This window comes from Pigmentiphaga sp. MLSB6-MA01, assembly GCF_058793475.1.
In genome coordinates this window covers 94,914-137,548 of the sequence record NZ_JBXAFV010000018.1, presented here as the reverse complement: position 1 = coordinate 137,548, position 42,635 = coordinate 94,914, and the positions used below count along the sequence as shown (strand labels likewise).

The following is a 42,635-nucleotide window of genomic DNA, read 5'->3' as shown; positions in this document are numbered from 1 at the left end:
CCAGGAAACCGCGGATCTGGCTTTGCCAGTCCGCCGGTTTCGCCCCCTGGGGGGCGCCCGAAGGGCGTAGGGGGGGGACCTCTACGCTCTGAACAGCTCGTGCACCTGCGCCCGCAGCCACATATTGCCGGCGTCCTTGTGGAAGCGGCGCGGCCAGAACTGGTGGACCTCGATGGTGGGCACCTTCAGCGGCACGTCCACCATGCGGATGTCGGCGTGCTGCACGCAGACGGTGGCCATGTCGTGCGGCACGGTGGCGATCAGGTCCGAGCTCTCGATGATGGGCAGCAGGCTGGTGAAATGCGAGGTCTCCAGCAGGATCCTGCGCCGTAGCCCCTTGCGCTGGAGATATTCCTCGAACAGGTGTTCCCGTCCCGGCCTGACCGCCGCGTGCGGCAGGGCCAGGTATTGCTTGAGCGTGAGCGCATCGCCCACGTCCGGATGGCCTTTGCGCACGATGCAGACGTAGGGATTGCGGAACAGCAGTTGCTGGAACATGCCCGCCTTGTGCAGGTCGGGAAAATAGCCGATGGCCAGCTCGGCCTCGCCCGATTCCAGCGCCTCGGCCGCCGCGTGGCGCGGCATGGCCAGGGTGCGCAGGTTCAGCCCTGGTCCGGCCTGGACGAAACGCGCCAGCAGCTTGGGCACGAAGTTGATCTCGCCGATGTCGGGCGTGATCAGCGTGAAGGTGCGTTCGCTGGTGGCGGGGTCGAAGGTATGGGCCTGCAGGATCTCGCTCTTGACCGTCTCCATGACGCGGCGCACCGCCGGGGCCAGCGCCAGCGCGCGCGGCGTCGGCTGCATCTGCGCCCCGGTCCGCACGAACAGGGCATCGTTGAACAGCGCGCGCAGGCGGGCCACGGCGGCGCTCATGGCCGGCTGGCTCAGGCCGATGGCCTCGGCCGCGCGCGACACGCTGCGATGCTCCAGCATGGCGTCGAACACGCGCAGCAGGTTCAAATCCACATGACGAATATCCATGGCCTGGATTTTAACTATTCGCCCAATCGTCTGGATAGATATTCGGTCGCCCCGTAGACTGCCCCCATCACTCATACCGACGGAGACGCCTCCGGCCCGCGGACAAGTTGACGCGGCAGACCGCACGGAGCAATCACCCCATGGCCTCTTCCACCATACAAGGGCTGCGCAGCGTGGCCCTGGAAGTCCCCGACCTCGACAAGGCGGAAGACTTCTACACTCGCATCTGGCATCTGGACGTGGCTGCCCGCGAGCCTGACGCGCTCTATTTCCGCGGCACCGGCACGGACCACCACCTGCTGTCGCTGCACCGCGGCCCGCGCACGGCCATCCGCCACGTCACGCTGCGGGCGCACGGCGAGGACGCCCTGCACGCGATCGCCCGCGCCGGCATCGAAGCGGGAGGAACCCTGGCCACCCCCATCGGCCCGGTGGCCGATCCCGCGGGCGGCCGCGGGCTGATGCTGCGCGACCCCGACGGCCGGCTGATCCAGGTCCTGGCCGGCGACACCCGGCGCGCCCCGATGGCCAACGTGCCCGACCGGCCCGTGCGCCTGGCGCATGCGGTCCTCAACAGCGCCGATGTCGCCGCCACCCGGCGGTTCTTCCAACAGGCGCTGGATTTCCGGCTGGCCGACCTCACCCGCATCATGGCATTCATGAACTGCAATGCCGACCATCACACGATCGCGGTGGGAATCACCGACAACAATGCGCTGAACCACATCGCCTTCGTCATGCCGGACCTGGAGTCGGTCATGCGCGGCGGCGGCCGGATGAAAGACGCCGGCTACGCGATCGAGTGGGGCCCGGGCCGCCACGGCCCCGGCGACAATGCCTTCAACTATTTCATCGGCCCCTTCGGCGAAGTGATCGAGTACACCGCGGAAGTGGAGCAGATCGGCGACGACTACGCCGCGGGCGGCCCCGACGACTGGAAATGGCCGCCGGGGCGCGTGGACCAGTGGGGCATCTCGCCACCGCCGTCGGCCCGCCTGAAAGCAGCGCAAAGCGACGTGTTCTTCGTTCCCTCGTCCGCCTGACGCCACGTTCCCGAATCACCGATCCATCATGCGACATCTATACGCCCGGTTGCCGGGCACGGGCCATCGCGCCCTGAAGAAACACGCCGCTTGCGGAGGCCGGCCATGAATGCCTCCGCGCCTCCCCTCTACGACGTCGCCATCGTCGGCTTCGGCCCTTCCGGAGCGGTGGCCGCCGGACTGCTGGGCAACCAGGGGTTCAAGGTCTACGTCTGCGACCGGCAGCACGATGTCTACGACAAGCCGCGCGCGATCGCGGTCGATCACGAGATCATGCGGGTCTTCCAGCAACTGGGGCTGGTCGATCGTATCTCCCCACATGTGGAACCGTTCACGCCATCCGAGTACTTCGGCGTGGACGGCCAGTTGATCAAACGGCTGACGATGGTGGAACCGCCCTACCCCCTGGGCTATACACCCTCGAACGTCTTCACCCAGCCACCGGTGGAGCGCGTCCTGCGCGACCATGTCCAGCAATTGCCCAACGTGCGCGTCGACCTGGACACGACCCTGGTCGGCATGGAGCAGGATGCCTCGGGCGTCCGGCTGGACCTGGCTCACGCGGACGGCCGCCGCGCCGCCCTGCGGGCGAAATACATCATCGGCTGCGACGGGGCCTCCAGCACGGTGCGAGAGCTGGCGGGCATCGAACTGGAAGACCTGGAATTCGACGAACCCTGGCTGGTGGTGGACGTCCTGGCCAACGAACGGGGACTGGCCAAGCTGCCGCGCACCAGCGTGCAGTACTGCGAGCCCGACCGTCCGTGTACGCTGGTCATCGGTCCGGGCAATCACCGCCGCTGGGAAATCTCCCTCAAACCCGGCGAAGACCCCGCCACCGTCACGCAGCCCGACGAAACCTGGAAACTCCTGTCGCGCTGGCTGACCCCGGAAGACGGCGAGCTATGGCGCCAGGCCAGCTATCGCTTCCATGCGCTGGTGGCGCGTGACTGGCGCCGCGGCCGTGTGTTCATCGCCGGCGACGCCGCCCATCAGCAGCCCCCCTTCCTGGGCCAGGGCATGTGCCAGGGCATACGCGACGTCGCCAACCTGAACTGGAAGCTTGCCGCGGTCCTGCGGCAAGCGGTGGCGGGCGCCGCGGCCGACGCGCTGCTGGACAGCTATGGCGTCGAGCGCAAGCAGCACGTGCGCAGCCTGACCGGACGCATCAAGGCCATAGGCGCGGTGATCTGCGAACGCGACGAGGCCCTGGCCCGCGCCCGCGATGCCCGGTTGCTGGACGAATGCGGCGGCACGGTGCGCGACGTGCCGCGCCAGGAAGTCATTCCGCCATTGGAGCAAGGCCTGCTGGCGCTTACCGGCACCCCTGCCCGGGGCACCTTGTTCCCCCAACCCTGGATCAGGCAGGCGAACGCCGTCGTCCGGCTGGACCGCCTGGCGGGTGACGGCTGGTGGCTGGTACTGGACGCCCGCCATGCGGGGGCCGCTCCCGTCCTGGCTCCCGAATGGGACATGACCACTCTGGATCTGGGCCGCGATCTGGCCGAGACCGAAAGTGTGTGCGCGGCATGGTTCGAGCATCACCGCTGCACGGCGGCAGTGGTGCGTCCCGACCGCTATGTCTACGGCGTCGCGGCCGATGCGCGCGAACTGGACGCCTTGCTGGACGAACTACGCAGCGCGCTGCACTGACCGATTACGCGAGGAGACAACGATGAACAGAAGACACGCCATCCAGGCCCTGGCCAGCCTGGCCGCCATCCCGGCGCTTTCCCCCCTGCGGCCGGCGCTGGCGCAGGCCTGGCCGGACAAACCCGTGCGGCTGCTGCTGTCGCAGCCGCCGGGCTCCGGCCCGGACAACATCGCCCGGCTGCTGTCCGAACGGCTATATCCGCGCTGGGGCCAGGCCGTCGTGATCGAGAACAAGCCCGGCGGCCAGAACACGGTGGGCGCGCAAGCGGCCGCTCGGTCGCCCGCCGACGGCTACAACTTCTATTTCGCGACGACCGCGGCGCTGGTCACCAACCCTTTCCTGTTCAAGCAGCTTCCCTATGACCCCGCCAGGGATTTCGTGCCGGTGGCCTTCGTCGCCCGCAGCCCGTTCGGCATCCTGGTCAAGGCCGACTCGCCCATACGTACCCTGGAGGAGTTGATCGCCAGATCCAAGGCCGCACCGGGCACGTTCACCCTGGGCAACGAAGGGCCGCGCACCTTCGGCGGCATGATCGCCCGCCTGTTCAATGCCCGCTCTGGCGCACAGGCCAACCTCGTGCCCTACGTCTCGGTAGGCGTCTCGGCGCAGAATCTGATGGGCGGGCACGTGGATGCGATCGTGGCCGACGTGGCCTCGACGGCGCAGCTCGCCAAGCAGGGACGCCTGAGGCTGCTGGCGGTGACCTCGGACAAGCGCCTGGCCGACTGGCCACAGGTACCGGCGGCATCCGAACTCCTGCCCGATTTCGACATGGTCGGCTGGTTCGCCATCGTCGCGCCCGCCGGCACGCCGGTAGCGGCGGTCGAACGGGTCAATCGCGACATCAATGCGCTGTTGGCCGATGAGGAAGTGGCCGGGCGCATCGCCGCCATCGGGCCCATCGCCGCGCCGGGACATAGCCCTGCCCAGACCGGCGATTTTCTCAAGCGCGAGCATGCGCGGTGGGCGCAGATCACGAAGGAAATAGACATCCTGCCCGAATGAGAAGAAAGGCGCTCGGATAGAGCGCCTTTCCGCACTACTTCTTCAGGTCGTCGGGAACCTTGCCGCCGTTGTCCGCCAGCTTCTGCATCACCTGCTTGTGCAGCCAGATATTCATCGAGGCGGAATCATTCGTGTCGCCGCTGTAGTGCAGTTCGGTCGCGAGCTGCTTGCGGGCCGCCAGGCTGCTGTCCAGGCCCAGCAGCTTCATCAGGTCGACAATGGACGTCTTCCAGTTCAGCTTCTCGGGACTCTTGGCCGCCAGGCCGTTCAGGATGGACTCCACATCCACGGCCGGAATGGCCTGGACCGGCGCGCCGCCCGCGGGTGCCGGTGCTGCCGTGGAAGATGCCTCCCGAGCCACCGCCGGGTGGCTGGACGGGAAAATCTTGTCGAGTATGGCTTTGAAAATGCTCATATCGTCCCCTAATCGTCGTCGTTTCGGCAAATGCCTGCGGTCGATTGTATAGATCGCCACAGGGCGCCCCGCCCTGGGATGTAACGGGATGCAATATCTGAGAAACTCCGGGAAACCCCGGCCGCTACAGCTTGAACCAGCGGTCGTTCTCGATCTCGTCGGCGATACGGATCTCGGCTTCGTCCAGGCACTCCTGCTCGGACAAGGCAGGAATGTCGCGCAGCGCCAGCGTCGGACCGAGCAACAATCGCCGGCCATCGCTCTGCTCGTAGATCTTGCAATTGGCATCCCACATGCCCGGGCCACGCTGCAGCGGGTCTATCTCCACTTCCAGCACACGGGAAGTGCGATTCGGGCAATATTGGAAAGAGAACATGGCTGGCCCCGCTCCGGTCAGTTCGACGGGCCCACTATAGCGCCAGAAACCGCGGTTGGCCTCATGCAGTGCAGCATGCCCCCTTGTACGTGCCCAGGTGCCGTCAGGAAGCCCAGGACACCAAGGACAACAGCAGCAACAGCGCCATCCAGAGCACCACGGCCCGCCACAGCAGCCCCACCGCTGCATGCAGCGTGGCCGGATCGGGCAGCCGGGCCGGCTCCTCGGGAGCCTCGGCGGCGGCGGTGAACTCGCTGGCGGCGGAAGCCGGCAGGACCGGCCCGACCAGATCAGGATCGACGAACTCGACCGGCGGCTGCCACTTGCCCGACACGGGGGCCAGGCGCACGCCCAGCGCGCCCGCCGCGCTCTCGACCACCACCCCGCGCTGGGGATCGTCCCAACTGGCGGCGCGCTGGCGCCAGCCGTACAGGGCATCCTCGAAATTGCCGACGATGGCGAAGCCGACCGCCGTCATCCGGGCGGGTATCCAATCCAGCAGATAGAACGCGCGGCGGGCCACTTCGCCGTAGGCATCGGCGCGATCGCCCCATTCCTGGCGGGCAATGCCCGCCAGCTTGTACAGCACGGCGCCAGACGGACCGGGCAGCAGCGCATACCAGAACAGGACCCCGTAGACGTTGCGGTGCGAGGCAACCACGCCTTCTTCGATCGCGGTGCGGCAGATTTCCGGCACGGTCATGGTTTCGGCGGACATGCTGCCGCCGGATGCCCGTAGCCACTCCTGCAAGTGGCTGCGCGCCAACGTGACATCGCCGCGGGCCAGCGCGAACTGGATTTCGGTGAAATGGTGGCTGAACTGCCTGAACCCCAGCGTGAACCACAGGACGACGACGTGGAAGACCAGTGAAAAAACAGGATGCACCGACCATGCCAGCGACCCGATCAGCCATATGGCCAGGGTGGGGACCACCACCACCAGCAGCCAACCCAGCATGGCGTAGCCGCGGCTGCCCGCATCCAGCGCATGGCCGGCCCATCGGCACGCGCCGCGGGCGGCTTCATGGACGGCGTTGGAACGCGGCAAGGGCCGGACTTGCTCGGCAAGAAAGGCGAGGAGGAGTGCGAAGAAGCTCATGAGCGCATTCTAGATTGCATAGCCATGATTTTGCATCATCCCCCGCATGCGCGAGCAGGACACGCGGATCATGCGCGCAGAAATTGATAGAGGTTGCGCAGCATGCCCGCCGTCGCACCCCAGATAAAGAACTGCTGCCAGGGCATCGAGTAGTAGGAACGCAGGCCTCCCGCCGGCAGCGCGGTGCTGTGCAAGCGGTGATTGGCCGGATCCATCAGGAAGCGCAGCGGCACCTCGAACACCTCGGCTACCTCGAAGGGATCCGGACGCGGCGCGAAATCCGGACGCACCAGCCCGACCAGCGGCACGACACGGAAACCAGTGCCCGTGAAGTAATCCGGCAACTGGCCGATGACCTCCACCAGCCTGCGCGGCAACCCGGTCTCTTCCTCGGTCTCGCGCAGCGCGGCGTCCGCCACCGACGTATCGCTGGGCTCGACCCGCCCGCCCGGGAAACTGACCTGGCCGGCATGGTCGTGCAAATGCGCGGTGCGCTGCGTCAGCATGATCCGGATGCCATCGGGCCGCAGCATCATCGGCACCAGCACCGATGCCAGCCGCAGGGCCCGGTCCGCGGCGCGCGCCGGGTTGATGTCCTGCGCATCCGGCGTCCAGGCGGGCGGCGCGGCGAAGCGCTCGCGCAGCGCCGTGGGAGTCAGGTGTGTCTCGGGCACCGCGGCCAGCCCGCCCGGATTGGCGACCCAGGGTTGCGTGACGGGATCGAAGGCCGGACGCTGCGGCGGACGCCGGGCCCCCGGCGCAACAATATCGGGCTGGACTTCCTCTGGCGTGTCGTCGGTCTCGTCAGCCGGAGCGTCGCCAGATTGTTCGGTCGGAATGGATGATGACATGTGAAACGGAAATCCCGGCGGAAACGCCGTCGTTGTCGGCATGGCTAAAGCATACTCCCGCCGGCGGCCTCCAGCCCCTCCGCGAGCGCGCGCCACCCGGCGTCCGCCATTGCCGCGCCGATAAAAAAAGCGCCCCACACGGGGGCGCTTCGTCTTGCCGTACCGAAAGAATCAAGCCTTGGCAACCGGCGTATTGCGGACCAGCTTTTCCTTGATCCGGGCCGACTTGCCCGAACGGAAACGCAGGTAGTAGAGCTTGGCGCGGCGCACATCGCCACGGCGCTTGACTTCGATCGACGCGATGGTCGGGGCGTACAGTTGGAACGTACGCTCCACGCCTTCGCCCGACGAAATCTTGCGGACGATGAACGACGAGTTCAGGCCACGATTGCGCTTGGCGATGACCACGCCTTCGTACGCCTGCACGCGCTTGCGGGTGCCTTCGACCACGTTGACGTTGACCACCACGGTGTCGCCAGGGGCGAATTCGGGAATGGTTTTGTTGGCCGTCAAGCGGGCCAGCTCTTCTTGCTCGAGGACTTGGATCAGGTCCATTTCTATCTCCAATGACCATCATGCGTAGCGGTTCTGCTTTTGATGGCACCGCTACCAGAGGATGGGAACTCCCACCGGACTCATGCCCGGCAGGCTTGCTGCACGCCAACCGCCGAAGCGGTCAGCGCTTGTCCGTCCCTTGCAGGCTGGACAGAAACTTCTCGTCGTCGCGGCTCAACCAGCCGCGCTCGCGTGCCGCCTCGATCAGCTCGGGGCGCTTCGCCAGCGTCGCCTCCAGCGACTGCCGGCGCCGCCAACGCTCGATGTTGGCATGATGCCCGGACAGCAATACGTCGGGCACCGGACGGCCATCATAGACTTCCGGCCGAGTATAGTGCGGACAGTCCAACAGGCCGGACAATCGTTCGTTGAACGAATCCTGCACGGCGGACTCGTCGTCGTTCAACACCCCTGGCAACAGCCTGACCGCCGCGTCCATCATCGCCATCGCGGCGATCTCGCCGCCGGACAGCACGAAATCGCCCAGCGACACTTCCTGCGTCACCCAACGATCGATGAATCGCTGGTCGATGCCTTCATAGCGGCCGCACACCAGGATGGCGCCCGTTCCGCCGGCCAGCTCATGCGCCCGGGCCTGATCGAAACGCCGTCCCTGCGGCGACAACAACACCACCGGCGCCTCGGGCAAGCCGGCCTGCGCGCGCTGGTCGCGCGCGGCACGCACCGCTTTCTCCAGAGGCTCGACCCGCATCACCATGCCGGGTCCGCCGCCGTAGGGCCTGTCGTCCACCGTCCGATGCACGTCCACCGTGAAATCGCGCGGATTCCACGCCTGCAACTGCCACCGGCCCTGCGCATGCGCCCGGCCGGTCACGCCCTGCTGGCTGATGGCCTCGAACATCGGGCCGAACAGCGTGATCACATCGAACCGCAGCATCTCGTCCATGGCCCGGACCGAAGTCCCCCGTATCACACCCGGCGGGTCAGAAACCCTCGGGCCAATCGCTGTCTATGCGCCGGGCATCGAGGTCGACGCCGCGGATATACGCTTCCACGAAGGGCACCAGGGTCTCGCGCTGCCTGCCGCGCGCATCGAGCAACGGCTGCGTCGGCTGGCCGGGAGCCACGGGTTCGACACAGGCCACGTGCAGAATGGCATGCACCCCGTTGTCGCTGACTTCCGACACCGTCCCCAGGACCACTTCCCGGTCCGTCGCATCCTTGCCCGTCAATTCGCAGCCGACCAGGTCCACCCAGTAGAACTCGCCTTCGGCGAGCCGGGGGAACTGGCTGCGCGGCACCAAGACCGTCCAGCCCTTCCAGGCCAGGGCCTGATCCCGGTCGGACACGTCCGGCCAGGTGGCCGTCACCGCCGCGCCATGGCGCTTGGCTTCGACCACCTCGATACGGCGCACTTCCGGGCCCTTGCGCAACCACCACGTACGGCTGCCCAGCAAGGCTTCTGACTGGGCCGAATACGGCTGGATCTTCAGGCCGCCACGAACACCGAAGGCCTCCGCCACATGCCCGACTTCGACAAGGTCGGCGGGAAAGGCGGGATCGCTACCAGACCCCGTGGACGCAGCGGACACCACGGAATCAGGCAGCCGGCGCGACCTTGGCGCCGTATTCCTTGACGAGGCGGGCCACGGCCGGCGACAACTGGGCGCCGTTCTTGGTCCAGTGCTCGACGCGGTCGAGCGCGATGCGCAGGCCTTCTTCACCCTCGGAAGCGACGGGGTTGTAGAAACCCACGCGCTCGATGAAACGGCCATCGCGGCGATTGCGCGAATCGGCTGCAACGAGGTTGTAGAAGGGGCGCTTCTTCGAGCCGCCGCGGGACATACGAATCACCACCATAGGTAATTCCTTGGAAAAAGTTGAACTTAGAAAAGCCCTAAAGTATAGCCCGCCCTGCTAGGCCTAGCAAGCAAGGATGCGGTAAAGTCCTTGAAAATCAAGGTCTTCTACGATGGATTCCCACCACATGCCCTCCCATTCCGCTGACGATACATCCCATTCACTTCCTCCGGCCAAGGGATTCCGCCACAAAACCGTGGCGGGACTGCTGGCCGCCGTGCTGGGCTGGGCCGGCGCGCACTGGTGGTACCTGGGCCGCCGGCACGGCTGGGTCGTCCTGCTGTTCTCGCTGATCATGATAGGCACGGCGCTGCGCAGCGAAACGTGGTATTTCCATCCCGCCTTCTTCTTGTTCCTCATTCCGGCCGTAGCGGGCTTCATCGAGGCCATCGTCCTGTGCCTGACCTCCGATGCCCGGTTCGATGCCAGGTACAACCCGGGCCAGGCACGGCAATCGAACACCGGCTGGGGACCGGTACTGGTGGCCGGCATCACGCTGGCCGTGGGTACGGCCATCCTGATGCTAGGCATCGTGCTGCTGTTCCAGAGCCTGTTCGAAGGCATCCCGGCCTGAGGGCCGGCAACCCGGACCTGTTCACCCTCCGCGCCCGCGCCACTAGCCGAACAGCGGCATCTGGCGGCTTTCGACGGGCGCCCCGCTCCGGGGCTCGCGGGCCGGCGGCCTGAACAGCCCCATCTCCAATTCGATGCGCCGGTCCGCCAGCCCGAGCTTGCGCGCGGCACGCGCGAAGCGCTGGGCAATCAGGTCGGCCCAGACGCCCTGGCCGCGCATGCGGCTGCCAAAGCGCGCATCGTTGAGCCTGCCGCCGCGCAGGTCCTCCAGGCAATGCAGCACTCTGGCCTTGCGGTCGGGAAAATGCGCGTCGAGCCAGTCCGAGAAGACGTCCTTGACCTCCCAGGGCAGGCGCAGCATGGTGTAGAAGGCCGCTCGCGCGCCCGCGTCCTTGGCCGCCTCCAGGACGTGTTCCAGCCGGTCGTCGGTGATGAACGGAATGACGGGGGCGAGCGAGACACCCACCGGCACGCCGGCGCCGGACAGTTCGCGGACGGCATCCAGCCGGCGCCTCGGCGCCGCTGCGCGCGGCTCGAGCGTGCGGGCCACGCGCCCGTCCAACGTGGCGACCGAGACATAGACAGCGACCAGATTCAGTTCCGCCAGCCTCGCCAGCAGGTCGACATCCCGCGCGACCAGCCCGCCCTTGGTGACCAGCGATACGGGGTGGCGGGTTTCCAGCAATAGCTCCAGCAAGCCTCGCGTCAGCTTCCACTGGCGTTCGATGGGTTGGTAGGCATCGGTGGCCGAGCCGATGTTGATGACGTCCATCCGATAGCCAGGACGGCCCAGTTCGGCCCTCAGCGCCTCGACCGCGTTGGCCTTGGCGACCAGCCGGGTTTCGAAGTCCAGGCCGGGCGACCAGCCCAGGTAGGCGTGCGTAGGCCGCGCGAAACAATAGACGCAGCCGTGCTCGCATCCCCGGTAGGGATTGATGGCCCGATCGAAGGGGATGTCCGGAGAATCGTTGCGGGACAGGATCTTGCGCGCGCGCTCGACGGCGACCTCGGTCCTGAGCGCGGGCGGCGCTGCTTCCGGCGCGGCCCAGCCGTCGTCGACGGCATCGCGCTGGTCGCCCTCGAACCGGTGCCTGACGTTGAGCACGGCGCCGCGCCCGCGCTGTGGGACGGGAGGTGCCTGGGGGTAGCCGTCTTGCGGCAGATCATCGCTGTTCACCATCGGCACTGTATATCCATACAGCACCGATGGACAACTTGCTATCTTCCACACAACAAAAAATATTTTCTCAAAAATATATAATTTATATAATTAATTAGAAATTAAAAATGAGCCATGGACCACGCCACACTTCCCCCGCAACCTCCCCTGCCTTTCTCCGCCGCGCAGCGCTACGAAGACATCGTGCTGGAATGGGCCCGCGGCCTGGACGCCGGCTCCCTGCGCGCCCGGGACCAGGCCTATGGGCCCGATCCGCAGCACCGCTACGACGTGTTCGCCGCCGATGGCACGCGCGGTGCGCCGGTGCTGGTGTTCTGGCACGGCGGAGGCTGGACCAATGGCTACAAGGAATACGTGCACTTCATGGCCGAGGCCGTCATCCGGCGGGGACTGGTGTTGGTCGCGCCCACCTACCGGCTGGCGCCCCGCCACCGGCTGCCCGCCGCCTTCGACGACGCGGCCCTGCTGCTGGGCGAGCTGCGTCGGACCGTGGACAAGTGGGGGGGCGATTGCCGGAATCTTTACCTGTCGGGACATTCGGCCGGCGGCGGGACAGCCGCGATGGCGGCCCTGCGCAAACCGGCGCTGGAACAGGCGGGCGTGCCGCCCGGCGACATCCGTGGCTGCCTGCCCATCAGCGGCGTCATGGACCTGCATCACCCCTGCCCCGAACCCGGCAGCCTGGAGGAACGGGTCTACGCCACCCTGCTGGAACAGCAGTGCGAGGATGCGCTGATGAGCGCCATCAGTTGGACTGCCGGCAATCTCGTTCCGATGGCCTCGAGCTACGGGGAACGGGACAGCGCTCGCGTGATCGGCGCCAATACGCGCATGCACGAACTGTTGAAGCGCCAGCCCGCCGACGCCGACCTGCGCGCCTGGAAGGGCCTCGATCACTTCGACACGCACCTGATGCTGGCCGATCCGGCCCACGACTGGTACGGACAGCTGGAGTCGCTGGTGGCGCGGACCTGCCGCTAGGCCTATTCGGCGAAACGCTCGCCCAGCACCTGCGCGGTCCGCATCAGGTGGCTGCGCAGCAATTCGCTGGCCAGCCCGGCGTTGCGGGCCAGGGCGGCCTCCATCAACTGCGCGTGTTCGCTCATCACGTCATCCTCGAGCTGTTGCGCCGAGGACGTGTAGGCCAGGCGGATCCGGCGGTAACGCTCGGAATGATCGATCAATTGTTCGTCGATGCGCATCAGCCACTTGGACCGCGCGGCGGCCAGCAGCGCGGCGTGGAATCCTCGGTGGGCCGCTTCCCACAGTTCCACCGCCACGAGGTCGTTGGGGTCCTGGGGCAGGCGCGCCCGCGTCAGCTTGTAGTAGGCGGCCGTGATGCTGGCGCCCCAGTCGTCGTCGCCGTGCTCGATCGCGTCCTGGAGCAGCAGCGTCTCGACCGAGGTGCGCGCATGCATCAGGTCGAGCATGTCCTCCTTGGACAGCGGAGACACGCTGAAGCCGCGCTGGCCGTCGTTGCTGACCAGGCCTTCGCCGGAGAGCTGCATGAGGGCTTCGCGTATGGGGCTGATGCCCAGTTCGTAGCGCTGCTGCAAGGCCTGCAGCCTGAGCTTCTGGCCAGGCGCCAGCGCGCCGGCGATCACGTCGGCGCGCAGGTGCTGGTACGCCCTTTCGGACATGGTCTCCGAAGGCGCCTTGGAGACGGGCGTCCGGGCCTTGGCGGGCGTTTCGGCTGATCGCATGGGGTACCGCTCCGACGACGGTTGAATATATACAAAAGCTGTTATTCATAAATTTTAGCGCATGCCCGTTTCATCGGTGACACGCACGAAGGACAGGGTTTTTCCCTAAATTCACACAACCCCAAATAATTTATATTTTCTTCACTTCTTATATTTTAAGACGTTCATATAAATTAGCCTCGGGAGGCTTCCAGGGATATCCATGATCGATCTCGCAAGACGCACCACGCTCGCCGCCATCGCCGCGGCAGCCTCCTTCGCCACGCCGGCCGCCACGGCGGCCGGCTATCCCGACAAGCCGGTCAAGATCATCGTCGCCTATCCCGCGGGCGGCGATACCGACGTGCTGGCGCGCTGGATAGGCGAAAAGCTCGGCGCCAGATGGGGCCAGCCCGTCGTGGTCGAGAACCGCAGCGGCGCGGCCGGATCGATAGGCAGCGCCTACGTGGCCCGGGCCGCCGCCGACGGTTATACGCTGCTGCTGGCGCCCAACACACTGGCCATCGTGCCCCACGTCCTCAAGCCCGGCACTGGCGCCGACTACGACGCCCAGGCCGACTTCACGCCCATCGCCGAAATCGGCACCCAGTCGCTGTTCCTGGCCAGTTCCCAGCAATCCGGCGTGAAGTCCGTGAAGGAAGTCGTGGCCGGTGTGAAAGCGGGCACGCTACAAAGCTACGCCAGCCCCGGCGCGGGATCGCCCATGCACATCCTGGCAGAGCTTTTCGACAAGGCCGCCGGCACACGGATCAACCAGATCCCGTACCGGGGCAGCGCGCCGGCCATCGTCGACCTGGTGGGCGGACAGGTCCCGCTGATGTACACCACCCTCGGCCCCATCACCTCGTACGTCGCCAACGGCAAGCTGCGCCTGCTGGCCGTGGCCGACCCGCAGCGCTCGCCCTTCGCGCCCGAGGTCCCCACCTTCGCCGAGCTGGGCTACAAGAACGTCGAGGTCGGCGCCTGGCAAGCCCTGCTCGGGCCACGCGGTCTGCCGGCCGAGGTCGTGCAGAAGTTGAACGCGGCCGTGAACGAGATCATCAGGATGCCCGACATCGTTTCCCGCGCGGCGGTGATGGGGCTCACGCCCACGGGCGGCGCGCCCGAAGCGCTGGCCCGGCGCATCGCCGCCGAGGACACGCGCTACGCCCGCATCATCAAGGAATTCGGCATCCAGGCCAACTGAGCTTTCTTCGCGCGCGGCACTGCCGGGGGGCAGGCCGCGCGCGCCCCTCCCCTTCCGTGCTCCCGCGCGGACACGCTTTCTCCTCTGGAAGACAACAATGTTCAAGGTCGGTCATACCACCATGAAGCGGTACGCGTTCGCCTGCCTGCTGGCGGGCGCGGGCTCCGCCCACGCCCAGACCACGGGCGTCACCCTGTACGGCATCGCCGATATGGGCTTCGTCCATGAAAGCGGCGCGGCCGACGGCTCGCGCAACAAGCTCACCAGCGGCATGATGTCCGGCTCGCGGCTGGGCTTTCGCGGCCAGGAGAATCTGGGCTCGGGCATGAGCGCGTTCTTCGCGCTGGAGGCCGGCATCCTGATGGACACCGGCATGTCCGGCCAGGGCGGCACGCTGTTCGGCCGGCAGGCGCTGGTCGGGCTGGGCACGCCCTATGGCCGCCTCACGCTGGGCCGGCAATACACCACGCTCGCCGTGGCCCAGGCGGAACTCGATCCGTTCTCGACCGGCATGGCGGGCACGTCCGCGAACCTGATCTCGGCCGGCGGACGCGGCGGCAGCAACCGCTTCGACAACGCGGTGAAGTACAACTCGCCGTCCTTGCACGGACTGGAACTGGAAGCCTCCTACGCGCCGGGCGAGACCACGAACGGCGGCCAGAACGACCAGTACGGGGCCGCGCTGGGCTACGTGCGCGGACCGTTCCGGGGCAAGATCGCCTACGCCAACGCCAAGGACGCGAACGGCCCGGGCAAGGACGCGAAGGAAACCTTCCTGGGCATCCGCTACGACTTCGGCCCGGTGATCGGCTACCTGAACTACGTCATCAACCGCGGCGCCATCGTGCCTGGCACGCCCAACTACAAATCCCAGGACATCCTGGTGGGCGCCGTGGTCCCGATCGGCCAGGGGCGGCTGATCCTTTCCTACATCAACAAGAACGACCGGTCGGCCGACGACTTCGACGCGCGGCAATACGCGATCGGCTATGTCTATTCGCTGTCCAGGCGCACCAGCCTGTACACGTCCTACGCGTATATCCACAACAAGGCCTCCAACACCTCGCCCACGGGGTTCTACCGGGTGTGGAACGCCAACGACATCGGCAACGTGACGGCGGGCAACCGCGCGTTCAGCGTCGGTATCAACCACCAGTTCTGAGCGCCGCGGCGCGACGAGAAAACAGGACGCGTGGCCGACGTGCGCGACCGCCGGTCCGTGGCCGGCATCATGGATGGCGAAGGCCGGGGGTTTACACTTCCGGCCATGAGTTCCCTATTGCTGACGCCGGAGCAACGGCAGATCGTCTCGCAAGCCGGCCAATTCCTGCTGATCGACGCGGTGGCCGGCTCGGGCAAGACCACCACCCTGGCCCAATGCGTGGCCTACCGCGAGCGCCAGGGCACGCCGGCCGACGGCATCCTCGCGCTGGTATTCACCGAGGCCGCCCGGCAGGTCTTCCTCCAGCGCCTGGCGCAAGCCGGCGCCTCGCGCTCGGTCCGGGTCGCCACCTACGCGGAATTCGCGCGCGGGCTGCTGTCCGACTGGCAGGCCCAGGGCCTGATCGACGGTGCCCAGGACTACCACCCCGACGCCGAGGCCATGCGGCCCTGCGTGTTCGAGGCCATCGAGGAAGCCGCCGCCGATCCGCAGGCGGACCGGGAATACGGCTACGACCTGAACAACCTGCATGCCGAGATCGTGATCAACCAGTTGTCCCGGCTCAAGGGCACGCTGGCCCTTGCCCGCTTCGAGGACGCCTCGGACGCGGAACTGGCCGACGAACTCGACCTGCCGCGCGGACTCCTGTCGATCTGCCGCGCCTACGAACGGCTGCGCCGGATCGACGCGGGTCATTTCGCGTTCCAGAGCGAGCACGATCTCGTCACCGACGTGCTGGCCATTGCCGATGAGCTGGGCGAGATCGTGCCCCTGCCCTGCCCCGCGCTGGTCGTGGCGGACGAATGGCACGACGCCAACGCCGCCCAGATCAACCTGCTGCGCAGACTGACCGGCCCGCGCACCCGCATCATCGCCGCTGGCGACAAAGAGCAGGTCGTCCACTCGTGGAACGGCGCCGACCCCCGCTACATGGGCGAAGCATTCGAGCACCTTTTCCCCGGAACCCGGCGCCTGCCGCTGACCAACTCGTTCCGCTGCGGCCCGACGCTGGGCGCCTGCGCCCAGGCCTTGACGGCCCAGGTCTTCCAATCCGGACGGGCGCAAGACACCGAGGTCGAAGTCGTGCGCTACGGCACGGGACCGGAGGACGATTGCTGCCGCCAGGTGGTGGACACGATCGCCGGCCTGGTCGAATCGGGCGCCGCGCGCAGCCTGGCCGACTGCGCCGTGGTGCTGCGCGACGCGCACCAGAGCATCGCGCTGGAGAACGCGCTGATCGCGCGCGACCTGCCCTATGCCACGGACGGCTGCCAGAGCTACCTCGATCGCATCGAGATCCTGATGCTGCGCGGCATCCTGCACATCGCCCGGCTGTCGATGGCACCCGTGCGCGACCGCGGCGACGTCAAGGCGATCCTGCGGGCGCTGGGCCTGTTCGCGGGGCTGGCCTATACGGAAAGCGAATGGGCTGACGCCGAACGCACCATCGCCACCGATCCCGACACCATCCGCTACTTCTACAGCGGCCGGCTCAGCCGTACCGCGGACGCGCAGGAAACGGTGGATCCCGCCACCCGCCGCTGGCGTGCCCGCTTCGCCGAGGTCTGCGACCATCTGATCGCCCAGGCCTCCTCGCTGTCCGCCGGCGAACTGCTGGCCCATGCGGCGGCGGAGCTGCAATTGGCCGACGTCACGCGGCGTCTGTTCGTGCACCGGCTGGACGCCCAGGCCGTCACCCGCTCCATCGACGGCTTCATCGCCTACGCCAACGCCACCGGCCTGGACGCCGCCGGCCTGCTGGCCCACCTGCACCAGGCCCAGCGCCGCAGCGGTGCGCTGAAAAAGGACAGACACCCGCTCGTCGTGACCACCGCGCGCGCCGCCAAGGGCAAGGAATGGCGCTTCGTACACATGCCCTTCGTCGTGGACGGCGAGTTCCCGCAGGCACACGCCGACCCGGCAGAGGAACGCCGGCTGTTCTATGTGGCGATGACCCGAACCAGCGAAAAACTGTTCCTGTACACCCCGCAGGGGCACGACAGCCATTTCATCCGTGCGATGAACCTGCCCGCGGCGCGCGCGGCCGCCCGCGCCCGGCCCGCCGCTCCCGTTGCGCCTGCCGCGCCGCCCCGGGTCTACCTGGACGTGCCCTACGGCGACAAGGACGCGGCCAAGCAACTGGGCGCGCAGTGGGACAACGTACAGCGGAAATGGTGGATCTCGCCCGCCATGCCGCGCCGGCTCTTCGCCAAGTGGCTGCCCGCCGATGACGGCCCGGGCCGGCCGTGAAACAATGACACGGGCCTGTCCCCCGTCGCCCCGCCCATGCAGGAAAAACCCGCTTCCGGTCCTGGTATCGTCGTCCGCAGCCTGATGCTGCTGGCGGCCCTGCTGTGCCTGGCACTGGGCATCGTGGGCATCTTCGTGCCGGGCCTGCCGACCACGGTATTCATCCTGATGGCAGCCTGGTTCGCGGCCCGCGGATCCCCCCGCCTGCTGGCCTGGCTGGAGCGCCACCCGGTCTTCGGCGCCATGATCCGCAACTGGCGCGCCGACGGCTCTGTCAGCCGCCGCGCCAAATGGAGCGCCACCATCACGATGGTCCTGTGCGCTGCGGTCCTCTTCATCGCTCCCGTGCCGCGCTGGGCGGCCGGACTGTCCACCGCCATCATGCTGACGGTGGCCGTGTGGCTATGGCGACGGCCGGAACCCCGCTAGCTCCGCGCGTCAGGCCTGGGCAAGAGGAAGCCTGATCAAGCCTGCCGCCGCCGTCTGGTGCGTGGCTTCGTCGATCAGGATGAATGCCCCGGTGGCCGCGATGTCGTCGTAGGCGTCCAGCGCCAGCGCGTCGCGGGTGGCGATTTCCACGCGGCCGATATCGTTCATCGCGAACGGCGCTGCCTCGGCCGGGACTTCCGCGAGTTCATGGATGTCGCGCCGGGCCAGCACCGACTTGATCCTGGCCGAGGTCAGGCGGGTGCCGTGCTTGAGCAGATATTTGCGGGCGGGATTCAGGGCCTGGGTGTCCAGCCAGCAGATCTCGGCCTCGAACTGCCGCGCGACAAAGGCCGGCGCCGATTCGTGCACCAGCACATCGCCGCGCGATACGTCCACGTCCTCGTCCAGTACGACGGTGACGGAGTCGCCGGCGACGGCCCCCTCCACCACCCCGGCATGGACGACCAGCGACTTCACCGTCGCCGCCACGCCAGAGGGCTGGACCAGCACGCGGTCGCCCACGGCCAGCGAGCCGCTGGCGAGCTGCCCCATGTAGCCACGGAAATCATCGGCCCGGTCGCCGCCATGGCGCGCGACCAATTGCACCGGAAAACGCAGGGCCTTGCCGGAATCGTCCGTGCGCGCATCCAGCGCCTCCAGCAGTTCGAGCAGGGCCGGCCCCTCGTACCAGGGCGTGCGTCCGGACTTGCCGACGACATTGTCGCCGGTCAGCGCCGACAGCGGCAGGACATGGAAGCCGGCGATGCCGAGCTTCCCCGCCAGGGCCGCGTAGGCCGCGTGGATACGCTCGAACACCTCGCGGTTCCAATCGACCAGATCCATCTTGTTCACCGCCACCACGATGTGGCGGATGCCCAGCAGGTGCGCCAGGGTGCTGTGGCGCTTGGTCTGCGTCAGCAACTGGCCGTCCGCCGCGCGGGTGGCGTCGATCAGGATGATCGCGACGTCGGCGGTGGATGCCCCGGTCACCATGTTGCGCGTGTACTGTTCGTGCCCGGGGGCGTCGGCGATGATGAACTTGCGCACCGGCGTCGAGAAATAACGGTACGCCACGTCGATCGTGATGCCCTGTTCGCGCTCGGCCTCCAGGCCGTCGGTCAGCAGCGACAGGTCGATCGTATCCCCCACCGTGCGCTTGTACTTGGCACGCGATATCGCGTCGAGCTGGTCGGCGAAAATGCCCTTGCTGTCGTACAGCAGCCGGCCGATCAGCGTCGATTTGCCGTCGTCCACCGAGCCGGCCGTGATCAGTCGCAGCACGCCTTTGTCGGCGGTGGAAAAAAATGCGGAATCGGTCATGGCGTTCATCAGAAATATCCTTCCTTCTTGCGGCGCTCCATCGAGGCCTCCGAGGTCTGGTCGTCCATCCGGGTGGCACCGCGCTCGGTGATGTCCGTCACGGCGGTCTCGGCGATGATCGCCAGCGGATCGGCGGCCTCGGAGGCCACCGGGCAGGTGCAAGAGATATCGCCCACGGTACGGAAACGCACCGTCAGGTTCTCGACCGCTTCGCCGTCCTGCGGCGGGGTGAGCGGTGTCACCGGCACCAGCAGGCCCTTGCGCCGGACCACGTCGCGCTGGTGCGCGTAGTAGATCGACGGCAGCGCGAGGTCCTCGCGGGCGATGTATTGCCACACGTCCAGCTCGGTCCAGTTCGAGATCGGGAACACGCGCATGTTCTCGCCGGCATGGACCCGGGTGTTGTAGAGGTTCCAGACCTCGGGGCGCTGGGCCTTGGGATTCCATTGGCCGAATTCGTCGCGGAACGAGAAGATGCGCTCCTTGGCGCGCGCCTTTTCCTCGTCCCGGCGGGCGCCGCCTATGCAGGCGTCGAAGCCGAACTCCTCGATCGCTTCCAGCAGCGTGACGGCCTGCGCGGCATTGCGCGAATCGGTCTCCTTGCGCAGCACGACCGAACCGCGCGCGATGGAGTCCTCGACGCTGCGCACGATCAGTTGCTCGCCCAGCTCGGCGGCGCGGACATCGCGGAAGGCGATCACTTCGTCGAAGTTGTGGCCCGTGTCGATGTGCATCAGCGGGAACGGGAACTTGCCGGGCCGGAATGCCTTCTCGGCCAGCCTGAGCAGCACGCATGAATCCTTGCCGCCGGAAAACAGCAGCACGGGCCGGGCGCACTCGGCCGCGACTTCGCGCATGATGAAGATGGCTTCGGACTCCAGCCAGTCGAGATGGCTGCGCGTGGTGTTCAGGATAGCGGGCATGGTTCAGCCTGGTTGCTTGGTTGTGACGACGGAGACCGGGATGGCCGACAGGTTGCCGGCGTGCAGCCCGCACTCCTTGGAGTCGGACGATTCCCACCACCAGCGGCCCGCGCGCAGGTCCTCGCCGGGCCGGATGGCGCGGGTACAGGGTTCGCAGCCGATCGAGGGATAGCCCCGGTCGTGCAGCGGGTTGTAGGGAATGTCCAGCGCGCGGATGGCGGCCCAGACTTCTTCCTGGGTCCACAGCGCGAGCGGGTTGTATTTGTGCAGCCCGAACACGGGATCGGGTTCGTCCAGCGGCAGTTCGCCCCGGGTCACGGCCTGCTCGCGCCGCTGTCCGGTGATCCATGCGCCGCGGCCCGCCAGCACGCGCCGCAGCGGCTCGACCTTACGGATCTCGCAACAGGCCTTGCGCAGTTCCACGCTTTCGTAGAACGCGTTCAGGCCGCGAGCGGCAACGTACTCCTGGACGGCGGCCGGATCGGGCCGCACGATGCCGATGGTGCGGCCATAGCGCCCCGCGATGCGATCGATCATCGCGACGGTCTCGGCGTTGAGCCGGCCGGTGTCCAACGTGAAGATCTCGATGGGCGGCCCGCCATCCAGGATGGCATGGGTCAGCACCATGTCCTCGGCGGCCAGCGACGAGGCCAGCGCCACGTCGGCATGCGCGCGAGCGATGTCGCCCAGCCGGTCGACCAGTTCGGACCAGCGTTGCGACGGAAAGGAAGAAGCGGTCACGGCGGCCATGGCTCAGGTAAGGAAGACTTGCGCGTTGCGCGGTTTGACGATCAGCGCCTCGCCGCCCTTCAGGTCGAGTTGGCGGAAGACCTCGGCGGGCAATTCGACCTCGACCGGCTGGTCCGACCCCTGGCGGGTGAGTTCCAGGTAGGCGCTGGGCCCCGACAGATAGGCCCGGTTGAACGTGGTGACCAGGCCGATATCGCCGTCGCTGTAGCGCTGCACGTCGAACTCGTGCGGCCGGATGTAGGCGGTGGCATTGGCATGCTGCGCGTCGGCCAGGTCGGGCGTGGGAATGGTCAGTCCGTCGGCGTGCAGCACCCCGGCATGGGTCTGGCCATGGAACTGGTTGACGTCGCCCAGGAAACCATAGACGAAGGGCGTGGCGGGCCGCTCCCAGACCTCGGTGGGAGTCCCCACCTGCTCGATGCGGCCGGCGTTCATCAGGACGACCCGGTCGGCCACCTCCAGCGCCTCTTCCTGGTCGTGGGTCACGAACACGCTGGCCACGTGCAGTTCATCGTGCAGGCGCCGCAGCCAGCGGCGCAACTCCTTGCGCACCTTGGCATCCAGCGCGCCGAACGGCTCGTCCAGCAGCAGCACCTGCGGCTCCACCGCCAGCGCCCGCGCCAGCGCGATACGCTGACGCTGTCCGCCCGACAATTGCGAAGGGTAGCGGTCGGCCAGCCAGTCGAGCTGGACCAGACTCAACAACTGGTGGACCTTGTCCTTGATCTGCGCCTCGGAGGGCCGCTGGCCGCGCGGCTTGACGCGCAGGCCGAAGGCCACGTTCTCGAACACGGTCATGTGGCGGAACAACGCGTAGTGCTGGAACACGAAACCGACCTGGCGTTCGCGCACGTGGACGTCGGTCGCGTCCTCGCCCGAAAAATAGACGCTGCCCTCGTCGGGCGTCTCGAGCCCGGCGATGATGCGCAGCAAGGTCGTCTTGCCGCAGCCCGACGGCCCGAGCAGCGCGACCAGTTCGCCCGACTCGATGTGCAGGGACACATCCTTGAGGGCATGGAAGTTTCCGAAACGCTTGGAGAGATGACGAACTTCGATACTCATGTCTTTAACCTTCCCGGGACGGTCAGCCGGCCGCCTTCAGTTGCAGCGACGCGGCGCCTGGAAATTCGGAGGGAATCGCCCGGTCCTTGAGCTGCCGGTCGCTGCGCCACTCGACCACGCTCTTGAGGACCAGCGTGACCAGAGCCAGCAGCGCGAGCACCGAGGCAACCGCGAACGAGGCTTGATATGCATATTCGTTGTAGAGGATTTCCACATGCAGCGGAATGGTGTTGGTCAGGCCACGGACATGGCCCGATACCACCGACACCGCGCCGAATTCTCCCATGGCCCGGGCGTTGCAGAGAATCACGCCGTACAACAGGCCCCACTTGATATTCGGCAGCGTCACCCGGCGGAACATCTGCCAGCCCGACGCGCCCAGGGTAAGCGCCGCCTGCTCCTCTTCGTTCCCCTGGGCCTGCATGAGCGGAATCAGCTCGCGGGCGATGAAGGGAAAAGTCACGAACAGGGTGGCCAGCACCACGCCCGGCACCGCATAGACGACTTTCAGGTCGTAGGCCTTGAGCAGCGGCCCCAGCCAGCCGTGCGAACCGAACAACAGCACATAGATCAATCCCGCCACCACCGGCGATACCGAGAACGGCAGGTCGATCAGCGTGACCAGTGCCTGCTTGCCACGGAACTGGAACTTGGTGATGGCCCATGCCGCCGCCACCCCGAGCACCAGGTTCAACGGCACGGCGATGACGGCGACCAGCAGCGTCAGCCGGATGGCGGCCAGTGCGTCCGGCTCGACCAGGGCCTCGACGTACAGCTCCCAGCCTTTCTTGAGCGCCTCGGAGAACACCACGGCCAGCGGCAGCAGCAGGAACAGGGCGAGAAACCCCAGGGACACCGCCAGCAGCAGGCGCCGCACCCATGCCGGTTCGTCGAGGTGGGCGGGACGGGCGGCACTCATGGGTTCTTCCCCAGGCCGCGCCGCGCCTGCCACCATTGCAGCAGGTTGATGAACAGCAGCAGGACGAAGGACAGCAGCAGCATGACCAGCGCGATCGAGGCCGCGCCGGCATAGTCGTACTGTTCCAGCTTGGTGATGATGAGCAGCGGCGTGATCTCGGACACCATGGGCATGTTGCCGGCGATGAAAACCACCGAACCGTACTCGCCCACGGCCCGCGCGAAAGCCAGCGCGAAGCCCGTCAGCAGCGCGGGCAGGATCGTGGGCAGCAACACCTTCAGGAAAGTCTGCAAGCGGCTGGCCCCCAGGCTGGTGGCGGCTTCCTCGAGCTCGCGCTCGGCGTCCTCCAGCACCGGCTGTACCGTCCTGACCACGAACGGCAGGCCAATGAAGATCAGCGCCACCACCACGCCCAGCGGCGTGTAGGCCACCTTGATGCCCAGCGGCTCCAGCCAGCGCCCCATCCATCCGTTCGAGGCGTACAGCGCGGTCAGCGCGATCCCCGCCACCGCGGTCGGCAGCGCGAACGGCAGATCCACCAGCGCATCGACGATCTTCTTGCCCGGGAAGTCATAGCGCACCAGCGTCCAGGCCACGGCCAGCCCCGCCACGAGGTTGACCAGCGCCGCCAGCAGCGCGGCGCCGAAGGTCAACCGGTACGAAGCCAGCACGCGGGGCGCGGTCACCGCCGCCCGGAACGTCTCCCAGTCCAGGGTCGCGCTCTTGAAGAACAGCGTGGACAGCGGGATCAGCACGATCAGGCTCAGGTAGAACACGGTGAAGCCCATGCTCAGCCCGAACCCGGGCAGCACGCCGAAACGATGCATCCGCCGCGGCCTGGCCACGGGCGGGCGCAGGGCGCCGAGAGTGGAGACGGACGACTTCAACGCTTGCCTGGCTGATAGAGTTGGTCGAACGTGCCGCCGTCCCCGAAGTGCGTCTTCTGTGCCTTTTGCCAGCCGCCGAAGACCTCATCGATCGTGATCAGGTTCACCTTGGGAAAGGCCGACGCGTACTTGGCGGCCACTTCGGGATTGCGGGGACGGTAGTAGTTCCTGGCGATGATCTCCTGCGCGTCCTTGGTGTACAGGTATTCCAGATAGGCCTGCGCGGCCTGGCGCGTACCCTTCTTGTCGACGTTCTTGTCGACCACGGCCACGGGCGGTTCGCACAGGATGGACAACGACGGCGCGACGATGTCGAACTTGTCGGGCCCCAGTTCCTTCAAGGACAGCAGCGCCTCGTTCTCCCAGGCCAGCAGCACGTCGCCCTGGCCGCGCTCGACGAAGGTCGTGGTCGCGCCGCGGGCGCCGCTGTCCAGCACCGGCACGTGCCTGAACAGCTCGGCGATGAATTCCCGCGCCTTGGCTTCGCTGCCGCCCGGCTGCTTCAAGGCATAGGCCCAGGCCGCCAGGTAGTTCCAGCGGGCGCCGCCCGAGGTCTTGGGATTGGGCGTGATGACCGAGACGCCCGGCTTGATCAGGTCGCCCCAGTCCTTGATGCCCTTGGGATTGCCCTTGCGCACCAGGAACACGATGGTGGAGGTGTAGGGCGAACTGTTCTGCGGCAGGCGCGCTTGCCAGTCGGCGGGCAACAGGTTGCCGCGCTCGTGCAGGGCGTCGATGTCGTAGGCCAGGGCCAGCGTGACCACGTCGGCGTCCAGGCCGTCGATGACCGATCGCGCCTGGGCGCCGGAGCCGCCATGGGACTGCCGGATGGTGAGGTCGACACCGGACTTTTTCTTGTATTCGGCCGCGAAGGCCTTGTCGAGATCCTTGTACAGCTCCCGCGTCGGATCATAGGAGACATTCAGCAGGGTCTGCTTCTGCTGTGCTGCAACAGGCGACACGGCGGCCGCCATGGCCAACACGGCAATACCCAGGGTCTTTCCCAGCAATCCGGCCATCCGAAGCTCCCACGAGTTTTTTCGAGGAATGAATGGTCGACCAGAAGCTCCATGCTTGGGAACGACATCTTGGATGGTTACTTATTCCCCGCCGATATAAACCTGGCGGAATACAGAACAAATACGCCGTTATGTCCTGGCGCGCATTAGATCATTTTCAAATTTTCGTTCTGATTTTCTTGTTTGCGACGCAACATGGACGATCGCTGGCGCCGCTCCCTCGCGCCGGCCCGAGCGGGAGAACCAACTTGAATTTCCAGCAACTGCGCTCCGTCCGCGAAGCCTTGCGCCGCAATTTCAACCTGACCGAGGTCGCCAATACGCTGTACACGTCACAGCCGGGCGTCAGCCGCCAGATACGCGAACTGGAGGACGAACTGGGCACGACGATCTTCGAGCGCGCCGGCAAGCGCCTGACCGGCCTGACCCAGCCGGGCAAGGAAATCGTCATCATCATCGAGCGCCTGCTGCTCGAACAGGAAAACCTGAAGCGCGCGGCCCAGGAGTTCGGCGCCCGGGACCAGGGCCGGCTGACCATCGCCACCACCCATACCCAGGCCCGCTACGCACTGCCTGTGGTCGTCCAGGCATTCCGGCGCAGCTTCCCCCAGGTCCACCTGAACCTGCAGCAGGGCTCGCCCCTGCACATCGCCGAATGGGTGGCCAGCGGCCAGGCCGACATCGGCATCGCCACCGAAGGGCTGCAGGCCGACACCCGGCTGTCGACTTTCGCCGGCTACCGGTGGAACCACGTCATCGTCGCGCCGCCCGGACATCCCATCCTGGCGCGCGAACGGCCGACGACCGACGAACTGGCCCGGCACCCGCTGATCACCTATGACACCGGACTGACCGGACGCTCGCACATCGACGCGGCATTCGCCCGCGCCGGCATCGTGCCGGACATCGTGCTGACGGCGATGGACGCCGACGTGATCAAGACCTATGTGGCGGCGGGCCTGGGCATAGGCATCATTGCCGCCATGGCCTACGACAGCGACGAGGACACCAAGCTGCGTTCGCTGGCGGCCGACCACCTGTTCGCGTCGAACATGACACGCCTGGCGGTGCGCCGCGGCGCCTACCTGCGCAACTTCGCCATCGCCTTCATCGAGATGTTCGCGCCGCACCTGGACCGCGACACGATCACCACGCAGCAGGACGAAGACGCGCCGGCGGCGCGGCAGCCCGAACCGGCCGGGGCGTGATCAGTTGAGGGTTCCGCCCTTGCCACCCGCGCTGAAGCGCCCCGCGCCGATCAGCGCGATGACGAGGCCGGCGCACAGATAGAGCCCCTGGAGCTCCAGCGTCCAGGCGCCGCTCTTGGTCACGGTGAAGATCTGGTTGGCATGGGCGAGCACGATGGCCACGGCCATGTTGATGGCGACCAGGAGGCCGCCAAGCCGGGTGTAGATGCCCACCAGCAGCAGGATGGGCGCGGCAATCTCGCCCACGTAGACGAAATAGGCGAGGAAAGTGGGCAGCCCGTGCGAGGCGACGAGCCCCTTGACGAAACCGATGCCGCCAATGACCTTCGGAATGCCATGCATCAGCATGAGCACCCCTACGAACACGCGCAGCAGGAGTTTTCCAAGATCGTCGGCGGTCTGGAGCATGGGAGTCCTAGCGGAGGAAAATGATGGCCCGCATTACAGCACATGTGCGTGACACGGGCATCTCTTCCCGCCGCGGGCTCACTCCTTGTTGGGCTGGGGCGTGGTGCGCAGGTAGGGCCGTACCACCTTGTAGCCCTTGGGGAACTTCTGCTTGAGCACCTCGGGGTCCTGCAGCGAGGGCACGATGATGACGTCCTCGCCGTCCTTCCAGTTCACCGGCGTCGCGACGCTGTAGTTGTCGGTCAGTTGCAGTGAATCGATCACGCGCAGGATTTCATCGAAGTTGCGCCCGGTACTCGCGGGATAGGTGATGGTAAGCCTGACCTTCTTCGCCGGGTCGATGACGAAGACCGAACGCACCGTGGCGGTGGCGCTGGCATTCGGGTGGATCATGTCGTAGAGCGTGGACACCTTGCGGTCGGCGTCGGCCAGGATGGGAAAGTCCACCCGGGTGTTCTGCGTGTCGTTGATGTCGCCGATCCATTGCTGGTGGGAATCGACCGGGTCGACCGACAGCGCCAGCACCTTCACGTTGCGCTTGGCGAACTCCTGCGCGAGCTTGGCGGTATAGCCCAGTTCGGTCGTGCAGACCGGCGTGAAGTCCGCCGGATGCGAGAACAGCACGCCCCAGCTGTCGCCGAGGTAACCGTGGAAATGGATACGACCCTTGGAGGAATCCTGTTCGAAATCGGGAGCGGTGTCGCCCAGACGCAATGCGGCCATGTCGGTCTCCTACGTGTCCAAATAAAACATTCTGGCGTTCGGCGGAAGAAGCAGGAACAAATGTTTCCACATATTAATATTTCTTCTAGTAATAACAAGAAAGCTGATTCTTATTTCCCCGCATAAGAACACCGCCCCGCGCGCAGCCCCGCCTTCCAAGCTGCGGTAATTAACAAACGAAAAATTCTTCGTTCCCAGTAATGAGCGCGGACGCCATCATGCGCCCATGCGACTGCAACCCTTGATCGTCCCCGGCTGGAACAACTCCGGGCCTGCCCATTGGCAGAGCCGGTGGGAAACCCGTCTGCCGCGCGCGGTGCGCGTGCAGCAGAACGACTGGGCTTCGCCCGGCCTGCATGACTGGACCGCGACGCTGGCCGCCGCCATCGAGGCGGCGCAGCGGCCGCCGCTGCTGATCGCCCATAGCCTGGGCTGCATCACGATATGCCACCTGCCGCTGCGCGTGCGCGAGAAGGTCGCGGGGGCGTTGCTGGTGGCGCCCGCCGACGTCGGACGCGCGAACGCTCCGGCGCGGCTGCGCTCGTTCTTCCCCGTGCCCATGCAGACACTGCCCTTCCAGAGCGTGGTGGTCGCCAGCACCAACGATCCGTATTGTTCGCTGGAACGGGCCCGTGAGTTCGCCGAAGCCTGGGGCAGCCGTTTCGAGCAGCTCGAAGACGCCGGCCACATCAACGCCGAATCGGGCTACGGCGAATGGCCGCAAGGCCTGAAACTTCTGGCGGCCCTGCGGCGCCGGGCGCACTGGCGCATTCCCGTCGCCCCCTGCCGCACGCCGCCGCTGCCGCCGTCGCAGGCGACCGGCCACCATCGCCCGTCTCCCTGAGCCGCGCCGCCGGCCGGCGGTTTCAGAAGGCGTCGACCGGCATTGCCAGCGTGCTGGCCCCACCCTGCAGGATCTCGCGGCGCAAGGCCTCGACCCGAGGCAGGAGGTGCGCGCAATAGAACCGCGCGCCAGCCAGCTTGGCCGGATAGAAAGCGTCGACATCCCCCTTCGCGATCCGTCGCCGGCACGCCAGCGCCGCGCGGGCCATCTGCCAGCCGCCGTGCGTGAGCCCCGCCAGCATCAGATAGGGCACGCTGCCCGCGTAGACCTCGCGCGCGTCGTCCCGATAGCGCTCGACCACGAAACGCACGACTTCCTCGTAGGCCTGGATGGCGTCGGCCAATTGCCCGCGCAGCGCCGCCAGTTCCTCGTCGCCGTCCAGCTCGGCCAGGGTTTCGCGCATGTGGCCGATGACGGCGGCGGCCACCGCGCCGCCATCGCGCGCGGTCTTGCGCCCCACCAGGTCATTGGCCTGGATCGCGGTGGTGCCCTCGTAGATCGACAGGATGCGGGCGTCGCGGTAGTACTGGGCGGCGCCCGTTTCCTCGATGAAACCCATCCCCCCGTGCACCTGTATGCCGAGCGAGGCCACCTCCACCGCCATCTCGGTCGAGAAGCCCTTGACGATGGGGACCATGTATTCGTAGAAGGCCTGGTTGCGCGCGCGCACCTGGGCATCGGGATGGCGGTGCGCGAAATCGTGCGCCCCGGCGGCCACGTAGGCCACGGCGCGGGCGGCCTCGGTCAGCGTGCGCATGGTCAGCAGCATCCGCCGCACGTCCGGATGATGGACGATGGCCACCGGCCCCGCCGAGCCCTCGACCGCCCGGCTCTGCACGCGGTCCCTGGCATAGGCCACGGCATGCTGGCTGGCGCGCTCGGCCACCGCGATACCTTGCAAACCGACGGCGAAGCGCGCGGCGTTCATCATGATGAACATGGTTTCCAGGCCACGGTTGGCTTCGCCCACCAGGTAGCCGATGGCGCCCGGGCCCACCTCGCCCTTGTCCTCGCCGTACAGCAGGACGGCCGTGGGACTGGCCTTGATGCCCAGCTTGTGCTCGATCGAGGCGCACCAGACGTCGTTGCGCCTGCCCAGCGACCCGTCATCGTTCACCAGGAACTTGGGCACGACGAACAGCGACAGGCCCTTGATGCCCTCGGGCGCGTCGGCCAGACGGGCCAGCACCATGTGCACGATATTCCGTGCCATGTCGTGCTCGCCGTAGGTGATGAAGATCTTCTGCCCGTGCAGCCGGTAGCTGCCGTCGGGCTGCGCGACGGCGCGCGTGCGCACCAGCGACAGGTCCGAGCCGGCCTGCGGCTCGGTCAGGTTCATGGTCCCGGTCCAGGAACCATCGATCATCGACGGAATGAAGCGCCGCTTCTGTTCCTCGGTCCCGGCCGTCAACAGCACCTCGATGGCGCCATCGGTCAGCAAGGGACACAGCGCGAACGACAGGCAGGCGGCGTTCAGGTTTTCCATGCACGGGGTGGCGACCACCTTGGGCAGGCCCTGCCCCCCGAAGTCCACGGGATGCTGCAAGCCTTGCCAGCCCCCCTCGACGAAGCTGCGGAATGCCTGGGCGAACCCCGGCGATGCGGTGACGGCGCCGTCGCGCCAGGTGGGCGGCTGGAGATCGCCGTCACGGTTGAGGGGCGCGATCACGTCCTGGAGCAGGCGCGCGTTCTCGTCCAGGATCGCATCGACGACTTCCTGGCCGGCTTCCTCGCCACCGGGTAATTGATGAACCTTGTCCAGGCCGGCCAATTCGCTCAGCACGAATCGGATGTCCCGCAATGGAGCCACGTAAGCCATGCAAACCTCCGGTCAATTGGGGTACCGAGGGCCGTGCGGCGGCAAGACCGGCGGCCCGGCCCTGTTCGGGTGCGCCGCCCCGCCCTTGCGGGGCGCGGCGGCGTTCGCGCCTACAGCGCTTTCGTCAGCTCGGGTACGGCGGTGAACAGGTCGGCCACCAGCCCGTAGTCGGCCACGCCGAAGATCGGCGCCTCGGCATCCTTGTTGATCGCCACGATCACCTTCGAGTCCTTCATGCCCGCCAGATGCTGGATCGCGCCGGAGATCCCCACCGCCACATACAGCTGCGGCGCGACGATCTTGCCGGTCTGGCCCACCTGCCAGTCGTTGGGCGCATAGCCCGCGTCGACCGCGGCGCGCGAAGCGCCCATGGCCGCGCCCAGCTTGTCCGCCAGCGGCTCGAGCAGCTTGAAGTTCTCGGCGCTGCCCATCCCGCGTCCGCCCGACACCACGGCCTTGGCCGCGGTCAATTCCGGGCGGTCGCTCTTGGCGACCTCGCGCCCCACGAACGAAGACTTGCCGCCGTCGCCCACCGCGGCCAGGTTCTCCACCGGCGCCGAACCGCCCGCGGCCGCGGCCGCGTCGAAGGCCGTCGTGCGCACGGTGAGCACCTTGACGGCGTCGACCGACTGCACCGTGGCGATCGCGTTGCCCGCGTAGATGGGGCGCTCGAACGTGTCGGCCGAATCGATGCCGATGATGTCCGAGATCTGCGCCACGTCCAGCTTCGCCGCCACGCGCGGCGCGACGTTCTTGCCGTACGCCGTGGCCGGGAAAAGGATGTGGCTGTGGCCCTGGGCCACCGCCAGCACCTGCGCCGCCACGTTCTCGGCCAGACCGTCGGCCAGCGAAGCGCCGTCGGCCGCCAATACCTTGGTCACGCCCGCCACCTGCGAGGCCGCCTGCGCCGCCCCGCCCACCCCCGCGCCCGCGACCAGCACGTGCACGTCGCCGCCCAGGCGCTGCGCCGCCGTGATCGTGTTCAGCGTCGCCGCGCGCAGGTGTGCATTGTCATGTTCCGCTACGACCAGTATCGCCATCTTCACACCACCTTCGCTTCATTCTTGAGTTTGCCCACCAGCTCGGCCACGTCCGCCACCTTCACCCCGGCCTTGCGCGCCGGCGGTTCGGCCACTTTCAGCGTCTTCAGGCGCGGCGTCACGTCCACGCCCAGGTCTTCCGGCTTGACGGTTTCCAGCGGCTTCTTCTTGGCCTTCATGATGTTGGGCAGCGTCACGTAGCGCGGCTCGTTCAGCCGCAAGTCCGTGGTGACGATGGCCGGCAGCGACAGCGCCACCGTTTCCAGGCCGCCGTCCACTTCGCGCGTGACCGTCGCCTTCCCGTCCGCCACCTCGACCTTACTCGCGAAGGTGGCCTGCGGCCAGTCCAGCAGCGCGGCCAGCATCTGGCCCGTCTGGTTCGCGTCGTCGTCGATCGCCTGCTTGCCCAGGATCACCAGTTGCGGCTGCTCCTTGTCGACCAGCGCCTTCAGCAGCTTGGCCACGGCCAGCGGCTGGAGTTCTTCCTGCGTCTCGACCAGGATGGCGCGATCCGCGCCGATGGCCATCGCGGTGCGCAGCGTCTCCTGGCACTGCGCGACGCCGCACGACACAGCCAGGACTTCGCTGGCCACGCCTTTTTCCTTCAGGCGCGTCGCTTCTTCCACGGCGATTTCGTCGAACGGGTTCATCGACATTTTCACGTTCGCGATGTCCACTCCCGTCTGGTCCGACTTCACCCGGACCTTCACGTTGTAGTCCACCACTCGCTTGACTGGCACTAACACCTTCATCGTCTGCAACCTCGTTGTAGATAAACCGGCTACGCCTGGGTAACGGGCGTGGGGAAGCGCGGAGAACCGGGCACACGCTCGGTACCGCTGTCCCGACACAGGGAAACCCGTCGATTATAGGTAATCGACATTTGCTTCTCCCAGGTTTGGAATACGGGTAAATACCGACGGCACCTGCGCATGGGACTCAGATGCCCGCCAGCGCGCGTATGTGGGCCGTGGCGCTGCGCCCCAGCGCCGACAGGTTGTAGCCCCCCTCCAGGCAGCTGACGACCCCCGCGCCGTGCTCGCCGGCCAGTTGCACGAGCTGCTCGGTGATCCAGGCGAAGTCCGATTCGACCAGCCCCATGCGCCCGATATCGTCCTCCCGGTGCGCATCGAAGCCCGCCGACACCAGCACGAGCTGCGGCCGGAATTGCCGCAACCTGGGCAGCCACCGGGCCGAGACCAGCTCGCGTATCGCCGCCCCCCCCGTGTACGCGGGCACGGGCTCGTTCAGCATGTTGCCGGCCCAGGGCGCGGCGCCACTGAAAGGATAGAACGGGTGCTGGAAAAAACCGCACATCAGCACGCGTTCGTCGCCCGCCAGCGCCGCCTCGGTGCCGTTGCCGTGGTGCACGTCGAAATCCACGACCGCGACACGCGCCAATCCGTGGTGCGCGATGGCATGGCGCGCGGCAATCGCCACATTGCTCAGGAAGCAAAAACCCATGGCCTGGTCCGGGCAGGCATGGTGGCCGGGAGGCCGCACCGCGCAGAACGCCGACTCGCCCTCGCCCGCCAGCACGGCGTCCACGGCCGCGATGGCGGCGCCCGCCGCGTGCAGGGCCGCCGTATAGGTATGGGGATTCATGCAGGTATCCGGGTCGAGCTCGACATAGCCTCGGACCGGCGAGCGCTCGACCAGCGACTCCAGGTATTCGGACGTATGGACGCGCAGCAGCGATTCCTGCGTGGCCCGCGGCGCCTCGCGTTCGACCAGGTGCGCGGCCACCCCCGACGCGAGCAACTGGTCGGAAATCGCATCCAGCCGCGCCGGGCATTCAGGATGCCCTGCGCCCATCTCGTGCAACCTGCACGCGGGATGCGTGAAATAAAGCGTAGCCATGGCTTCCATTCTGCGCCCGACTTGCATAGCGGCCGAACAGCCGGCAGCATCACGCTATCGATATCGCTTTTCCGGAAATCTTACGCGTGAATTCGACCCCCCGCTTTCTTGCCCGGTCGCGCGGCGGCCCCTTCGCTGCCGGACTCGCCGCGCTCGCCCTGTGGGGCTGCGCCTCGCACCCGCCCCCCGCCGCCGCCCCCATGCAGGGCATGCCGCCCGCCCCCGACATGCAGGCCGCTCCGCGCCCCGCCGCCCCGATCACGCAACCGGTCGCGCCGGCGCCCGCCGCGCCGGTAGCGGTCCCGGTCCCGGTCCCGGTGCCCGCGCCCTCCGGCCCCTTGCCGGTCGCCGAAGCCCGGCGCGCCTTCGTGGCCGACATGGCGGGCCGGGGGCTGGACGCCGCCCGGGTCGGCGCCCTGCTCGACCAGGCGAAATACTCGGAAACCGTCGCGCGGCTCGTGCTGCCGCCTTCCTCGCCCACTGTCCGCAGCTGGCCCCGGTACCGCGCCCGCTTCATCGAAAGCCGGCGTATCAAGGAAGGCGTCGCCTTCCAGGAAGAACACGCGCGCGACCTGGCGCGGGCCGAGGCCCGCTACGGCGTCCCCGTCTCCATCATCGTCAGCATCATCGGTGTCGAGACCTTTTATGGCCGGGTCACCGGCAACTTCCGCGTCATCGACGCCCTGGCGACCCTGGCCTTCAACTATCCGGCCCAGGCGCGCAGCGATCGCAGCGCCTTCTTCCGCGAGCAACTGGCGCAATTCCTGGTCTGGTGCCAGGAAACCGGCACCGATCCGCTGGCCGTCAAGGGGTCGTACGCGGGCGCGATGGGCCTGCCGCAGTTCATGCCCGGCAGCTTGCGCCAGTTCGCGGTGGACGGCAACGGCGACGGCCGCATCGACCTGCTGGCCAGCCCCGCCGATGCCATCGCCTCGGTGGCCAACTTCCTGGTCGAGCACGGGTGGCAGCGCGACCAGCCTGTGTTCCTCCCGATCGGGCTACCGGGCGACCCTGCCGCGCTGGTCGACGGCGGCCTCAAGCCGACCCTCGACTGGCCCCGGTTGCAGGCCGCCGGCGCACGGGCGCCCAAGGTGGCGGGGATGTCGGACGCGTGGATGCAATGGCCGCTGGCGGTCATCGACCTGTACGATGGCGCGACGGGCACGACCGAATATCGTGTCGCCGCGCCCAACTTCTTCGCCCTGACCGAATACAACCGCAGCTACTTCTACGCCACCTCGGTCACCGATCTGGCCGTGGAACTGGAACGGCGCAACCGGGTGGCAAGCCGGGTCGGTCAGTTGAACACGCCGGTGGACAAATAGCGGTCGCCGCGATCGCAGACGATGAAGACGATGGTGGCGTTGCTGACGGTCTCGGCCACGCGCAGCGCCGCCACCAGCGCGCCGGCGGACGAGATGCCGCCGAAGATGCCCTCTTCCGCCGCCAGCCGGCGGGCCATGCTTTCGGCCTCGGCCTGCGTGACGGACTCCTGGCTGTCCACCGCCGCCGGATCGTAGATCTTGGGCAGGTAGGCCTCGGGCCACTTGCGTATGCCGGGAATCTGCGAGCCTTCCGCGGGCTGCGCGCCCACCACCTGGATGGCCGCATTGCGGCTCTTCAGATAGCGTGACACCCCTACGATGGTACCGGTGGTGCCCATGGCGCTGACAAAGTGCGTGACCTGCCCGTCGGTATCGCGCCAGATTTCCGGCCCGGTGGTCTCGACGTGCGCCAGGGGATTGTCAGGGTTGGCGAATTGGTCCAGCACCCTGCCCTTGCCCTCGGCCTGCATCTGCAGGGCCAGGTCACGGGCATATTCCATTCCCCCCTGCGCGGCGGGCGTCAGGATCAGTTCGGCGCCATAGGCCGTCATGGCCGCGCGGCGTTCGAGCGACAGGTTGTCCGGCATGATCAGGATCATGCGGTAGCCGCGGATGGCGGCCACCAGCGCCAGGGCGATGCCGGTGTTCCCGCTGGTCGCCTCGATCAAGGTATCGCCCGGCTTGATCTCGCCCCGGGCCTCGGCCCGGGCGATCATGGACAGGGCCGGACGGTCCTTGACCGAACCGGCCGGATTGGTGCCTTCCAGCTTCGCGAGAATGACATTGCCGCGCGCGGCGTTTCCTTCTCCCGGGATGCGCTGGAGCCGGACCAGCGGCGTGTTGCCAATGGTCTGTTCGATGGTCGGGTAGCTTCTCATGCGCCCCATCATAATCCAGCCGCCCCGGTTTAGTTCCCTTTCCCCTTACTCCCTGGAGGCATATTGACCAGGATGGGCGGCGCCTCGCGGCCGGCCGGACCGATGGACAACCCGGCGGCCCGCAGGCCCTGGAGCCGCTTTCCGCCCAGCCCGCGCACGCGCCCGGACAGATCCTCGAACGACGAGAACGGACCGCCCCGGCGGCGCTCCTGGACGATGGTGGCGGCGGTCCTGGGACCGATGCCCCGCACGGCTTCCAGTTGTGCCGGCGTGGCGGAGTTCACATCCACGCTGGCGGCCTGGACGCCGCCGAGGGCCGCCAGCCCGAGGCCCGCCACGACGGCCAGCCTTCCCGCGCAGCGCCGGGCGCCACGCAGGCGGTAGGGCCGGGGATCGGGCTCGGCGCGCGTGGGATCGAGAAAGGGATTCATGGCTAGGCTCCGATGAAAGTTGGCGGCGACCGCGCCGGCCGCCGCGACACCGTCCGGCGTCATCGCAAGCTTGCTCCTGGAGCCGCCCCGGAAGCGGGCGCGAACGGCCCGCTGTCCAAGGGGGGAAATACGTAGCAACGCCCGGCCGTTCCTACTTCGACATGCCGCGCAGTTCGCGGACGTATTCGGAAACGCCAGCCTGCACGTCCCGCATCGGCGCGGTGAAGCCGGCCGCGCGCAACTGCGTGGTATCGGCCTGGGTGTAGCTCTGGTAGCGGCCCTTGAGATCCTCGGGGAATTCGATGTAGCGCAGCAACCCCTGCGCCGCCAGGTCGGCCAGCGGCAGCGGCGCCTCGCCGCGCTCCTCGCGCAGCGTATTGACCACCGCGGCCGCCACGTCGTTGAAAGGCTGGGCGCGGCCGGTGCCGCAGTTGTAGACCCCGGACACCGGGCGGCCCAGGAAATGCAGGTTCACGTCCACCACATCATGGACCGAGATGAAATCCCGCTGCTGCCCTCCGTCGCCGTAGCCATCCCAGCCGCCGAACAGGCGCACGTGGCCTTCCTTCAGGAACTGGTTCATGTTGTGGAAGGCGACCGAGGCCATCCTGCCCTTGTGCTGCTCGCGCGGGCCATAGACGTTGAAATAGCGCAGCCCCACCACCGGCGCGGTCAGCGAGCCCAGGCGGCGGCGCAGCACCTGGTCGAACAGGAACTTCGAATAGCCGTAGACGTTCAGCGGCTTCTCGTTGCGCAGGTCCTCGGCATAGACCGGGCCCGCGCCGTACACGGCGGCCGACGAGGCGTACAGGAAGGGAATCCGTTCGCGCTGGGCATACTCGAACAGCTCCAGCGTGACGCGATAGTTGTTGTCCATCATGTACTGGCCGTTGCGCTCGGTGGTGTCCGAGCACGCGCCCTGGTGCAGGATGGCGTCCACCTTGGGCAGGGCCCCGTCCGCCACACGGCGGCGGAATTCGTTCTTGTCCAGGTAGTCGGCGATCTCGCCGTCGACCAGGTTCACGAATTTGTCGCCTTCGAGCAGGTCGTCGACCGCGATGATGTCGCGCTCGCCCCGGGCATTCAGGCCCTTGACCAGATTGCTGCCGATGAAGCCGGCGGCTCCCGTTACGATGATCATGGCAAATTCCTCAATCTAGATCGCCAGGCCGGCACGCAACTCGTCCGGCGTCACGATGGATGTTCCCAGCTTGCCGACGACGATGCTGCCCGCCAGGTTGGCCCATCTCATGGCCGCATGCAGATCCAGCCCCGAGGCGCGCATGACCGCGAGCGTGGCGATCACGGTATCGCCGGCGCCCGAGACGTCGAACACCTCGCGCGCCAGGGCATCGACGTGGTCGCGCCCCTCGGCCGTGAAAAGCGTCATGCCCAGTTCGGACCGCGTCACCAGCAAGGCCTCCAGATCCAGCGCCTGGCGCAGGTGCTGGGCACGCTCGGCCAGTTGCGCCTCGTCGCGCCAGCGTCCCACCGCCTCCCGCATCTCGGACTGGTTGGGCGTGACCAGCGTGGCGCCGCGATAGCGGCCGTAGTCATCGCCCTTGGGATCGACCAGTACGACGCAGCCGCGCGCGCGCGCCAGGGCGATCAGGTCCTGCACCTGGTCCAGCACGCCCTTGGCGTAGTCGGACAGCACGATCACGTCGTGGTCGGCGATGTGCGCCGCCACCCGCTCCGCCAGTTCGGCCAGCACGCCCGGCGACGGCGGTTGTTCGAAATCCACGCGCAGCAACTGCTGCTGGCGGCCCAGCACGCGCATCTTCATCGTGGTCGGCACCGACCGGTCCGCCACCAGATCCGCGCGCACACCTTCGCCCTCGCACAGCCGCCCGATCGCGCGCCCCGAGTCATCGTCGCCCACCACGCCCACCAGCGTCACGTGCGCCCCCAGCGTCGCCGCATTGCGCGCCACGTTGGCCGCCCCGCCCAGCCGGTCCTCGCTGCGCGACACATGCACCACCGGTACCGGCGCCTCGGGCGAAATCCGATGCACCTCGCCGAACCAATAGCGGTCCAGCATCACATCCCCCACCACCAGCACCCGCGCCGCCGCGCGCTGCTCATCCGAGGGAAACACCCCCAACGCCGACACGCTCATGCGTTGCTCCCAAACGGCAAACCGACAGTCAGCCAAGAACTGCCACACACCAAGAAAACGTCACGCAGATCCAGGGCGCCGCGGATCCGGCTCCGCCGGTCCATCCGCATCGTCCCACGGACCCGGCGCCGGGCCGCCCCAAGGCGGGTCCCCTCGGGGGGTTGCCGCGCAGCGGCTGGGGGCTCACCATACTGGGCGCGCGTCAGCGCGCAGGGGGGGACCTCATCCTGCATTCAATTCTTCCAATCGTTTGGGCGCATAGGTTTCCCACGCATTGCAGCCCGGACATTGCCAATGGAACCGCTTGGCCTTGAACCCGCACGCCTGGCAGGCGTAGCGATCCAGGCGCTGCGTATGCGTGTGTATCAGGCTGCGCATCAGCACGGCGTCGTCCGCGGGCGTCCACGGCGACGCGGCATCGGCCTGCGGATTGTTCAGCGTCACCACATTGGCCGCCGCCGGCTGCCCCGGTTCGATCTGTGCCGCCTTGTCGCCCGCCACCTGCGCTTCCAGCAGCCGGTCCAGCCCCAGCAGCGACGGATTGCGCTGCAAGGCGCCGCGCGCGAAATTCCAGGCCTGGGCCAGGCCGCGCTGCCGGCGCAGCGCCTGGAAAATGGCATCGAACAAGTCCAGCGAGGGATAGCGCGCGTAGTGCGCCTCGAGCCTCTCCAGCCCCTCGTTGGCCGTGCCGCGCGCCTCGTGGTTGGCCAGAAACTGCTCGGCCACCAGGCCCGCATATTCAGGATGCGCGGACAGCACGGACTCCAGGTGCAGGCGCTGCGCCCGCAGGTCGCCTTCGCGCTTGGCCAGGTCGGCCCGCATCATCGCGATGCGCACGTGGGGAGCCGTGTCGTTGCCCCGTTGCGCCTGCGCCGACGCGTGCGTGGCGGCGTCCAGCGCGGCGTGGGCAGCGTCCGTGTTGCCGGCCGCCAGCGCCGCCGCGGCTTCCTCGCAATGGAAATGGACGGCCTGCGGTACCGGCTCGTCGATCAGCCCTTGCAAGGCCTGCACGGCCTGGATCGCGTGAGGCCAGTCCCGCTCGGTCTCGTGGATGCGGATCAGCGCGCGCAGCGCGTCGGGCGCGAATCGCGTCCCTTTCAACTGATCGAATGCCGCCTCGGCCCGGTCCAGCATGCCCGCGCGCAGATAATCCTGAGCCAGCTCGTGCAGGGCCTGCTCACGCTGGCTGTCCGGCAGATCGGCCCGCTGCAGCAGATTCTGGTGCACGCGGATGGCGCGCTCGATCTCGCCGCGGCGGCGGAACAGGCTCCCCAGGGCAAAGTGCAGCTCGATCGTTTCGGGGTCGAGCTTGGCCACTTCGATGAAGGCATCGATGGCGCGATCGTGCTGCTCGTTCAGCAGGAAGTTGAGCCCGCGGAAATAGGAATCGGGCACGCTGCGGTGCTCGGACAACATCTGCCGGATATCCACGCGCGCGGCCACCCAGCCCAGCCCGAACAACAAGGGAATGGCAATCAGCCACCAGGGTTCGAAATCCACGTGGACGCCTTACAACGGGGTCACGGGCAGGATGACGTCGGGCGAAGGCGGCGCGTCCGCGGACGAAGCCCCCTGCCCCACGGCCCGGGCCTGGTCGAGCTCGCGCCGCAGCGAGGCGATCTCGCGCCGGCGGCGCATCACGCCCGGCACGGTCAGCAGCAGGCCGAACACCGCCCCGGCCACGAAACTGGCCAGCATCACCACGATCAACGGCACTTCGCTGATCAGGTGATCGGCGAAGAAATATACGTTCACCCGGTCGGTATTCTTGAGCGCGAACAACAGGACCACCACGAAGATGACCAGTCTCAGCGCCCAGACGAGATATCGCATGGCTATGCTCCAGGTGAGAAATGGAATATCCCGCGATTGTAAATGACCCTACCCCCGAGCGCTTCCGGCGCGGCCGATCAGATCCCCGCCCCCTGGGGCCGGGCCGACCAGCAAACTCATAAATTCATGCAAGAAGAATCGTAGGCCCGATTGCCCGGCAAATATAGACTGGCCCGCTCGATGAACCAGTGCTACTCCGACGAGCCCATCCATGAATCACCCCGCAATCGCAGAAACACGGCACCAGGCCCGGGAAATCGGCCGCATCGATCCGGATCGGCTGGCTTGCCTGCTCCAGGACAGGGAAGAACTGGCCCTGATCGATGTCCGGGAAACGGGCGCGTTCGCCCGGCGACACATCCTCTATGCGGTTTCCGTGCCGCTATGGCGCATGGAACAGTTGATCCGGCGGAAAGTGCCGCGCCAGCAGGCCCGCATCGTCGTCACGGATGATCGCGGCCTCCTCGCGAGCGAGGCGGCCCGGCTGCTCGACCGGCTTGGCTATTCGAACATCGCCATCCTGGATGGCGGCATCGACGCCTGGGAACGCTCGGGCCACGAGGTGTTCAGCGGCGAAAATGTCCCGAGCAAGGCATTCGGCGAGATCGTCGAAGTCGAAGCGAACACGCCGCACATCAGCGCCCGCCAGTTACACGATCGCATCCAGGCTGGCGAGGACCTGCTCATCGTCGACGGCCGCACGCCCGAAGAATTTTTCAATTTCAGCATTCCCGGCGCCTACAACCTGCCGAACGCGGAACTGCCCTACCGCATCCGCGAACTGGCGCCCGATCCCAAGACAACGGTCGTCGTCAATTGCGCGGGCCGCACCCGCAGCATCATCGGCGCGCAAACCCTCATCGATGCGGGCGTTCCCAACCCCATCGTCTCGCTCCAGGACGGCACCATGGCGTGGTTGCTCGAAGGCCATGCGCTGGCACATGGAAAACACGCCATCCTGCCTGAGCCGTCCCCGGAACATCTGCGGCAGGCGCAAGACCATGCCCGAAAACTCCTGGAGCGGGCCGGCGTTTCGCATGTCGATGGCCAGACGCTCGGGCAGTGGCGCAACGACGCCGACAGAAGCACCTTCCTGTTCGACATCCGCACCAGGGAAGAATATCGCGCGGGCCATCTCCCGGGCTGGCGCTGGGCTCCCGGAGGGCAATTGATCCAGGCCACGGACGAGTACATCGGCACACTGGGCGCACGCATCGTGATTGCCGACTGGGACGGCGTACGCGCGGCGACCGTTGCGGCCTGGCTGGTTCAGCTGGGACGGTACGATGTCCATCTCCACTTGCCGGAACAACCCGCGCAGCTGGAAACAGGCGACGAACCGGTCTATATCCTCAGGGACCCGGACACCGGCCCTTCCGCGTGGATTTCCCTGGAAGAAGCGGTGCAAAAGCAAGCGCGTGGCGACATCGTCGTGATCGATGTCGACTCCGCACGGCTTTATGCGAAAACACACATTTCATCCGCCTGCTACGTCGTCGCCGAACGTATCGAGCATTTCGCGCCGCAATGGCTTGCGGACGGCAAGACCCTGGTCATTACCTCCACCGATGGCGTCCTTGCCGACCTCGTGACCCGCAGGCTCAAGGCCCGGGGCCTGGCGGCCAGAGCGCTGCTGGGCGGCAACCGTGCATGGTTCGAAGCAGGCCTGCCTGTCGAAAGCGGCGCCGAGAACAACCTGAGCGGCGAAGAATACGCATGGTTCAACGCCTATGACCATGCCGACATTTCCCTTCGCAACCAGAAATTCAAGGAATACCTCGATTGGGAAGTCGGGCTGGTCGCTCAATTGCAGCGCAAGGGCGCCGAGGCCCCATTTACCGTGCTTGGCGCACGGGCAGTCCGATAAGACCCAGCTTGGAGCTCCCCATGAAACGCCGTGAATTTCTAGGCGCCGCCGGGATGGCGGCCGCCTCGTCCCTGGTCGGCCTCCCGTTGTCCGGCCATGCGCAGTCCGCGAATGGATTCCCCGCGAGGAATCTGCGCATTCTCGTCTCCGCATCGCCCGGTGGCAGTGCCGACAAACTCGCCAGAACGATCGGGCAGAAGCTCGATGCGCTCTGGGGTACCCGTACGCTTGTCGAGAATCAGCCAGGCGGCGGCGGATCCATTGCCACCAACACCGTCGCGAAGGCAAAACCCGACGGCTACACGCTGCTGCTTGGCGGCGATGGCCTGTCCATCGATGCCGTCCAGCAATCCAGGACATTGCCGTATGACCCGCGAAAAGACCTGACCGGCGTCATCAAGGCCGTGGTCAACCCGCTGCTCATCATGGTCAGGCCCAACCTTGGCGTCAACAACTTCCAGGAGTACCTGGCATTCCTGAAGGCCAACGAAGGCAAGACATCCCTGGCTCTTTCCGGTGCCAAGAACAGCCACCAGCACCTGGCGGTCGAACTGCTTTCCCAATTGACCGGGGTGAAAATCAATGTCATCCCGTCCTTGGGCGGCGGCCCCGCCATGCTGGACGTGATCGGCGGGCATATCGATGCGCAGATCATTACCCTGGCGGCCGCGACGGAGAATATCCGCGCCGGGAAGCTGAAAGGACTGGCCGTCACCACGCCGTTCCGCTCCAAGGCGCTGCCGGACATCCCGACGCTGCAGGAAGCCGGCATCAAGGGCTATGCCTTCCAAAGCTGGCAGGGCCTGGTCGCGCCGGCCGGCACGCCGGCTCCCATCATCCAGAAGATCTACAGCGAAGTCGCCGGCATCCTGCAGAAACCGGAAAACAAGAATTCGCTGGAGGACCTGGGCTTCATCGTGGCGGCCTCCAATCCCGCGGACGTCAACCAGACCATCGCGGATGACAGCAAGCTGTATGCCGAAGTCGCCCGCAAAGCCGGCCTGAAGCTGTAGGACGCGGTCATGGCGCCTTCATTCATCAGGAATCAGCCGGATTTCGTCCTGGGCCTGCTGTACATCCTGGCCGGGGGGGGGGGGGGGGGGGGGGGGGGGGGGGG

Annotated in this window: 44 protein-coding genes; 14 read left to right on the top strand and 30 right to left on the bottom strand. The window is 67.0% G+C overall.

Translation table 11 applies throughout. From position 1 onward, the window contains the following. Nucleotides 1-81: 81 nt before the first annotated feature. A complete protein-coding gene (locus AC1Q6E_RS25155; protein ID WP_152796259.1) occupies nt 82-981 on the bottom strand; it encodes a LysR family transcriptional regulator in 900 nt (299 codons plus the stop codon). Between the two features lie 140 nt (nt 982-1,121). Between AC1Q6E_RS25155 and AC1Q6E_RS25150 the strand changes: the two genes are divergently transcribed. The 3 genes from AC1Q6E_RS25150 to AC1Q6E_RS25140 all read left to right on the top strand — a co-directional run bounded on the left by AC1Q6E_RS25150 (nt 1,122) and on the right by AC1Q6E_RS25140 (nt 4,683). Next, a complete protein-coding gene (locus AC1Q6E_RS25150; RefSeq protein WP_492573754.1) occupies nt 1,122-2,024 on the top strand; it encodes a VOC family protein in 903 nt (300 codons plus the stop codon). 105 nt (nt 2,025-2,129) lie between these two features. After that, a complete protein-coding gene (locus tag AC1Q6E_RS25145; RefSeq protein ID WP_492573753.1) occupies nt 2,130-3,677 on the top strand; it encodes a bifunctional 3-(3-hydroxy-phenyl)propionate/3-hydroxycinnamic acid hydroxylase in 1,548 nt (515 codons plus the stop codon). 22 nt (nt 3,678-3,699) lie between these two features. After that, a complete protein-coding gene (locus tag AC1Q6E_RS25140) occupies nt 3,700-4,683 on the top strand; it encodes a Bug family tripartite tricarboxylate transporter substrate binding protein (RefSeq protein WP_296556626.1) in 984 nt (327 codons plus the stop codon). Between the two features lie 34 nt (nt 4,684-4,717). Here AC1Q6E_RS25140 and AC1Q6E_RS25135 read toward each other — a convergent pair whose 3' ends face one another. The 8 genes from AC1Q6E_RS25135 to rpsP all read right to left on the bottom strand — a co-directional run bounded on the left by AC1Q6E_RS25135 (nt 4,718) and on the right by rpsP (nt 9,800). Then, nucleotides 4,718-5,098, bottom strand: coding sequence for a DUF3597 domain-containing protein (locus AC1Q6E_RS25135; RefSeq protein WP_152796252.1), 381 nt, complete (start codon nt 5,096-5,098; stop codon nt 4,718-4,720). Between the two features lie 124 nt (nt 5,099-5,222). Beyond that, nucleotides 5,223-5,474, bottom strand: a complete 252-nt coding sequence (locus AC1Q6E_RS25130; protein ID WP_152796250.1) for a hypothetical protein — start codon at nt 5,472-5,474, stop codon at nt 5,223-5,225. A 103-nt stretch (nt 5,475-5,577) separates the two neighbouring features. Then, nucleotides 5,578-6,573, bottom strand: a complete 996-nt coding sequence (locus AC1Q6E_RS25125; RefSeq protein WP_152796248.1) for a CobD/CbiB family protein — start codon at nt 6,571-6,573, stop codon at nt 5,578-5,580. Nucleotides 6,574-6,641: 68 nt separating this feature from the next. Further along, a complete protein-coding gene (locus tag AC1Q6E_RS25120; RefSeq protein ID WP_492573752.1) occupies nt 6,642-7,424 on the bottom strand; it encodes a CoA pyrophosphatase in 783 nt (260 codons plus the stop codon). Between the two features lie 171 nt (nt 7,425-7,595). Further along, a complete protein-coding gene (gene rplS / locus AC1Q6E_RS25115; protein ID WP_152796243.1) occupies nt 7,596-7,979 on the bottom strand; it encodes a 50S ribosomal protein L19 in 384 nt (127 codons plus the stop codon). Between the two features lie 121 nt (nt 7,980-8,100). Beyond that, the gene (gene trmD, locus AC1Q6E_RS25110; protein ID WP_296556631.1) at nt 8,101-8,874 is read right to left on the bottom strand and encodes a tRNA (guanosine(37)-N1)-methyltransferase TrmD; all 774 of its coding nucleotides are present in this window, start codon (nt 8,872-8,874) and stop codon (nt 8,101-8,103) included. 49 nt (nt 8,875-8,923) lie between these two features. Beyond that, nucleotides 8,924-9,532: a ribosome maturation factor RimM gene (gene rimM, locus AC1Q6E_RS25105; RefSeq protein WP_492573751.1), complete on the bottom strand. Its 609-nt coding sequence runs from the start codon at nt 9,530-9,532 to the stop codon at nt 8,924-8,926. Nucleotides 9,533-9,539: 7 nt separating this feature from the next. After that, complete coding sequence (gene rpsP / locus AC1Q6E_RS25100) at nt 9,540-9,800, bottom strand: 30S ribosomal protein S16 (RefSeq protein ID WP_087840999.1); 261 nt, start codon at nt 9,798-9,800, stop codon at nt 9,540-9,542. A gap of 127 nt (nt 9,801-9,927) precedes the next feature. Here rpsP and AC1Q6E_RS25095 point away from each other — a divergent pair, with 127 nt between their 5' ends. Beyond that, a complete protein-coding gene (locus AC1Q6E_RS25095) occupies nt 9,928-10,374 on the top strand; it encodes a TM2 domain-containing protein (RefSeq protein ID WP_492573750.1) in 447 nt (148 codons plus the stop codon). A 42-nt stretch (nt 10,375-10,416) separates the two neighbouring features. Here AC1Q6E_RS25095 and AC1Q6E_RS25090 read toward each other — a convergent pair whose 3' ends face one another. After that, on the bottom strand, nt 10,417-11,553 hold the full coding sequence (locus AC1Q6E_RS25090) for a PA0069 family radical SAM protein (protein WP_152796241.1): 1,137 nt from the start codon (nt 11,551-11,553) through the stop codon (nt 10,417-10,419). Nucleotides 11,554-11,667: 114 nt separating this feature from the next. On the opposite strand from AC1Q6E_RS25090, the gene AC1Q6E_RS25085 reads away from it, so the two are divergent. Continuing rightward, nucleotides 11,668-12,534, top strand: coding sequence for an alpha/beta hydrolase (locus AC1Q6E_RS25085; protein ID WP_152796239.1), 867 nt, complete (start codon nt 11,668-11,670; stop codon nt 12,532-12,534). A 2-nt stretch (nt 12,535-12,536) separates the two neighbouring features. Here the strand turns inward: AC1Q6E_RS25085 and AC1Q6E_RS25080 are convergent, their stop codons facing one another. Continuing rightward, complete coding sequence (locus AC1Q6E_RS25080) at nt 12,537-13,256, bottom strand: GntR family transcriptional regulator (protein ID WP_152796237.1); 720 nt, start codon at nt 13,254-13,256, stop codon at nt 12,537-12,539. 202 nt (nt 13,257-13,458) lie between these two features. Between AC1Q6E_RS25080 and AC1Q6E_RS25075 the strand changes: the two genes are divergently transcribed. The 4 genes from AC1Q6E_RS25075 (at nt 13,459) to AC1Q6E_RS25060 (ending at nt 18,283) form a co-directional block, all read left to right on the top strand. Next, nucleotides 13,459-14,442: a Bug family tripartite tricarboxylate transporter substrate binding protein gene (locus AC1Q6E_RS25075; protein WP_152796235.1), complete on the top strand. Its 984-nt coding sequence runs from the start codon at nt 13,459-13,461 to the stop codon at nt 14,440-14,442. A 97-nt stretch (nt 14,443-14,539) separates the two neighbouring features. Continuing rightward, the gene (locus AC1Q6E_RS25070; RefSeq protein ID WP_152796233.1) at nt 14,540-15,604 is read left to right on the top strand and encodes a porin; all 1,065 of its coding nucleotides are present in this window, start codon (nt 14,540-14,542) and stop codon (nt 15,602-15,604) included. Between the two features lie 105 nt (nt 15,605-15,709). Beyond that, entirely contained in the window at nt 15,710-17,854 is a 2,145-nt protein-coding gene (locus tag AC1Q6E_RS25065; protein ID WP_492573749.1) for an ATP-dependent helicase, read from the top strand. A 36-nt stretch (nt 17,855-17,890) separates the two neighbouring features. Next, complete coding sequence (locus tag AC1Q6E_RS25060; RefSeq protein WP_152796229.1) at nt 17,891-18,283, top strand: YbaN family protein; 393 nt, start codon at nt 17,891-17,893, stop codon at nt 18,281-18,283. 9 nt (nt 18,284-18,292) lie between these two features. On the opposite strand, the gene AC1Q6E_RS25055 is transcribed toward AC1Q6E_RS25060, so the two are convergent. From AC1Q6E_RS25055 to AC1Q6E_RS25025, 7 genes are read right to left on the bottom strand one after another with little or no spacing between them, the layout of a single operon-like run. Beyond that, entirely contained in the window at nt 18,293-19,612 is a 1,320-nt protein-coding gene (locus AC1Q6E_RS25055) for a sulfate adenylyltransferase subunit 1 (protein WP_152796227.1), read from the bottom strand. Then, nucleotides 19,612-20,526 carry a sulfate adenylyltransferase subunit CysD gene (gene cysD / locus AC1Q6E_RS25050; RefSeq protein WP_152796225.1) on the bottom strand — a complete coding sequence of 305 codons (915 nt, stop codon included), beginning with the start codon at nt 20,524-20,526 and terminating at the stop codon, nt 19,612-19,614. Before cysD ends, AC1Q6E_RS25055 begins: the two co-directional genes overlap by 1 nt. Nucleotides 20,527-20,529: 3 nt before the next feature. Then, the gene (locus AC1Q6E_RS25045; RefSeq protein WP_492573748.1) at nt 20,530-21,276 is read right to left on the bottom strand and encodes a phosphoadenylyl-sulfate reductase; all 747 of its coding nucleotides are present in this window, start codon (nt 21,274-21,276) and stop codon (nt 20,530-20,532) included. Between the two features lie 3 nt (nt 21,277-21,279). Next, nucleotides 21,280-22,338 carry a sulfate/molybdate ABC transporter ATP-binding protein gene (locus tag AC1Q6E_RS25040; RefSeq protein WP_492573747.1) on the bottom strand — a complete coding sequence of 353 codons (1,059 nt, stop codon included), beginning with the start codon at nt 22,336-22,338 and terminating at the stop codon, nt 21,280-21,282. 22 nt (nt 22,339-22,360) lie between these two features. Then, nucleotides 22,361-23,257 (bottom strand): sulfate ABC transporter permease subunit CysW, encoded by an 897-nt coding sequence (gene cysW / locus AC1Q6E_RS25035; RefSeq protein ID WP_152796220.1) that lies wholly within the window; start codon nt 23,255-23,257, stop codon nt 22,361-22,363. Continuing rightward, nucleotides 23,254-24,084: a sulfate ABC transporter permease subunit CysT gene (gene cysT / locus AC1Q6E_RS25030; protein WP_296556601.1), complete on the bottom strand. Its 831-nt coding sequence runs from the start codon at nt 24,082-24,084 to the stop codon at nt 23,254-23,256. The genes cysW and cysT overlap by 4 nt, the downstream gene beginning before the upstream one ends. Nucleotides 24,085-24,140: 56 nt before the next feature. Then, complete coding sequence (locus AC1Q6E_RS25025; RefSeq protein ID WP_296556629.1) at nt 24,141-25,118, bottom strand: sulfate ABC transporter substrate-binding protein; 978 nt, start codon at nt 25,116-25,118, stop codon at nt 24,141-24,143. Nucleotides 25,119-25,411: 293 nt separating this feature from the next. Between AC1Q6E_RS25025 and AC1Q6E_RS25020 the strand changes: the two genes are divergently transcribed. Continuing rightward, nucleotides 25,412-26,371 (top strand): CysB family HTH-type transcriptional regulator, encoded by a 960-nt coding sequence (locus tag AC1Q6E_RS25020; protein ID WP_152796213.1) that lies wholly within the window; start codon nt 25,412-25,414, stop codon nt 26,369-26,371. Here AC1Q6E_RS25020 and AC1Q6E_RS25015 read toward each other — a convergent pair whose 3' ends face one another. Further along, nucleotides 26,372-26,779, bottom strand: coding sequence for a DoxX family protein (locus AC1Q6E_RS25015; RefSeq protein ID WP_152796211.1), 408 nt, complete (start codon nt 26,777-26,779; stop codon nt 26,372-26,374). A gap of 78 nt (nt 26,780-26,857) precedes the next feature. Next, nucleotides 26,858-27,502, bottom strand: a complete 645-nt coding sequence (locus AC1Q6E_RS25010) for a peroxiredoxin (RefSeq protein WP_152796209.1) — start codon at nt 27,500-27,502, stop codon at nt 26,858-26,860. Nucleotides 27,503-27,728: 226 nt separating this feature from the next. On the opposite strand from AC1Q6E_RS25010, the gene AC1Q6E_RS25005 reads away from it, so the two are divergent. Next, nucleotides 27,729-28,346, top strand: coding sequence for an RBBP9/YdeN family alpha/beta hydrolase (locus AC1Q6E_RS25005; protein WP_492573746.1), 618 nt, complete (start codon nt 27,729-27,731; stop codon nt 28,344-28,346). 22 nt (nt 28,347-28,368) lie between these two features. Here the strand turns inward: AC1Q6E_RS25005 and AC1Q6E_RS25000 are convergent, their stop codons facing one another. The 4 genes from AC1Q6E_RS25000 to AC1Q6E_RS24985 all read right to left on the bottom strand — a co-directional run bounded on the left by AC1Q6E_RS25000 (nt 28,369) and on the right by AC1Q6E_RS24985 (nt 33,065). Beyond that, nucleotides 28,369-30,165, bottom strand: coding sequence for an acyl-CoA dehydrogenase (locus AC1Q6E_RS25000; protein ID WP_492573745.1), 1,797 nt, complete (start codon nt 30,163-30,165; stop codon nt 28,369-28,371). Nucleotides 30,166-30,275: 110 nt separating this feature from the next. Beyond that, the gene (locus AC1Q6E_RS24995) at nt 30,276-31,205 is read right to left on the bottom strand and encodes an electron transfer flavoprotein subunit alpha/FixB family protein (RefSeq protein WP_296556594.1); all 930 of its coding nucleotides are present in this window, start codon (nt 31,203-31,205) and stop codon (nt 30,276-30,278) included. 2 nt (nt 31,206-31,207) lie between these two features. Then, a complete protein-coding gene (locus AC1Q6E_RS24990; protein WP_152795733.1) occupies nt 31,208-31,957 on the bottom strand; it encodes an electron transfer flavoprotein subunit beta/FixA family protein in 750 nt (249 codons plus the stop codon). 187 nt (nt 31,958-32,144) lie between these two features. Next, the gene (locus AC1Q6E_RS24985) at nt 32,145-33,065 is read right to left on the bottom strand and encodes a histone deacetylase family protein (protein WP_152795735.1); all 921 of its coding nucleotides are present in this window, start codon (nt 33,063-33,065) and stop codon (nt 32,145-32,147) included. 86 nt (nt 33,066-33,151) lie between these two features. Here AC1Q6E_RS24985 and mltB point away from each other — a divergent pair, with 86 nt between their 5' ends. Next, nucleotides 33,152-34,390, top strand: coding sequence for a lytic murein transglycosylase B (gene mltB, locus AC1Q6E_RS24980; RefSeq protein ID WP_492573744.1), 1,239 nt, complete (start codon nt 33,152-33,154; stop codon nt 34,388-34,390). Here mltB and cysM read toward each other — a convergent pair. The 6 genes from cysM to AC1Q6E_RS24950 all read right to left on the bottom strand — a co-directional run bounded on the left by cysM (nt 34,363) and on the right by AC1Q6E_RS24950 (nt 39,651). Further along, on the bottom strand, nt 34,363-35,268 hold the full coding sequence (gene cysM, locus AC1Q6E_RS24975) for a cysteine synthase CysM (protein WP_492573743.1): 906 nt from the start codon (nt 35,266-35,268) through the stop codon (nt 34,363-34,365). The genes mltB and cysM overlap by 28 nt on opposite strands. A gap of 29 nt (nt 35,269-35,297) precedes the next feature. Next, nucleotides 35,298-35,699, bottom strand: a complete 402-nt coding sequence (locus tag AC1Q6E_RS24970; RefSeq protein WP_492573742.1) for a ComEA family DNA-binding protein — start codon at nt 35,697-35,699, stop codon at nt 35,298-35,300. A gap of 151 nt (nt 35,700-35,850) precedes the next feature. Beyond that, on the bottom strand, nt 35,851-36,840 hold the full coding sequence (rfaD, locus tag AC1Q6E_RS24965) for an ADP-glyceromanno-heptose 6-epimerase (RefSeq protein WP_152795725.1): 990 nt from the start codon (nt 36,838-36,840) through the stop codon (nt 35,851-35,853). 15 nt (nt 36,841-36,855) lie between these two features. Then, nucleotides 36,856-37,818: a D-glycero-beta-D-manno-heptose-7-phosphate kinase gene (rfaE1, locus tag AC1Q6E_RS24960; protein ID WP_492573741.1), complete on the bottom strand. Its 963-nt coding sequence runs from the start codon at nt 37,816-37,818 to the stop codon at nt 36,856-36,858. Nucleotides 37,819-38,040: 222 nt separating this feature from the next. Further along, on the bottom strand, nt 38,041-39,318 hold the full coding sequence (lapB, locus tag AC1Q6E_RS24955) for a lipopolysaccharide assembly protein LapB (protein ID WP_492573740.1): 1,278 nt from the start codon (nt 39,316-39,318) through the stop codon (nt 38,041-38,043). A gap of 9 nt (nt 39,319-39,327) precedes the next feature. Next, nucleotides 39,328-39,651, bottom strand: coding sequence for a LapA family protein (locus AC1Q6E_RS24950; RefSeq protein ID WP_152795723.1), 324 nt, complete (start codon nt 39,649-39,651; stop codon nt 39,328-39,330). 211 nt (nt 39,652-39,862) lie between these two features. Between AC1Q6E_RS24950 and AC1Q6E_RS24945 the strand changes: the two genes are divergently transcribed. Both AC1Q6E_RS24945 and AC1Q6E_RS24940 read left to right on the top strand, forming a co-directional pair. Beyond that, nucleotides 39,863-41,518, top strand: coding sequence for a rhodanese-like domain-containing protein (locus tag AC1Q6E_RS24945; RefSeq protein WP_492573739.1), 1,656 nt, complete (start codon nt 39,863-39,865; stop codon nt 41,516-41,518). A gap of 20 nt (nt 41,519-41,538) precedes the next feature. Next, on the top strand, nt 41,539-42,531 hold the full coding sequence (locus tag AC1Q6E_RS24940) for a tripartite tricarboxylate transporter substrate-binding protein (RefSeq protein WP_152795719.1): 993 nt from the start codon (nt 41,539-41,541) through the stop codon (nt 42,529-42,531). Nucleotides 42,532-42,635 lie beyond the last annotated feature (104 nt).

Excerpts from the sequence above, each read along its gene's own strand:
- AC1Q6E_RS25155 (WP_152796259.1), bottom strand. The coding sequence starts at position 981 with ATGGATATTCGTCATGTGGATTTGAACCTGCTGCGCGTGTTCGACGCC.
- AC1Q6E_RS25150 (WP_492573754.1), top strand. The coding sequence starts at position 1,122 with ATGGCCTCTTCCACCATACAAGGGCTGCGCAGCGTGGCCCTGGAAGTC.
- AC1Q6E_RS25145 (WP_492573753.1), top strand. The coding sequence starts at position 2,130 with ATGAATGCCTCCGCGCCTCCCCTCTACGACGTCGCCATCGTCGGCTTC.
- AC1Q6E_RS25140 (WP_296556626.1), top strand. The coding sequence starts at position 3,700 with ATGAACAGAAGACACGCCATCCAGGCCCTGGCCAGCCTGGCCGCCATC.
- AC1Q6E_RS25135 (WP_152796252.1), bottom strand. The coding sequence starts at position 5,098 with ATGAGCATTTTCAAAGCCATACTCGACAAGATTTTCCCGTCCAGCCAC.
- AC1Q6E_RS25130 (WP_152796250.1), bottom strand. The coding sequence starts at position 5,474 with ATGTTCTCTTTCCAATATTGCCCGAATCGCACTTCCCGTGTGCTGGAA.
- AC1Q6E_RS25125 (WP_152796248.1), bottom strand. The coding sequence starts at position 6,573 with ATGAGCTTCTTCGCACTCCTCCTCGCCTTTCTTGCCGAGCAAGTCCGG.
- AC1Q6E_RS25120 (WP_492573752.1), bottom strand. The coding sequence starts at position 7,424 with ATGTCATCATCCATTCCGACCGAACAATCTGGCGACGCTCCGGCTGAC.
- rplS (WP_152796243.1), bottom strand. The coding sequence starts at position 7,979 with ATGGACCTGATCCAAGTCCTCGAGCAAGAAGAGCTGGCCCGCTTGACG.
- rpsP (WP_087840999.1), bottom strand. The coding sequence starts at position 9,800 with ATGGTGGTGATTCGTATGTCCCGCGGCGGCTCGAAGAAGCGCCCCTTC.
- AC1Q6E_RS25095 (WP_492573750.1), top strand. The coding sequence starts at position 9,928 with ATGCCCTCCCATTCCGCTGACGATACATCCCATTCACTTCCTCCGGCC.
- AC1Q6E_RS25090 (WP_152796241.1), bottom strand. The coding sequence starts at position 11,553 with ATGGTGAACAGCGATGATCTGCCGCAAGACGGCTACCCCCAGGCACCT.
- AC1Q6E_RS25085 (WP_152796239.1), top strand. The coding sequence starts at position 11,668 with ATGGACCACGCCACACTTCCCCCGCAACCTCCCCTGCCTTTCTCCGCC.
- AC1Q6E_RS25080 (WP_152796237.1), bottom strand. The coding sequence starts at position 13,256 with ATGCGATCAGCCGAAACGCCCGCCAAGGCCCGGACGCCCGTCTCCAAG.
- AC1Q6E_RS25075 (WP_152796235.1), top strand. The coding sequence starts at position 13,459 with ATGATCGATCTCGCAAGACGCACCACGCTCGCCGCCATCGCCGCGGCA.
- AC1Q6E_RS25070 (WP_152796233.1), top strand. The coding sequence starts at position 14,540 with ATGTTCAAGGTCGGTCATACCACCATGAAGCGGTACGCGTTCGCCTGC.
- AC1Q6E_RS25065 (WP_492573749.1), top strand. The coding sequence starts at position 15,710 with ATGAGTTCCCTATTGCTGACGCCGGAGCAACGGCAGATCGTCTCGCAA.
- AC1Q6E_RS25060 (WP_152796229.1), top strand. The coding sequence starts at position 17,891 with ATGCAGGAAAAACCCGCTTCCGGTCCTGGTATCGTCGTCCGCAGCCTG.
- AC1Q6E_RS25055 (WP_152796227.1), bottom strand. The coding sequence starts at position 19,612 with ATGAACGCCATGACCGATTCCGCATTTTTTTCCACCGCCGACAAAGGC.
- cysD (WP_152796225.1), bottom strand. The coding sequence starts at position 20,526 with ATGCCCGCTATCCTGAACACCACGCGCAGCCATCTCGACTGGCTGGAG.
- AC1Q6E_RS25045 (WP_492573748.1), bottom strand. The coding sequence starts at position 21,276 with ATGGCCGCCGTGACCGCTTCTTCCTTTCCGTCGCAACGCTGGTCCGAA.
- AC1Q6E_RS25040 (WP_492573747.1), bottom strand. The coding sequence starts at position 22,338 with ATGAGTATCGAAGTTCGTCATCTCTCCAAGCGTTTCGGAAACTTCCAT.
- cysW (WP_152796220.1), bottom strand. The coding sequence starts at position 23,257 with ATGAGTGCCGCCCGTCCCGCCCACCTCGACGAACCGGCATGGGTGCGG.
- cysT (WP_296556601.1), bottom strand. The coding sequence starts at position 24,084 with ATGCATCGTTTCGGCGTGCTGCCCGGGTTCGGGCTGAGCATGGGCTTC.
- AC1Q6E_RS25025 (WP_296556629.1), bottom strand. The coding sequence starts at position 25,118 with ATGGCGGCCGCCGTGTCGCCTGTTGCAGCACAGCAGAAGCAGACCCTG.
- AC1Q6E_RS25015 (WP_152796211.1), bottom strand. The coding sequence starts at position 26,779 with ATGCTCCAGACCGCCGACGATCTTGGAAAACTCCTGCTGCGCGTGTTC.
- AC1Q6E_RS25010 (WP_152796209.1), bottom strand. The coding sequence starts at position 27,502 with ATGGCCGCATTGCGTCTGGGCGACACCGCTCCCGATTTCGAACAGGAT.
- AC1Q6E_RS25005 (WP_492573746.1), top strand. The coding sequence starts at position 27,729 with ATGCGACTGCAACCCTTGATCGTCCCCGGCTGGAACAACTCCGGGCCT.
- AC1Q6E_RS25000 (WP_492573745.1), bottom strand. The coding sequence starts at position 30,165 with ATGGCTTACGTGGCTCCATTGCGGGACATCCGATTCGTGCTGAGCGAA.
- AC1Q6E_RS24995 (WP_296556594.1), bottom strand. The coding sequence starts at position 31,205 with ATGGCGATACTGGTCGTAGCGGAACATGACAATGCACACCTGCGCGCG.
- AC1Q6E_RS24990 (WP_152795733.1), bottom strand. The coding sequence starts at position 31,957 with ATGAAGGTGTTAGTGCCAGTCAAGCGAGTGGTGGACTACAACGTGAAG.
- AC1Q6E_RS24985 (WP_152795735.1), bottom strand. The coding sequence starts at position 33,065 with ATGGCTACGCTTTATTTCACGCATCCCGCGTGCAGGTTGCACGAGATG.
- cysM (WP_492573743.1), bottom strand. The coding sequence starts at position 35,268 with ATGAGAAGCTACCCGACCATCGAACAGACCATTGGCAACACGCCGCTG.
- AC1Q6E_RS24970 (WP_492573742.1), bottom strand. The coding sequence starts at position 35,699 with ATGAATCCCTTTCTCGATCCCACGCGCGCCGAGCCCGATCCCCGGCCC.
- rfaD (WP_152795725.1), bottom strand. The coding sequence starts at position 36,840 with ATGATCATCGTAACGGGAGCCGCCGGCTTCATCGGCAGCAATCTGGTC.
- rfaE1 (WP_492573741.1), bottom strand. The coding sequence starts at position 37,818 with ATGAGCGTGTCGGCGTTGGGGGTGTTTCCCTCGGATGAGCAGCGCGCG.
- AC1Q6E_RS24950 (WP_152795723.1), bottom strand. The coding sequence starts at position 39,651 with ATGCGATATCTCGTCTGGGCGCTGAGACTGGTCATCTTCGTGGTGGTC.
- AC1Q6E_RS24945 (WP_492573739.1), top strand. The coding sequence starts at position 39,863 with ATGAATCACCCCGCAATCGCAGAAACACGGCACCAGGCCCGGGAAATC.
- AC1Q6E_RS24940 (WP_152795719.1), top strand. The coding sequence starts at position 41,539 with ATGAAACGCCGTGAATTTCTAGGCGCCGCCGGGATGGCGGCCGCCTCG.